Below are 56,311 nucleotides of genomic sequence, written 5' to 3' on the forward strand. Positions count from 1 at the left end.
TCAAGGCGGGCACCGCGAAGGGAATGGAACCTGATCCCAAGCTGGCTGGTACCGATCCAATCATGTTCGGTGGCCCGCTCGCTTTTCTTGAAACGCTGCGCCGATCCGCGTTTGGCGGCTCCTCATCCGGAGGTGGTGGAGGCAGTGGCGGCGGCGGCGGTGGCAGTGGCGGTGGAAGCGGCTCTTCCAAACCCGGTTTTGGCTTTAAACCGATCATAAAACTTGAGAACGGTGGCTTGACGGTTGGCGGAAAATTCGGTGTTCCGAGCGTCGTTCTGGGTGTTTTCACGCTCAAGAACATCATGATTTTTGCGGCGATTCAGTTGCCGTTCGACGGCCGTCCGCTCGTTTTCAAATTCGGTTTTGCCGAAAGGCAGAATCCGTTTCAGTTGACGGTCGCTCTTTTTGGCGGCGGCGGTTTTGTCATGCTCGGGATGACCTCCAAAGGTATTCAGGAAATCGAGGCTGCACTTGAGTTTGGCGCTTTTGCTGAACTTGATTTCGGCATCGCCTCCGGTGGCATCTATGTGAAAGGCGGTTTGTACTTCCACTGGAACGAGCCCGATCGGCTTACGGTGTTCAAGGGCTATGTTGAAATGGGCGGAGAGGTACAGGCGTTGGGCCTTATCTCCGTGTCGATCATCCTCAACTTGTCCCTTGGATATTACAAGCAAGGCACCACGTCCGTGGTCAAGGGCCAGGCCGTTTTGACCGTCGAAGTTGATATTGCTTTCTTTTCCGTCAGTGCGAGCGTCGTTGTTGAACGCAGTTTTGCGGGCTCAGAATCGGATCCGCGTTTCATAGACTTCGTACCTACCCCTGCTGTTTGGCACGCTTATGCCAACGCTTTTGCCTGAGGAGGTCCCAAAATGGTCGATCGCACACAACAGTTGATCTGGACGGCGCTTCCAAACGGCACCACAGCCGATCGCAAGAGCCTGCGCCTGTCCGTGCTCGTATCTCCCCGCCTTGTGACGACGGCAACGCCCGGAGAACCATTGAAGCTGTTTCCTGATTTTCTGGATTGGGCCGCGCGGGTTGCTGCCGCAAAGCTCGCTGTACGATTTAACGGCAACATTACCGAGGCCGTCTTCGAGACGTTGCCGGAGGTCAATGTGCAGCGACGCCTGTTTGATGAGAAGACATTCGTTCGCGCTCATCAGTTTGAGGACCGTCAGAATACGAGCGTTTTAACGTCACCAGCCGTGGCGCTCGCAAAGGATATTGCCGAGATTTATGGCACGATGGCGGCAAAATGCGAAGATGAACTCCCGTCGCGTCTTTCATGGTTCGGGCTGCTTGAAGGTATAGGTGGTAAAGGTGAGCCGCGCGCGGCCGACGTTTTCAGGCTATTGCGGTCTCGCCGCCGCGAGCGAATCCCGGCGAACCGATCTCCACTGAACGGTACGCGGTTGGGGCGCTTTGCCTTGGCCAACGCGTATAACACGCCGCTATCCGGACTTCGGACAGACACGAGATTGAAGGCCGGACCAGACGATCCTCGCGAGGACGTCTCATGGCAGACACATGATTTGGTTCCTCTGCCAGATCCTGGCGCTTTCCGGGAGGATATTGATTTCCACCGTATCGTCTCCCTTCTGTCGCATCATCCCAGACTTCTGCGCGCGAGCGGTTTTCGACTTGACCTCTTGCTGCCGCGCGATGTTTTCCCAAGGGATGTCGACGACCAGCTGGAGCTGATTGTCGATTGGAAAAAAACCAATTCGGTCAGCACATTGCCCGACATCTTTCCCGCCACGCGTACAATCTTGCACGATGACCGTTTCGCGCCAGCGCCGCGCCCTGCGGGCACCCCCATGGTCAGTGACGGATACGTCTTGCTTGGGGACAGCAGCCTTGTTGAAGTGGATGTCAATGGATCGGCGCTCAAGGTTCGGCAGTTCGCCATCAACATCGCCAATACTGACCGGCGCGAGCTGGAGATTGGCAACCAGTCACTCGACGGCCGGGATCCGGTCGCACCCGAGCCCGACAGGGCTGGCGCCCCGGCACTGCGGTCAGGCGGTATTGTTCTTGCCAGTGACGGAACGGGCTATGCCCTTGAGGAGGCCTTCGATCGGTCCACCAAAATACAGAGCCAGCTTGCGACCAACCAACCCATCGTGCTGTTTCAGGAAGACTTGTTGCGTGGCGTGCGGGCCGACGTATCGACGGGAGGAGGGACCTGGCGCTCACTCTGCCGGCGCGTCAGCACCTATCGCTTTCTCGTTGACAATTCCACATTGCAGGTTGCCGATGAGGAAGGAAATGTGCGCTTGGCCGCATCAGGGTCTGCGGACGGTTCGGAACCTGATCTGTTGAAGGTCGATGCGGCGATACTTAGCTGGGATGGATGGAGTCTGACAGCGCCGCGTCCTGGCCGCGCGATTGATCCTGCCGATAAGGTTGGTGATCCGGAAAGCCTTGCGCCGCCCGGCTTGCCATTGGAGGTTGACCATGTTGCCACAGCAAGGTCTTTGCCGTCGTTGCGGTTCGGTCAAAGCTACCAGGTCAGGATGCGCACTGTCGATCTTGCGGGCAATGCGCGCCGGCTGGACGAGAATGCAACGACGTTGAACGGTGTCGAAACTCCGCCAACGGTTTATTATAGATTCGAGCCGGTTGAGGCTCCGAACTTTGCTTTGGTTGGCGCACCGGATCTGCTTCCACCGTTACACGGAGAGAGCCTTCAGGTTGCGGCGATCAGAACGTTCAATGTGACGGAAGGCGATAATGCGGTACCAACCGCCGAAGTGACCTCCCGCCATGTTGTGCCGCCGTCGGGCTCTCAACGCATGGCAGAATTGCATGGCATGCTGGATACGGGTGGCCGGTTGGATCCGGTATCATACAATCTTCTTGTCGCTCGCGATGGTGAGCTTGCTACTCTTGCCGCAGATGCAAGCGAGCAAAGATTCCCCGTCGCTGAAGCGGTGTTTACGCTGCCGTTTCTGCCTGACCCGCTGTCCCGTGTTTGCCGCGTGCGCATTGCGGGCTATGGCGACGGCAGTACGGAAACATTGGAGGTTCCCTTTTATTCGCCTGGATCGGCATGGCCGGATGCCAGCTCTTTTCGGATAGCAATCGGCGAGGGGCCGCGTGGTTCAAATTTTGATCCTGCCCAGCGGATATTGTTCGTCCCGTTGGAGAAAGGCGAACATGTGCGTGTGCGCCTCAGCCATGCACTCGAACGCAAGGATCTTGCGCTGCTGGGTATTTATCAGTGGGGAATCGAGCACGCAAAGCCTGATCAACAACTGGCATTGGAAGAGCGCGCGGTTGAGGGGCGACACTGGATGTTAACGCCGTGGCGCGATCTGGACCTCGTTCATGCGGTCCAGAAGCCGCTTGTGCGCCCCGCGATAGAGTCGCTGGTGATCGGTCGGGCAGTTGGCAAGACAGCGTGTGCAATTGGATTCGCAACGCCCGTTGACAGCCTCAGCACGGAGAAGCTGGATCTTTCCGGTCACTGGCTTGATCCGGTCGATGACGTGACCGAACCATTGCCGCGTTGGCATGTCGGTGGTGGCCATGCCGCTGAACTCAAACTTGCGCGGCTGGAGGCACCCGGCAGGTCTCCTGCAGGGCACCGCGTTTTTCTGAAAGATGAAGTTGCGCACACTTTCCCCGATACGCGTTATCGCCGTGTCGGGTACACCCTTGCTGCAACAACACGCTTTGCACAGTTCATGCCGGAAGCGCTTCGCGAACCAACGCATGCCGCCGATTTGATCGTAACGTCCGACGAAGTGATCGGTTTCGTGCCGAACAGTGCGCCACCGCCAGCTCCCGATATTGTCTATGTTATCCCGACTTTTGGCTGGACCCGGGTAACCGACGGCAATGAGCAACGCAGTTACCGGGATGGTGGCGGATTGCGCGTCTATTTGAGGCGACCCTGGCTGGTAACCGGCGCAATGGAGATGCTTGGTGTGATCTTGCCTCCCACAGGAATGGCTGCAGCGGAGGTTGATACAAAACTTGGAGGTTTTGTGACGCGTTGGGGCGGTGATCCAACTGCTGAAAACAACAGCTTGGCAGATGGATCACCGGCTCGCAGCCGGTTTCCGGCAGCAGTTTATCAAGGCCCGATCGCACCGGATCGTCTTGATCCGATATTTCCGAAATCGGAAGGTGAACTGCCCGCCGCACAACTTCCGGTCACACAGCTGCCTATGCCGGGCACCCCGGCAGATGTACGCGTGGAGGTTGCTCCGCATTTGGTGGGTTTTGACGCGGAACGTCAACTTTGGTTTGCAGACATCGTCCTTGATCCCGGGCTCAGCTACATGCCCTTCATTCGGCTGGCGCTCGCACGGTATCAACCGATCTCTGCTCCCGGGGCGCATCTGTCGCCATCCGCCATTGCAGAGATTGTCCAGCTTACCAATGATCGTTTGGCAACCCTGGTTCGCAAGGATGCGCTTCATTATCGCGTTGGATTGTTCGGAATTCCCTTCGTCGGCGTGTTTCAGAAGTTCGGCGCGCGACGCCGGCAGGCTCGTTCTCAAATCGAGGTTCTTGTCGAACGCCTGGAAAAAGCAGCAGACGAAGATTTCGGTTGGGAGCCGCTGCAAGGCGCTCAGGTGGTCAAGGTGTCTCAGCGCCAGGGCACTAAGGTCGTGAGCCGCAAGCGCGCTGCGTCTGCGGAAACCCTGCGTCAGCAGAGGGATTTCCTGCAGTTGACAGCAAGCGGCAACCTGTTGTCAGGACTCCTCATGCCGGAGATCGCAAGCTATGACGTCATTCTGCCCCGCGCTGCAAAAGATGGCGAACGCTTCCGGCTTGTGATTGCCGAGCGCGAACCACGTCCCACCGATCAACACGAGGCAATTGGTGACAACGGAGCGCGCGAATATCGGATCGTTTATCTCGAGATGTTCGCGCTTCAGACCTAGTTCCCGGATGATAGGCGAAAACGGCAGTTGAACCGACGCAGTACGGATTTGACAGGGCGAGAAGAGGACGGGGTGAGAGACCCAAAGTTCCGTTTTTTTGAAACTGGTGTGCAGAACGGGGTTTTGAGCGACTGATATCAGGTGTGATGTGCCACAAGCATTGTATCTGGATTGGTCACCGTAAGTGGCGACGTTTGCTACAAAAGACGGAAGTCCCGGCGAAGCACCGTAGTACGATAACTGCCTGTTCAGTTTTATTTCGCATGATAGCTCCAATACTATGGGGTGAAGCAATAGGGTTGAGTGTCTCAGTTTATATATCGACGATTCTGGAAGCAGAGCCGTCTATCGAGACCCAAGGGAGGCAAAGGAGAAGTATGACTATTTCGCTCTCGGCGGTCTTATAATCAAGGATTCGGATAAAGAGTCCGCTAAGCGTGCTTACAACGACTTTTGTGAGAGGTGAAATATCGACTATCGGTGCGGCCCTTGTGGTGGTTGGAGGGCATTTGGTATCTCGGCAGTTGGCTCTCGTCGGCTCCCGGCAACAACCGGCAGAGTAACCAAGCGTGATCGCGTCGGGACGCGGATGCTCAATCCTGGGCTGTCGGTCGGATGACTATACTGCCCACGTCCACGTCGTCAGGCTGATCGATGGCGAAGACGATGCCTCGCGCAATCGCTGCGGCATTTCCTTTACGCCCGGGAACGCATCCTTCCTCCTCGATATGCTGCCGGCGTTCATGCACGTCTCTGGCAGGTCAATGGGAGCCGCAGCGATCACGGCGGTTCTGGGCCTGTTGGACGGGGAGGCCGAGCGGCCCGCCATGGGACACGAGGTTGTTACAGCCAGATTGGCGGAGGTTCTGATGATCCATGCTATTCGCACATTCACCGCGGCTTCCGAAACGACCAGCGGCTGGCTTGGCGCGCTGGCGGACCCACGCATCGGGCGTGCGATCCAAAGCTTCCACAGCGATATCGCACACCCATGGACCGTTGCCGCCCTGGCCGCTGAGGCGGGTATGTCGCGGGCGGCCTTCTCGTCGACTTTTACCCGCCGCATAGGACAGGCACCGTTTGCGTATATGCGCAACTGGCGGATGACGCGCGCCCGTGCTGCACTGGCTGAACGTCATTCCAGCGTCAGCAACGTGGCGGCGAGTGTCGGATACACGTCTCAAAGTGCGTTTGGCCATGCATTTCGCCGTACCTTTGGCGAGGCGCCGCGACAGCACTTGGCGTGAGCCGGGAGCCTATCTGACGAAACCTATTTTTCTGTCCGCTACCGCCCTCGTCTGGCCCGAAAGCAGATCGGCACACTTGGCCAGTTTCATGCCCACGCCTTTAGTATCGAAAAGCGTAGGTGAAGCGTTGATAGAAATGTCGCCACCTCATGGAGGTGCTTTCTTGTCATTTTGTTTCCTTGCTTGGAAATACGGCCAATTCGACTGGTTTCGCCAGACTCGTATCGTCACGGAGTGAGGCCGAGACAGACCAACAGTTGGTACTTCCGCGCAGTGGAGTTCGGCGGTTCCTACCGCATCGACATCAACTTCGTCATCAGGCCTGCTTTGACCTCGAGTATGGGCCGATTGTCTTCGGAATAGCCGATGTCCCTAAGCTGATCGGCTAGGCGTATGGTCGATCGCCTTACGGAACCGTATGGTAGCGGTGAAGCGGTCGTAAAGTTGGATGTTTATGGTCTTCGATGGCGCATGGTGGCGCGCACGAAGGAATGACCATGTACAAATATCTCGAAAAACACCCTGCGGTCACGATCGCCTTGACGCTCGCAGCCGCTGTCACATCAGCTTGTTTAACATTGCCGGCAGCGCATTCGGCATCGATACCTCAGGTTGAGGATTCTGCGACGGAAAAGAATCCGCCCGGAGACATCCCCGATACCCAAGTCTTTATCGAGTATCGCTCGGCTCTCGGCTTTTCTTTGAAAGTTCCCGAAGGATGGGCAAGGAAGGACGGACCGGACGGCGTCAGCTTTACTGACAAATTGGACGGCGTGGTGGTTATGGTTTCCGCCGCCGCTTCGCCGCCCTCGGTAGAATCCGTAAAGCGAGACTATGTTCCCAAAATGGAGGCCGCTGGAAAAGCGGTCAAGGTCGCTGGCGTTCGCGCCGTAAAGGTGTCTGGTGGCAATGCCATCCTGATTTCATACACCTCAGATTCGGAGCCAAACGCGGTCACGAACAAACAGGTTCGGCTTGAGAACAGACGCTACCTTTACTTCAGGAATGGAAAACTTGCCGAGCTCGATCTGTACGCACCATTTGGAGCGGACAATGCAGATCAATGGCGCATGATGTCCCAATCGTTTCGCTGGCAATGACATGCCGCTGATCGAAGCCCATGAATTGTACCGATTTTACCACAATGGGGATGATGAAACGGCGGCGCTGCGTGGCGTCAGCCTTCAGGTTGGGCATGGCGAGATTGTTGCGGTTACCGGACCGTCGGGCAGCGGTAAATCGACCTTGCTGTCATGCCTGACAGGCCTTGAAGAACCGGACGGCGGTTACGTCATCATTGCCGGTGAGAGGATCACGCGGCGCTCCGAAGCATTTCGAGCGTCCATAAGGGCGACGCGTTTGGGCATTTTGCAACAGGTGCCGAACCTTCTTGCGCACCTCACCGTGACCGAAAACATCGAACTTCAGATGCACCTGGCAGGCATGGTAAACATGAACAGCATCGAAATGCTGCTTTCGACAGTCGATCTGCGGCATCGTGCCTATGGTTATCCGAATGAGCTGTCCGGGGGGGAGGCGGCTCGCGCAGGGTTGGCTGTAGCGCTTGCGGCAGACCCTGTGCTGCTTGTCGCCGACGAGCCCACAGCTGAAGTTGACAGAAAAACTGAATCGCACCTGATCGAGCATTTCAAAAAGCGGCGACAGGCCGGCAAGTCGACGCTCGTTGCGACCCATAGCGATGCGATGTCCGGTATCGCGGATCGTGTTCTCAGATTGAGGGACGGGAAGGTGGTCCATGACTGAGTGTCTGGTCGATGCAAAAGATGTTGCAAGGGACTTTCCAGACGGAACATCCGGTGTGAGCACGGTCCTGCAGCCGTCATCGTGCCGGATTGTATCCGGGGATCGGATTGCGCTTACAGGCCCCTCCGGAAGTGGCAAGTCTACGCTTCTCTATCTGCTGGGCGGCCTTGACCGGCCCACCCGAGGGATTGTCACCTGGCCGGCGCTCGGTGCCGGAGATACCCTGCGGCCTGAGAAAATTACCTATGTTTTTCAATCACAAAGTTTGTTTCCCGCTCTGACGGTTCTTGAAAATGTGGCCTTGCCGCTGATTGTTTCAGGCGGGCAGGGTTTGCCTGATCAACGTGCGATGGCCTTGCTCACTGAATTCCAGCTCGATGGGCTGGCGGAGAAGCTTCCGGAAGAGTTGTCGGGCGGGCAGGCCCAACGTGTCGCTTTGGCAAGAGCACTCGTAACACAACCGCGATTGATCCTTGCGGACGAGCCGACCGGCCAGCTTGACGTGGCAACGGCAAGGACATTGATCGACGTGCTTCTCAGACAGATCGATGGTACGTCAACTGCGCTTATTATCGCGACGCACGATCTGAGGGTCGCCGAGCGCATGGAGAAACAATGGTCGATGCGACACGGCACGCTGACCACCGACAATCCGTCTCTCGCCGAATTGGTGCCGTGAAATGATGGGTCTTTGGGTATACGGTCTTGTCACGCGCCGCCCCTTGCAGCTTTTGGGAACCGCTGCAGGCATTGCAGGGACAGTCGGCTTGATCGCGTGTCTCGGCCTCTTTCTTTCCTCCAGCGCCCAAACGATGACCAGGAGAGCGATTGCAGGCGTTCCGATTGACTGGCAGGTTGAAGTTCTGGCTACGGCCGATAAAGCAGAGATAAAGAAAGCGATTGCTGAATCCGCAAGGGTTGCCGCTATGGGCGAGGCGCATTTTGCAAGCGTGACCGGCCTGGAAGCCACGACTGACGGAACCACCCAAACCACCGGGCCTGGCAAGGTGCTCGCATTTGACGCCGCCTATCTCCAAAGCTTCCCTGCCGAAATCCGCTCATTGTCAGCGTCAAATGGCGGTACGATGATAACCCAGCAGACAGCATCAAACCTCCACGTTAAGCCAGGTGATATTGTTACGATCCATCGTGTCGGTTTGTCGCCCGCGGCGCTAAAAATCGACCGCATTGTCGATTTGCCCGATGCGGATTCACTTTTCCAATCGATAGGTTTGCCTCCCCAATCGGCCCCACAGGCACCTCCCGACAATGTCTTGATACTTCCCTTGAACATTTGGAAAGATATTTTCAGACAACAGGAAGAAGCTTCTCCCGGTAGCATCAAGTTACAGTTCCATGCGAAGCTTTCGCACGCAGAATTACCTGCAAACCCTGATGCCGCCTATGCTTACGTCACTGGTGCCGGCCGTCATCTTGAAGCCCGGGTCGCAGGCTCGGCATTGCTCGCCAACAATCTTGGAGCACGGCTGGATGCGGTGCGAGGCGATGCCCTCTATGCCCGCGTTTTGTTTCTGTTTCTTGGCGTGCCGGGAATACTGCTTTCGGTGATGCTGACTTTTGCCATTACCGCTTCAGGTGCCGGTCGCAGAAAACGTGAACAAGCTCAAATGCGCGTTCGCGGTGCGTCAATGCGTCAAATCCTTTGGTTGACGGCGATGGAGGCGTTTGTTGTTGGTCCATTGGGCATCATCGGCGGAGTGATCCTGGCATTCATATTGACCAGAACGTTCTTGGGAAATGTGCCGCTGAGCTTATCGCACGTGTTTCTGTTCGTGGCTCTGGCGGCTTTTGGCATGCTGCTATCCCTGGCAGCGGTCATTCTCCCCGCCTGGAATGCGGCCCGGCTTCGAACCGTTCAGCTTGCCCGAAAGGCAGTCGAACCCGCTGTGGTACCGCTTTGGCAGCAATTCTATGCAGATGTCGTGCTGATTTTGTCGGCAGCAGCTATTTTCTGGCATTCGGCGGCACATGGCTACCAGGTCGTTCTAGCAACGGAAGGAGTTGCAGCGACTGCCGTCGACTATACGGCATTCGCCGCTCCGATCCTGTTCTGGCTAGGATCTGCGCTTTTCTGTGTTCGCATCTGCGGCTTCATCATTCGTGGAAATGGTGCAATATTGCGCGCGATGGTCATGCCTGTGAGCGGGTCGATGACGAAGGTTGTATCGTCCTCGCTTTCACGACAAGCCGGGCGATTGACGCTCGCAATTGCCATGGTCGCGATGGCGGTGTCGTTTGCAACCTCCACGGCGGTTTTCAATCGCACGTTCAACGATCAGGCGCATGTGGATGCCGAACTGACGAACGGCTCCGACGTCACGGTTTTTGGCACGACATTGCAACCGGCGGGGAGCCAATTGGCGCAATTGGAATCCATTCCAGGCGTCACGGTGGCGCGTCCCATGCAGCATCGCTTCGCCTATGTCGGCACGGATTTGCAGGATTTATATGGAATCGATCCCGCACGCATTCAGGCTGCGACGAAACTGTCCGACGCCTTTTTCTCTGCGGGAACTGCCGCCGACAATCTGGCGAGCCTCCTGAAAACGCCAGACGGGGTTCTCGTGTCAGAGGAAACGGTAAAGGACTTTCAGCTCAAAACGGGTGACACGATAAACCTGCGCCTGCAAAACGCGGCCGACCATCAATATCATGCCTACCCTTTTAAATTCATCGGTGTCGTAAGGGAGTTTCCCACTGCGCCGAAAGATTCGTTTTTGGTCGCAAACATGGACTATGTCTCAAAAATTACCGGCGACGCGACGGCCGAATATGTGCTGCTGCGTACAAATATCGATCCGGCCGCTGTCGCGCGCGCGGCCAGCGTATCATTAGGCTCGTTCCCATCGTTGAAAATCGTGGATATTGGCTCGGTCAGCCGTTTGATTGGCTCCAGCCTTACCGCTGTCGACCTTCGCGGCTTGACCTCGATTGAGCTGGCGTTCGCGCTCATCATGGCGATTGTCTCGGCTGGGCTCATGCTTGCCCTCGGTTTTATTGACCGAAGTCGCGACTATGCCATTCTCAACGCGATCGGAGTCAAGCCAGCCCAACTCGCGGCATTCTTGTGGAGCGAGGCCGCCATCATTCTGCTTGGAGGTTTGATATTCGGTCTTGTTACGGGCGTGATAACGGCTGGTATTCTCATCAGGATGCTGACAGGTGTTTTTGATCCGCCGCCGGAAACCATGTCGGTGCCGTGGCTTTACCTGCTCGCAGTCGGTGCCACCACAATCGCCTCGGTCATTCTTGCCGTGGCGTTTACCGAACGCCGCCGCAGACAGGCGTCCCAGGCATTCTGGCGACAAATATAAGCTGTTCGTGCACAGTTTCAGATGAGGTTGACCTCGCCGGGCAGGACGAGAACAAGCCCAACTCGGAACCTCAATCGTAATAATGCACACCGGGGAAATAGCTAGTCGCTCGCCCTGCCTGAATCTTCCTGGTGTATAGTGGCGGGTTGACTGGGCTTCTAGCGACCTTGGAAAAGGTCTCAGGTTGTCCGATTCATTGGTCTGATCTTCGTTCTTGGGTTCCCCAACCCTTGGGAAACCCGTTTTCTCAGGAAATTGCTTTTCCGCTAAGCCTTTGACTTCGTTGGTAGGAGAACGGAACATTGGGTCCTAAATACAGAACTTTGGGTCTCCCACCACACCACTTAGCTGGTTTAGCTGCAGCCGGACGTGCTTCCGCATGTATCGCACTTCAGGCAGGTGCCGTTGCGCACCATGGTGAAGTTCGAGCATTCCGAGCAGCTGTCGCCGGTATAGCCCTGCATCATCGACTTGATGCGGCGGTCGGACATCACCTTCTTTGCTTCGGCCTTGGCTTCTTCCGCCGCGGCTTCGGCGCTGGCATCCCCAAACAGGGCGGAGGCAGCGGATGTGTCGTCTTCCAGCTGGTCCTTGGCGCGTTCCTCATAGTCACGCTTGAAGCCCGTGGCCTCGTCCTGCGCCTGGGCAATAACCGGCTTGGTCGCGATGGCAACCGCGGAGCGGGTCGCAAGGGCCGTGACGTTCGACGCCATGACGGCCTTCGGTGCACCCGAGCCGAAACCCTTGGGATCGGGAGCGCCGGGGCTGACCATCTTCAGGACGGCGCCGCGGGTCAGACCCTTGGATACCGGCTCGGTCTTGCCTTCGGAAATGCCGCGGCCCAGCGATGTGTTGGAGAAGTCGGACTGATCGACATGGGCAAGATCATGGCGGTCGAGATAGGAGACAGCCAGCTCACGGAACACATAGTCGAGGATCGACGTGGCGTTCTTGATGGCGTCATTGCCCTGAACCATGCCGGCCGGTTCGAACTTGGTGAAGGTGAATGCCTCCACATATTCTTCCAGCGGCACGCCATATTGCAGGCCGAGCGAGATCGCTATGGCAAAGTTGTTCATCATCGCGCGGAAGGCCGCGCCTTCCTTGTGCATGTCGATGAAGATCTCGCCGAGACGGCCATCGTCGAACTCACCGGTGCGCAGGTAGACCTTGTGGCCGCCGACGACGGCTTTCTGGGTGTAACCCTTGCGGCGGTTCGGCAGTTTCTCGCGGTCGTGGATATATTTCTCGACGATGCGCTCGACGATCTTCTCGGTGACCTGCACAGCACGGGCGGCGGCAGGCGCCTCGATCAGCGCCTCGATGGCATCGTCCTCGTCGTCATCCACGTCGGCGAGCAGCGAGGAGTTCAGCGGCTGCGACAGTTTCGAGCCATCGCGGTAAAGCGCATTGGCCTTCAGCGCCAGTTTCCATGACAGCATGTAGGCCGACTTGCAGTCGTCGACGGTTGCTTCATTGGCCATGTTGATCGTCTTGGAGATCGCGCCGGAGATGAAGGGCTGGGCGGCGGCCATCATGCGGATGTGGCTGTCGACCGAGAGATAGCGCTTGCCGATCTTGCCGCACGGATTGGCGCAATCGAAAACCGGATAATGCTCTTCCTTCAGGAAGGGCGCGCCTTCCAGTGTCATCGCGCCGCAGATGTGGATGTTGGCGGCTTCGATTTCCTTCTTGGAGAAGCCGAGTGCCGGCAGCATTTCGAAGGAGAAGTCGTTGAGCTGTTCATCGGTGAAGCCGAGAACATTCTTGGCGAAGTCTTCGCCGACCGTCCATTTGTTGACTGCAAACTTGATGTCGAAGGCCGACTTCAACGCCGTGTTCAGCGTCGCGATGATCTCGTCGGTAAAGCCCTTGGCCTTCAGCGAGCCCGGGTTGATGGCGGGTGCCTGGTTGAGATTGCCATGACCGACGGCATAGGCTTCGATTTCAGCAATCTGGCTTTCGGAATAACCGAGCGTGCGCAGGGCTTCCGGCACGGCGCGGTTGATGATCTTGAAGTAACCGCCACCGGCGAGCTTCTTGAACTTGACCAGAGCGAAATCCGGCTCGATGCCCGTGGTATCGCAGTCCATGACGAGGCCGATCGTGCCGGTCGGCGCGATGACGGTGGCCTGTGCATTGCGGTAGCCGTGCTTTTCGCCGAGTTCCAGCGCCTTGTCCCAGGCCGAACGGGCATGGGCGATCAGGTCCTGGTCCGGGCAGTCGGAAGCAATCAGCGCAACCGGGTTGACGGCGAGGCCTTCATAACCCTGGGTTTCGCCATGGGCAGCGCGGCGATGGTTGCGGATGACGCGCAGCATGTTGGCGGCATTTGGCGCGTAGCCGTTGAAGGCGCCGAGCTCCTTGGCCATTTCGGCCGATGTTGCATAGGAAATGCCGGTCATGATGGCGGTGAGGGCACCGCCGATGGCGCGGCCTTCGGCGCTGTCATAGGGAATGCCCGAGGTCATCAGCAGGCCGCCGATATTGGCGTAGCCGAGACCGAGCGTGCGGTATTCATAGGAGAGGCGGGCGATTTCCTTGGACGGGAACTGCGCCATCATCACGGAGATTTCGAGGACGATAGTCCACAGGCGGGCCGTGTGCTCATAACCCGTCACGTCGAACTTGCCGTCCTTGCCGCGATAGGTGAGGAGGTTGATCGATGCGAGGTTGCAGGCCGTGTCGTCGAGGAACATGTATTCCGAGCACGGGTTGGAGGCGCGGATCGGGCCGGCCGCCGGGCAGGTATGCCAGTCGTTCATCGTGGTGTTGAAATGCAGGCCCGGATCAGCGGACGCCCAGGCGGCGTAACCGATCTTTTCCCAGAGGTCGCGGGCTTTCAGGGTCTTCATGACCTTGCCGTCCTTGCGGGCGGTCAGGCTCCAGTCGCCATCATTCTCGACGGCGCGCAGGAATTCGTCCTTGAGCGACACGGAATTGTTGGAATTCTGGCCGGCAACGGTGAGATAGGCTTCGGAATCCCAGTCGGTGTCGTAGGTCTTGAAATCGATATCCGTGTAGCCCTGCTTGGCGAACTGGATAACCCGGTAAATGTAGTTTTCCGGAACCTGGTTCTTCTTGGCCGCCTTGATCTCGCGCTTCAGCGCCGGGTTCTTGGCGGGTTCGTAGCAATCGCCATTGTCGGCCTCGCAATTCACGCAGGCCTTCATGATGGCAGCCAGATGCTGCTTGACGATCTTGGAACCGGTGACAAGAGCGGCAACCTTCTGCTCTTCCTTCACCTTCCAGTCGATATATTCCTCGATATCGGGATGATCGACATCAACCACCACCATCTTGGCGGCGCGGCGGGTCGTGCCGCCCGACTTGATGGCGCCGGCAGCGCGGTCACCGATCTTGAGGAAGGACATCAGGCCGGAGGAGCGTCCGCCGCCGGAAAGCTTTTCGCCTTCGCCGCGCAGGAACGAGAAATTGGAGCCGGTGCCGGAGCCGTACTTGAACAGGCGGGCTTCGCGAACCCACAGGTCCATGATGCCGCCTTCATTGACCAGATCGTCGGCGACGGACTGGATGAAGCAGGCATGCGGCTGCGGATGTTCATAGGACGATTTTGACTTCGTCAGCTTGCCGGTGTCCGGGTCGACGTAATAGTGACCCTGGCCGGGGCCATCGATGCCATAGGCCCAATGCAGGCCTGTGTTGAACCATTGCGGGGAATTGGGGGCGACGCGCTGGGTGGCGAGCATGTAGGCGAGCTCATCGCGGAACGCGAGGGCGTCTTTCTCCGAATCGAAATATTTGCCCTTCCAGCCCCAGTAGGTCCAGGTGCCGGCAAGGCGATCGAAAACCTGACGCGCATCCATTTCCGAGCCATAGCGTGCGTCGGCCGGCAGCGCTGCCAAAGCTTCCTCATCGGCAACCGAACGCCACAGCCATGAAGGGACGGAATTTTCCTCAACCTTCTTCAGCTTGGCCGGTACGCCTGCCTTACGGAAATATTTCTGCGCGAGAATGTCGGCCGCGACCTGACTGAACTGGGCCGGCACATCGATATTCTCCAGACGGAATACAACAGAGCCGTCGGGATTCTTGATCTCGCTCGTCGCTACGCGGAATTCGATGTCCGCATAGGCTGATTGATTCTCTTTGGTAAAACGCCGTTCGATCCGCATCTGCTTCGTCCTTGTCTCTATATATAGTGTTCGTTGGGCGCCATGTGAAGAGCTGCGCGCATCAAGAACACAAACCCGCCCTATCCGGATTCAGTCCCTGAATCCGGTGCTGTCGCCGCGACCTGTCCTCGATGCGGTTTTCACCGCTTCAGTCCTGGGCCCGGCGGCCCTTTTTTGACGCCTGTTTTGTGACTCGCCCCAAATGAGAATGTCACATTATCTGGTGTCGAACGTACCTGTAAACACTAAATATTGTGTTAAGACACCATTTACCCAACAAATGTTTCCCTGTGCACAATGGTATTCTTCCGGCTGCAGACACAGGTCATCACCGGCGTGCACCATAGGGTGCAAACTGTGAAAAACACTGCATAAACTGGGAAAAAGACCGGTCACATTACTCCCCGGTCACGCCACAAACGCAACGACTGCCCTATAAAAAGTGACTCGGGGTCGAGCGTCAAGAATTAGTTTTTTACATATTTGTGACCGCAACATCTTGTGTGTCACATATGTGGATAACGGGGAGAACTTTCGCTTGTTTTTCCGGTAGCTGGCTACGGATGGAAAGGTGGCGCCAATGGCGCTCAACATCACCTATTGTGGGTTCTTGTCCTTCAGGCGCTCATATTCGAGGGCGTCGCGCGTGGCATTTTCCGTATCGCCCTTGGCGTTATAGGCGATGGCACGGTTGTAAAAGGCGGTGGGATAGTCCGGCTTGAGGCGGATAACGGCGGTGTAACCGGCAATCGCCGCGTCGAGATCGCCTTTCTTTTGAGAGGCATAGGCTTTGCCATACAGGCTGTCGATGTCTTCGGGTGCCAGTTTGAGCGCCGTGTCGTAGTCCTCGATCGCCTGATCGTAATTGCCCAGGTCGTGCCTGGCATAACCCCGGCTGTACCAGGCATCCTTGAAGTCCGGCTTCAGGGTGATGGCTTGGGAATAATCGGCAACCGCAAGATCAAGCTTCTGCACATCCAGATAGGCGTTGCCCCTGTCATAATAGGCCTTGGCGCGCAGCTTATCCGGCGCGCTGTCAATCCAGTTGTCGCAGTTGCTGATTCGCTCTTCCGGTGATGACGATGCGGTCTCGTCGATGCAGCCGTGCTCGATCTTCTGCAATTGCGTATTGTCGAGAGCGAGGGCGGGGCTGGAAAGGATGGCGATAATGGCGAGCGAAAGATTGAAGCGGATCATATCGCTCGTCCCGAACATCAGCGAGGGGTGACGAGCGCCGGATCAAAACTCGCAATGAGGGCCTTCAGTTCCGGCTCTTCGACCCGGCGGGCGCATTCTTCGACGCTGACCCATTCGAGGCGGCGTTCGCCGCGTTCGGGCCAGTTCTTTTCCTGATGGGAAAAATGCATGGGAAAGACATCGACGACGAAATCGCCGCATTCGCCTTCCGACATATCGTGCTTTTCATAGCGGTAAACGCCGATGGAGAAGGGGGCTATATCACCGCGCGCACCGGCTTCCTCATAGGCCTCGGTCTTGGCCGAATGGGCGAAGGTCTTGCCAACCTGCGGCCAGCCCTTGGGCAGCACCCATCGCCCCGTGCCGCGACTGGTGATCAGAAGAATCTCTGTTTGCTGTTTTTTGACCCGGTAAACGAGCGCGGCAACCTGGCGGATTCTGCCGTCCGGCATTTCAATCCGCTTTTCCGTCACGATCTCGTTGGCGTAATTTAAGTTCAATGCTCCGCTCTTTTTTTGCGATTTGTTTCAATGATTGTGAACCGATTCTTGCAAATCGCAATCACTCTCAGGCTACTGTTCCTAGCTTATATGCGACTTGTGTCGATTTTTTGAACAGCAGTGCAAAAAAACCACAGCGGATCCCGCAGAGGCAATATCACTTCGAAGGCAGGGAATCCATTCTACGGAAGAATGAGAGGCAGCCGGAATGAACGGCGCTGATCACGATATGCCATGACCTCCAGCGAGGTCATGGTTCCATTCGTGTTTGGGCGGAGGCGGTTCGGGCTACCCCGCAGGAAATGGCTGGTTAGCCCCGGTGTCCCTTGGTGATCGGTTCCTGATAGGTCAGGCCCATATCCCAGGGGAAATAGATCCAGGTGTCCTGCGAGACTTCCGTGACGAACGTATCGATCAGCGGGCGGCCCTTCGGCTTGGCGTAGACCGTGGCAAAATGCGCCTTGGGCATCATGGCGCGCACGACCGCAGCGGTTTTGCCGGTATCGGTCAGGTCGTCGATGACGAGAATGCCCTCACCACCATCTTGCAGAAGGCGCGGATCGACGTCCTTCAGCACCTTGAGTTCGCCCTGTTCCTCATAGTCGTGGTAGGAGGCAATGCAGACGGTTTCGATCATGCGGATGCCGAGCTCGCGGCAGATGATTGCCGCCGGTACGAGGCCGCCGCGGGTGATGGCAACCATGGCGCGCCATTCGCGCTGCATGCCCGCGACACGCCAGGCAAGGGCACGGGCGTCCCGATGGAACTGGTCCCAGGACACCGGAAAAGCTTTATCGGGAAGAGACATGGTGCACTCCATCAGGTAAACACGAAACAGGCGGAGGTTAATCCGCTAGGGAATGCGTCTCGCAATAGCTGGAAAAGCCTGTCCGTGGCAAGCCGCTTGCGCGGCCCGCTGTTCCCGAGGGTGCAGAAAGATGTGATTTGCGGCTGTCTTGCGCGGAGTTCGTCAGCGTGACATCAGCGTCAGGCATGGCATGTCGGATATGAATGAACTTGTCACCCCGCCAAAAACCCATTCCTTGAGGCGCGACTGGCTATAGGCACCCATGACGATCAGATCCACCTTGTCGTCGGCAATCTTGCGGCGCAGGATCTTGTCGGCGGCCTCGCCATTGGATTCAATCGTGAAAGGATTGACGTTGACGCCGTGGCGGCGCAGGGCGTCCGAGAGCGGGGTGCCCGGAATATCCATGTTCGGGTCGGTGGTTTTCTTCGGATCGATCCAGACGACATCCGTGCGCTCGGCCTTGATCAGGAAGGGCAGGGAATCGAAAGCCGCCCGCGAAGCCTCGCGCTTGCCATTGAAGGCAACGAGTACGCGGTTGATTTTCGTCGGGAGTTCGATCTTGTAGGGGACAAACAGCACGGGACGCCCGCTTTCCATGACAAGCGGGTCAGTGACATCGTTGACGCTGTCCGGATCATCCGGGTCCGGTTGCCCGGCCACGATGATATCCGCACGCAGGGCGCTTTGGGTGACGCCGGCCGACGGGCTGCTGCTCTCCGAGCGGACGATGCGGAACTCGTGGGAAATCCTGCCCTTGCCCATTTCCTTGTTGAACAGCGCAGAGATCGCCTCCGAATTCTCCTTGTGGCGCTGTTCATGCGCCTCGAACAGGGTCGTATCGGCAAAACCGGTGGGATCTGCGTAAACGATGGGAGAGGGGATCGTGTAAAGGCCGATGATGTGGGTTCGTTCGCTTGAAGAGGCGATCAGCTTTGCCGCGCCCATAACCCTTGGCGCCTCGCGCTCGCTGCGGATAAAAGCGATGATCGTGCGAAATGCCATGCGGGCCTCCATCGGTTGACAGGTCGATCTTGCTATTCAGAGCATTATACGCTCCGAACGCAAGACCGGCGCGTGTGATTTTATCGCAGGTGCGAACGGAACGTTGGCCGCAGGCCTATGGTTCCTCAGATTTGCTTGGCCGATGCGAGGTGTTCCACCATGGCCCGTACGGCCTGTTCTGCGGCGGCGAGCTTGTTCTCGTCACGGGCGCGGACAACCAATTCCGTTGAAAACCTGTTGTTTTCGTACTTCGGATAGGAGCCGATGATCGTATCGGGGTGCGCCGCCTGGATATCGCGCAGCGGTATGGCAATCGTGCCTTCGCCGAAGGGGCAATTGACCGAACGGGAAAGCAGCTGCTTGCCGACCCTCAGCGTGGGAATCACATTGTCGAGCATCGCCTGAAAAATCGAGGGAACACCCGCCATCACGTAGACATTGCCGATGTTGAACCCGGGCGCGGTCGAGACGGGATTGTCGATATGCACGGAACCGCGCGGCATGCGCGCCATGCGCTGGCGGCTTTCGGTGAACTCCATGCCGCGCGCCGCGTAATTGTCGCCCATCAGCTGCATGGCCTTGGCGTCATGCTCGCAAGGCACGCCAAATGCCTTGGAAACGGCGTCCGCCGTAATGTCGTCGTGGGTCGGGCCGATGCCGCCTGAGGTGAAGACATAATCATAGGCGCCGCGCAGGGCATTCAACGCGTCAACGATGCGGTCTTCCTCATCCGGAACAATCCGCACTTCCTTCAGATCGATGCCGACCGCCGTCAGAATATCGGCGAGATGGCCAATGTTCTTGTCCTTGGTCCGGCCGGACAGCAACTCGTCGCCAATGGCAAGCATGGCAGCGCTCACGACTTCATTCGTCATCTGGATTCTCCTATCGCGGAGGCGACCGTAATGGGCGCAAACAGCCGCCGCAAGCCATTTCAAATGGTGAACAGTTTGTCGCGACAATGTCTGTTTTAATGAACAGCGAAAAGCTTAACCTATGGGCATGGCGGCATTTTCCCGTCCAACCGATGTCAACGATGGAGACGATCATGGCCAAGGTGTTGGTGCTTTATTATTCAAGCTGGGGACATATGGAGCAGATGGCCTATGCCGCTGCGGACGGCGCACGGGAAGCCGGCGCTGAGGTCACTGTCCGGCGCGTGCCGGAACTGGTTCCGCTCGATGTGGCGAAGGCCTATCACTACAAGCTCGACCAGAAGGCAGAGATTGCCACGGTGGACGAGCTCGAAACCTATGACGCGATCATTGTCGGCGTATCCTCGCGCTTTGGCTCGATGTCGGCGCAGATGAAGAATTTTTTCGACCAGACCGGCGGTCTCTGGGTCAAGGGCGCGCTGATCAACAAGGTCGGCTCGGTCATGGCGTCTTCAGCCACCCAGCATGGCGGCCAGGAACTGGCGCTTGTTTCCACCCAGTGGCAGATGCAGCACCACGGCATGATCATCGTGCCGCTCTCCTATGCCTATCAGGCGCAGATGGGCAATGACGTCGTGCGCGGCGGTGCGCCCTATGGCATGACCACGACGGCCGATGGCGACGGCTCGCGGCAGCCTTCGGCGCAGGAACTGGAAGGCGCAAAATTCCAGGGCAAGCGCGTTGCCGAGATCACCATCAAGCTGCACGGCTGATTGAATCAGCCAGCCGGCGCAAGCCGCCTGAGCGGTCCTGCCGCCCATTCGTCGGGACGCAGCGTCAGCACGGATACACCGGAGGCTGTAACGGCAACGGTGTGTTCAAACTGCGCGGAAAGTAACCCGTCTCTCGTCACGACAGTCCAGCCGTCGGCTTGCGTTTTTACGGTCCGGCGGCCCTGATTGAGCATCGGCTCGATGGTGAAAACCATGCCCTCACGCAGGGTGAGGCCGGTTCCCGGCTTTCCGAAGTGCAGGATCTGTGGTTCCTCATGCATTTCCCGGCCGATGCCGTGACCGCAATATTCATGCACCACGGAATAGCCATGGCGCTTGGCATGGCGTTCGATTGCCCAGCCGATGTCACCAAGCCGCGCACCCGGTCGAACGGCGCGGATACCCATCCACATGGCTTCGTAAGCGGTGTGGACCAGCCGCCTGGCGGCCAGATTGACGTTGCCAACGAGATAGGTCTTGCTGGAATCTGCGATATAGCCATTCTTCTCCAGCGTGATGTCGAAATTGACGATGTCGCCGTCCCGAAGCACATCCGATTGGGAGGGGACGCCATGGCAGACCACATCGTTCACCGAAGAATTCAGCACAAAACCATAGCCGTACTGGCCTTTGCTCGCAGGGCGGGCCTGAAGATCATGGACGATGAAACGCTCGACCATTTCATTGATCTGAAGTGTCGACATGCCGATCAGCGAGGTTCGATCCAGCAGCCCGAACACGGACGCCAGCAGCCGGCCGGATTCGGCCAGCAATGCCAGTTCCTGGGGCTGCTTCGTCATGCTTCACTCGCGGCCAGTGGTTGCGCCGATACGCCGGCGGAACTGAGCTCGCGCTCGATGATCGCGGTGAAACTGAGCGTCGGATTGGTCTCGCAGAGCATGCCGATTTTGATCCAATAGGTGGCCTGCGCATTGATTGAGCGGCACGATACTTTGCTCGCCCTGCGCAGTTGATCGTGCAGATCGTCATCTATGCTCACAATACCCATGGGTATCTCCATATATGGTTCGTATATGAATCGTATATAATACGGATATGAAAAGGCCAAGGGTAACGTTGCACAGCAGCATGATGAAACGTGCGGGGATGGGAAATGGTGCGGACGGCGGGGGTCGAACCCGCATGACCTATGGCCGAGGGATTTTAAGTCCCTTGCGTCTACCAGTTTCGCCACGTCCGCGCGCCTATGCTTTTCAACGGTTCGGACGATTCCGTCAACAGCCGTTTGCCGGAAAATCGGGGCTCGATCACGTTCCCACGCCCATGGTCCAATGACCGGGCCCCGAAGCCGGAAGCAACCGGCATGACAGAGACGGATGAAGGGCACGGAAATTTAGTTGAAAGTTCAGATTAATTTTTGGCGCTATTGTCTTCACAAGAAAGCGCAAAAGGAAAGGGCGGGATACTGACCGATCCCGCCCCTTCACCCCACCCCAGGAATTGTTCTTGTTTTGGTGAGGCTTGAATATTCGTGTGAGATTTGCTGTTCAGATGCCGCCGTCAATCTTGCATTCCAAGCGCACCAAGTACTCAGCGCTCTGTCGTTTCACCACTCACAGGCTGCCGACCGCATTAATCGTAGACGTTATGCTCGATCTCTCCCTGAACATTGCAACTACAGTTAGCGACATTAGCCACTTGCATTGACTTGAAAAGGGACGCTGCTGTCCCTTTTTGCATTATGCCCATTGCGCCGACCCAAATGTGCGCAAAGCATTTCATGCGACGGGATGTGCGGCCCCATCATCGACTGCACGTACTGGTGGATTTCCACATCCAGTTGGACTAGAAGCGGCTTATCCAAAAGTATGAGAGAACAATGTCCGCTATTCCGCTTCAATCTCCATTGCGCAGTGTCAGACAGCTGGCGTCGGAGAATCCGGGGCTGCTGTTTGTTCTGCTGTATTTCGCCTTTCAGGTGGTGTTCCTGACGATTATTTCCAACGGCGCCGGTGTCGACGATGCCGAGCAGCTGGCCTATGTCGGCGCGCTGCAATGGGGCTATGGCGGTTCGCAGCCGCCGCTTTATACCTGGATAAACAGTGTGGCGGGGGATATCCTCGGCATCCGCATGTCGACCGTCTTCCTGGTGAAGTTCGGCATGCTGGCGAGCCTTTTTGTCAGCGTTTATGCCGGCGCCCGGCTGCTGGGAATGCGCAAAGCCGTTGCGGCGGCCGGCATGGTCGGCGTGTTTCTCCTGCCGCAGATCGCGTGGGAATCGCAGCGAACCCTGACGCACTCCGTCGGCGCGACCACCGGTTGCGCCTGGGCATTCCTTGCCTTCGCCTGGCACATGAAATCGCGCTCCTGGCTGTCTGCCGCCTTGCTGGGGCTGGGCATCGCGGCCGGTCTTCTCGGAAAATTCAATGCGGGCTTTTTTCTCGTCGGCTTGATCCTGGCCGGCCTTTCTGTTCCAGCCTACCGGGCCGTTCTTCTGTCGTCCAAATCCATTCTGACACTTGCCGCTTTTTTTGCCGCCGTGACGCCGACTGCCCTTTGGGCGCTCTCCCACATGGACAACCTCCTGGCGCGCTCGCACAAGTTCCAGATCAACGAGGGCGGGCAGTTCATCGCCAGCCGGTTGCACGGCGAATGGAAACTGTTCCTCAATGGCATCCTCTTCTCGGGTGTCGCGCTGGTATTCTTTGCCGTCGCCTGGTGGCGGAGCCGGGCGCAGCAGATCACGCCGAAGGCAGGTTTGAGCGACGGCGAAACCTTTCTCGGCCGTGTTCTGTTTTTCGCCCTGGCCGCCGTCTTTGTCGGCGTGCTCGTGAGCGGTGCCGCCGAGGTGAAGGATCGCTGGCTGCAACCGGTGCTTTTTCTGTCGCCGCTTTATCTGGCAATGCTGCTCGGCCGTTACATCGCGTCGGATCTGCCGCTGAAACGTTTTGCCATTGTCGGTGCGCTGTGCGGACTTGCGGTCATTCCGATACTGGCCGTCAATATCCTCTATGCCTATGAGGGCGGCGCTCCGTCCATCGGCCAGCTGGACTATGGCAAGCTCTACGCGGCGACACGGGCCGACGGACATTATGTGACCGTGGTTTCGGACGGTCCGCAATTGCCGGGGAATCTGCGTCTTTACGATCAGTCCTTGAGCCCGATCCACTGGGAAATGCCCAATGCGGCGGCCCGTATCCGTTTTCCCGCGCTGTTTGTCTGGTTTGGCGAAGCTCCGAACCCGGTGGTGCAGGGGCTGATGCAAGGCGCCGGCATGACCAACCCGCCCACGGACATCAAGCACATAACGCTGGGTTACAAATACTATCCCGATCAGACCAAGGTTGTGAGCTACGTGGTTGTTCCGGCGCCTTGACAAGCAGACGGATAGGCATGCCGCCCTTATCGTCTGACGCCGTGCGGCGATTGCCCCAAGATTTCAGGTTTTTTTCAACGATTGCGCTGGAATCACGGTTGCAGGCGTCTTTTTCGTATATGGATTATATTCGTAATGAGTGAGGTGATGAGATGAGCAGACAGGCGAGAACCAGCAACAAGCCGCAGGCATGGATAGAAGCAGCGCCCTTGCTGGTGGATGTCGCCATGGGCCGCAGTCATGCCGATCTTGTCGTGCGCAACGGCCGCCTTGTCAGCGTGTATTCCGGCGAGATTATTGCGGGCATCGATATCGCCGTTGCTGCCGGACGGTTTGCCTTTGTCGGTCATGGTGCCGAACACTGCATCGGGCCCAAAACCAAGGTGATCGATGCGGGCGGCCGCTACCTCGTGCCGGGCCTGTGCGATGCGCATATGCATGTGGAAAGCGGGATGGTCACCGTCACCGAATTCACACGTGCCGTCATCCCGCATGGCACGACCTCCATGTTCATCGATCCGCATGAAATCGCCAATGTGCTTGGTCTGGAGGGCGTCCGGCTCATGCATGACGAGGCGCTGGCCATGCCGATCAACGTGCATGTGCAGATGCCGAGCTGTGTCCCGTCGGCGCCGGGGTTGGAAAATGCCGGTGCCGCCATCAGCCCGGCCGATGTGGCGGAAGCCATGACATGGCCGAACATTGTCGGGCTCGGCGAGGTGATGAATTTCCCCGGTGTCGCCAACAATGATGCGACCATGCGCGGCGGTATCGATGCGACGGTCAAGGCAGGCAAGACCGTGGGCGGGCATTTTGCCTCGCCGGAACTCGGCCGTGCCTTCCATGGCTATGTGGCAGGCGGGCCGGAGGACGATCACGAGGGCACGCGCATGGAAGATGCCATTGCCCGCGTGCGTCAGGGCATGCGCGCCATGCTGCGGCTTGGTTCAGCCTGGTATGATGTCGCAAGCCAGATCAAGGCGGTGACGGAGCAGGGGCTCGATCCGCGCAATTTCATCCTGTGCACCGACGACAGCCATTCCGGCACGCTGGTCAATGACGGTCACATGGACCGGGTGGTTCGCCACGCGATTGCGCAGGGGCTGAAGCCGGTGACGGCGATCCAGATGGCGACGCTCAACACCGCCCAGCATTTCCGGATGGAGCGCGAGATCGGGTCGATCACACCCGGCCGCCTTGCCGATTTCCTCATTGTTTCGGATCTCGCCAATCTGACCATCGACCGGGTCTATGGCCGCGGCGTGCTCCTGGCGGAAAAGGGCAAGCTTGCCGCCGACATTCCGGCCTATGACTATCCGGCTTTTGCCAAGAATACGATCAAGCTCGGCAAGAAACTCAATGCCAGGGATTTCGACATCAGGGCACCGAAACCCGGCAAGCAGGTGACGGCGCGGGTGATCGGCGTCATCGAGAACCAGGCACCGACAAAGGCGCTGGAGGCGGAACTGCCGGTATCCGACGGCATCGTGCAGATGGACCGGCGCAATGATGTGTGCCAGATCGCTCTGGTGGAGCGGCATCGCGGCACCGGAGCCGTGGTCAACGGCTTTGTCTCCGGCTTCGGTTATACGCTGGATTGCGCCATGGCGTCGACAGTTGCCCATGACAGCCACCACATGATCGTTGTCGGCACCAACAAGGATGACATGGCAAAAGCCGCCAACCGCCTCGGCGAAGTCGGCGGTGGCGTGGTGCTGTTCTCCAAGGGACGCGAGTTGGCGCTGGTCGAAATGCCGATTGCCGGACTGATGTCGGACCAGCGGGCGGAAGTTGTTGCAGCCAAGGCGGACAAGCTGGTGAATGCCATGCGCGCCATGGGATGCAGCCTGAACAACGCCTATATGCAGCACTCGCTGTTGGCGCTGGTGGTCATTCCCGAATTGCGTATTTCCGATGTCGGCATTATCGATGTCAGAACATTCGAGAAGGTTGACCTGTTCCTATGACTGCATTCATCAAGGCTGTGGACCGCGCGACGGAAAAAATGCGCGCGCTGTTCCCGGAAACACCGCTGCAACTCAATCATTATCTTTCGCAAAAATATGGCGCGCAGATCTGGCTGAAACGCGAGGATCTGTCGCCGGTGCGATCCTACAAGATTCGCGGTGCCTTCAATTTCATTGCGCACTACTTGAACGAGCATAAAACGGAAGATGCGACCTTTGTGTGCGCATCGGCAGGCAATCATGCGCAGGGTTTTGCCTTCATCTGCCGCCATTTCGGCAAGCATGGCGTGGTTTTCATGCCGGTGACAACCCCGCAGCAGAAGATCGACAAGACCCGGACGTTCGGCGGCGAGTTTATCGAAATCCGCCTCGTCGGCGACATTTTCGACCAGTGCTACGCGGCGGCGCAGGATTTTGCCGCCGACAACAGTGCGGTCATGGTGCCGCCTTTCGACCATACGGATATCATCACCGGGCAGGCGACGGTCGCGCACGAGATCGCGGCGCAGCTTCCCGACAAGCGCAAGCCGGACCTGATCATCCTGCCGGTGGGCGGCGGCGGACTTTCTGCCGGTGTGACGCGCTATCTCACCGATCTTGGCTGGGAAACCCGGTTCCGTTTTGTCGAGCCTGCCGGTGCGCCAAGTCTCAAGCGCAGTCTGGAAGCGGGAAAACGCGTCAAGCTCGATACGGTCGACAACTTTGTCGACGGCGCTGCCGTTGCGGAGATCGGCCGGGAAAACTTCAAGCTTCTCAAGGAGTTCACCGCGGATTCTGTGATGTTGATTCCGGAAAACCGCTTGAGTTCGACCATTATCGAAATGCTGAACATCGAAGGCATCGTTGTCGAACCCGCCGGGGCTCTCGCCATCGATGCCCTCAAGGATTTCAGGAAGAGCGACCTGAAGGGCAAGCGCATCATCCTGGTGATCTCAGGCAGCAATTTCGATTTCGAACGCCTGCCGGAACTGAAGGAACGTTCGCTGCGCTATGAGGGATTGAAGAAGTATTTCATCTTCCGTTTCCCGCAGCGTCCGGGTGCACTGCGGTCATTCCTCGATCTGCTCGGTCCGGAGGATGATGTGGCGCGCTTTGAGTATCTCAAGAAATCGGCCCGCAATTTCGGTTCGGTGCTGATCGGTATCGAAACCAAGAACAAGGCGAACTTCGACGCCTTGTTCAAGCGCTTTGACGAAGCGGGCTGGGCCTATCAGGACATCACCGAGAACGAAACGATCGCCGGTTTGATTATTTAAGCTACTTATAGTTGCAGTTCGTTTTATCGAATGTCAGACTATTCACTGGGGCGATAATCCAACGGGGTATGTTTTCAAATGACTGATATTCAACAGAAGCCAACATCGCATTGGCGCATCATTCTTGCTTTTATTCTTGATTTCATCACCGCCTTTGCCGTCCTCGGCTATGTCGTGGCGAGTTTTCTGGGTGGAAAGACCGAAAACGGCTTTTCTCTCAATGGATGGCCGGCGCTGGTCTTTTTCGCATTGATGATTGCCTATTTCGTTGTGGGAAAACGGGTCGGCGGGACGCTGTGGAAGCGCATTCTCGGCGTCAGGTAATAAGGCTGTATGGGGCGCAGAACGACCTACATCATTCTGTTTCGCGGCGTCGGCGGGGCAACATCGCTGCCGGTGCAGCCGTTGAAGGCCGCACTTCTCGCCGACGGTTTCGAGAAGGTGGCCACCTACATCAATACCGGTAACGTCGTTCTGGTTTCAGATCGGACGCCGAAGCAGATTATTGCAAGAGTCGCGGCTATCGCGTTGGAAAAATTTGCTTTTTCCAAATCCATCATGATCGTCAGCAAGACTGCATGGAAGAAGCTGATTGCGGGCAATCCGTTTCCTGACGACGAAGGCAACAAACTGCACGCCTATGTTCTGGAGAAGCATCCCGACCGGGAGGCCGTGGAAGCCCTGGAGCGGAAAAATGCCGGGCCGGAGCAGTTCGCCATCGATGGCATTGTGCTTTATTATTACCCGCCGCAGGGTGCCCCGGAATCGAAACTTTTCAGCAAGATCGAGACGACGCTCAAAGTCGCCGCGACAGCACGCAACTGGAACACGGTGCTGAAACTCGGGCAACTGGCGGAACAAATCGACAGGGGGGCAGAATGACGAAATATGTGGTGCTGTTCAGGGGGATCAATGTCGGTGGCAACAAGATCGTCAAAATGGAGACCTTGCGGACCGTCCTGGCCGTGGCGGGATTTGGCGATGTCAAAACCTACGTGCAGAGCGGCAATGTGATTTTATCGTCGGATCAGACCGCGCGTCGCGTCGCTGAGATCATCGGAGAAATCTTTCCGCGCACCTTCGGCTTTCCGTCGCGGGCAACGATCCGCACTGTGGACGAGTGGAACGCCATGGTGAGCAAGAACGCCTATCCGGCAGCGCTCGACAACCCGAAGAACCTGCATGTGGTGATCATGGACGACGATCCGACGGATGCGGCGCTGGTGGAGCTCGCCAGCCGGGCCGCTGCAACCGAGGAATTCACCGTGCGCAACAGGGTCCTCTATCTCTACACGCCCGATGGCTTCGGCAGGTCGAAAATGGCAGAGGCGCTCGACAAGGTACTGAAAGTACCGCTCACGGCGCGCAACTGGCGGACGGTTCTAACGCTGCAGAGCATGCTCGCGGCCATTTAGCGCTGTTTCCAGCACGCGCAGGATGCGCGGATCTGCGCATTGGGCGACGTTGAAGCGCATGTAATTGTTGGCCGACTGTGTCTGGCTGAACACGTTGCCGGGCGCAAAAACGATCTTTTCCCTCAGGCCTGCCTGAGCAATTTTTCCGGCGTCGATGCCTTCCGGCAGTTTGCACCAGAGAAACATGCCGCCGCGCGGTTCGATCCATGGCATCACGCCAAGCGCTTTGAGTTTGACGCTGGTTTCACCCATGCTGTGGGCGAGGCGAGCCCGCAGATGGTCCATATGCTTGCGATAGGTGCCATCCTTCAGCATCAGCAGAACGAGTTCCGACGACAGGCGTCCGCCGCCGAAGGAGGTGGCAATGCGCAGGTCGACCAGGCCGTCGATCCAGTCGCGGCGGGCGGCAATGAAGCCGCAGCGCACGGAGGCCGACAGGGATTTGGAAAAACTGCCCATGTGAATAACGCGCTCCAGCCCGTCAAAGGCGGCAAGACGCGGCGCTGGTTCATGTTCGAAATCGGCAAAAATATCGTCCTCGACGATGGTGAGGTCGTGCTGTTCCGCCAGCTTGAGCAGGCGGTGGGCGATGACGGGTGACAGCACCGCGCCGGTCGGATTGTGCAGGGCCGAGTTGGTGATGTAGAGGCGCGGGCGATGTTCTGCCAGGGCTTCGGCAAACCGCTCGAGGTCAGGTCCATGCGGCGTATAGGGAACGCTGACGATCTTGACCCGATGTGCCCGCAACAGGGCGTGGAAATTGAAATAGCAGGGGTCGTCAACAATGACCGCGTCACCCGGTCCGATGAGGGAGCGGCACAGGAGATCGATGGCCTGCGTGCCGGATTCGGTGATCATGATCTGGTCCGGGGCTGCCTCGATCCCATGTTCGGCCATGCGCCGCGACAGAAGCTGGCGCAGCGGCTTCAATCCCAGGGGTGTTGCATAGTCGGTCAACAGGGCGTCATCGGCGCGCGCCAGTGTCCGCAGCGCGCGGCGTACGCCAGCCTCCGGCATCCACGACGCCGGCAGCCAGCCGCATCCGGGTTTGGGCATGCCGTCATCGGCATCCAGCGACAGGCGTGAAACCCACAGGGGGTCGATGGCGTGATCAAGCCGCGGGCCGATCTCCGCCAGGGACAGCGGCGGCATATGCCCGGCAACATAAAAGCCGGAGCCGCGGCGCGACTGGATCGTGCCTTCAGCCGCAAGCCGGTCATAGGCTTCGACAATGGTGGATTTCGATACCTGCATCGTTGCGGCAAAGCCGCGGATCGAGGGCAGGCGCGCGCCGGGGCCAAGCGTACGCGCGGCAATCCGCTGACGAATGGCCTGCATCACTTGCTCGACAAGCGTCGCGTCACGTCCGGCAATTTCGGCTTTTTCATCCATCTGTACCGCTCAACATACCATGACAGTTTTTCTATATTGTACTGTACCGTCTCTGGAAAATCCATGGCCGTGAGCCGATACCCCAGAGCAATTTTGTCGGACCGGCATCGCGCTGTCCGGACAAGATGCTCCGGGCAAAACGAGGTGTACTGATGGACAAGATGACGAGCGGCTGGATCAACGGATTCGTCGGAATGGTGATTTTCAGCGGTTCGCTGCCCGCGACGCGCGTGGCGGTCGCCGATTTCGATCCGGTGTTCCTGACGGTCGCCCGTGCCACGATTGCCGCTTTGCTCGGACTGGCCATGCTGCTGGCATTTCGCGAGAAGCGGCCGGCCAAAGCGGATCTCATGTCATTGCTGGTGGTGGCGCTCGGTGTCGTCGTCGGCTTTCCCCTGCTGACGGCATTGGCCCTGCGCCATGTCACGTCAGCCCATTCCATCGTGTTCATCGGTCTTCTGCCATTGTCGACGGCGATCTTCGGCGTGCTGCGCGGCGGCGAACGTCCGCGCCCGGTTTTCTGGGTTTTTTCCTGTCTCGGCAGTCTGTGTGTTGTCGGTTTTGCGGTTTATCAGGGGGGCTCTGCCTCGCTGACCGGTGATCTCCTGATGTTCGCCGCCATCATTGTCTGCGGCCTTGGCTATGCGGAAGGCGCGCGGCTGTCGCGCAGGCTCGGCGGCTGGCAGGTTATCTCCTGGGCCCTTGTCGTGTCATTGCCCCTGATGCTGCCGCTGACACTCTACATCATGCCGCATGACTGGAACGCGATCGGGCAGGGTGCCTGGCTTGGCCTTGCTTATGTCTCGCTGTTTTCCATGCTGATCGGCTTCATCTTCTGGTATCGCGGCCTGGCGCAGGGCGGCATCGCCGCGGTGGGACAGCTGCAGCTGCTGCAGCCCTTCTTCGGGCTGGTTCTGGCAGCCACGCTGCTGCACGAGACCGTGGGCTGGTCGATGATCCTGGTGACGATGGCCGTTATCCTGTGCGTCGCCGGCGCAAAGCATTTCGCCCGGTAAACGCTGGGGCGAAGCGCAGGATTTCAACCGATCCTCTTGCAAAGTGTATCGTTACAGTTTACAAAAACCTATGATCTTGCGCTTTCGACACAAGGGACTGGAAACTTTCTACCGCACAGGATCGACGCGAGGTATACAACCGGCCCATGCGCCAAAGTTGTTGCGTGTTCTATACGCTCTCGAGAACGCTGTTCGCCCGGAAGAATTGAACTTGCCTGCTTACCGGCTGCACCCGCTAAAGGGCGCATTGAAAGGCCACTGGTCGATTTGGATCAATGGCAATTGGCGCGTGACATTCCGTTTTGATGGAAACGACGTGGAACTCGTGGATTATCTGGACTACCACTGAGAGGATGCTGCAAATGATCAAGACACCACCTCATCCCGGCGAATTGCTCCGCGAAGATGTCTTGGCACCGCTCGGCATGAACGTTACCGAGGCGGCGAGCCGGCTTGCCATTTCGCGCGTTACGCTTTCGCGCATTCTGAACGGAAAGGCTGGAATAAGCCCGGATCTTGCCGTTCGGCTGGAGCGGGCAGGTGTCAGTACAGCGCGCTTTTGGCTGACACTGCAGACCAGCTACGAACTCGCCAAGGCTCTGCAGCACGAGCAGCCTCCCGTCAAAGCCATTCAGGTGCCGGACGCTGCTTGACGGAATTCAGGCCCTGTCCAAGGTCTCACACCAGCCATCCCTGTTCATTTTTTCTGTTTTCCCGCCGTTTTCAAGAAAATCATTCTTTGCCAGCGCGCGTGACAGGCGGTATGCGCTGGGGCGCAACGTCGAGAACGCATGATGAAAGCAATCCTGTCCAATCTGAAGCGATTCCTGCCCGCACTGGCGCCGGTCAGCACCATGGAACGCCTGCGCGCCTGTTTCGGCGCTCTGCTGGGCGTCTTTGTCACCGGTGTCGTCAGCGAGCAGGCGCTGGGCGCGACAACGGCTGTGCCGCTGCTGATCGCGCCGATGGGCGCTTCGGCGGTTCTGCTGTTTGCCGTTCCCTCCAGCCCGCTGGCCCAACCCTGGTCAATCATCGTTGGCAATACCATCGCAGCGCTGATCGGCGTGACCTGCGCAATGTGGATTCCTGATCTCGTCATCGCCTCGGCGGTTGGCGTGTCCTTGGCAATCCTCGCCATGATCGCCACCCGTTCGCTGCATCCGCCAAGCGGAGCTGTCGCCCTGACGGCCGTTCTCGGCGGTCCTGTCGTGCACAATCTCGGTTATGGCTTTGTGCTGTGGCCGGTCGGGCTCAACTCGCTGCTTCTGCTGATTGCAGCCCTGGCCTATAACAATCTCACCGGCCGCCGCTATCCGCACGTCGTGCCCGTTCCGGCCGCCAATGTGCACAAGACGGCCGATCCGCTGCCGACGCGCCGCATCGGTTTTACCCCCGCAGACCTCGATACCGTGCTGCGGCAGTATGACGAAGTGCTCAACATCAGCCCGGATGATCTCGATGCCATCCTGCACAAGACCGAGATGCAGGCCTACCACAGGCGTTTTGGCGAGGTACATTGCGCGCAGATCATGTCCACCGACCTTGCCACGGTGAAAGCCGACACACCATTGCATCTCGCCTGGGCCCTGCTGGTCAAGCATCGCATCAAGGCATTGCCTGTCGTGAATGCCCACCGCAACATCATCGGCATCGTCACGCAGACCGACTTCATGGCAAATGCCAACTGGGATCGGGATGGCGATCTGCATATCGGTCTGGCACGCCGCCTGCGCCGCGCCGTCAAGCTGGATCGCCGGGCGCACCGCACGGTTGCCGATATCATGACGAGCGAGGTGCAGTTCGTCCGTCCGCAAACACTGGTGACGGACCTCGTGCCGGCCATGGCGGACCGGGGGCTGCATCATTTGCCTGTTGCCGACGACAATGACAAACTTGTCGGCATGGTCACCCAGTCCGATCTCATTGCCGCGCTCTACAGCGGCAACCTGACTGCCAGGCGCCCGGACGAGCCGCTGACTTTGGCTGGATGAATCGTTTCACCGAAAGCGCCATTTTGCGGCGCACAATAAAATCGTTTGCTTTTTTGCCCAAGAGGGCCCATATGCCAGTCAGGCGCTTGGACCGGACACTCCGGTCTTCCGATTGCGGACTTCGTGGCGTCTAAGACCTGCTGGCACACTGTCACAGGCACGGCTGCGCAAGTCGCATGGAACCGAAGGGTTCCCCGCGTCTCGTCGTTCATCCCGAATATGTTACATGCAGGTTGCGCCCTGTGATGTGTTTATGGCCCGTGATTCCCATCGCGTCTGGCCAATGAAAGAAGATTGAATTGGAAAATATTGAAAACACCGGCTTTGCCGCCATGGGTCTGAATGCCATCCTGCTGAAAGCAGTCGAGGCAGCTGGAATGGCTACTCCCAAGCCCATCCAGCAACAGGCTATCCCGGCACAGCTCGCCGGTCAGGACATTCTCGGCATCGCCCAGACGGGCTCCGGCAAGACGGCGGCGTTCAGCCTGCCGATCCTGCAGAAGATCCTGACCATCGGCGACAAGCGCAAGGGCAAGACCGCCCGTGCGCTTATCCTCGCTCCCACCCGTGAACTTGCCGTGCAGATCGAAGAAACGGTCCGCAAGCTCTCCAAGGGCGCGCATATTTCGACCGCGCTTGTGCTCGGCGGCGTGTCGCGCGTGGCGCAGATCAACAAGATGCAGGGCGGCGTTGACGTTCTCATCGCCACACCCGGCCGCCTGACCGATCTGGTGCGCGACAACCGCATTGACCTGTCGGAAACACGCTGGCTTGTGCTTGATGAGGCCGACCGCATGCTCGACATGGGTTTCATCAATGATGTGAAGCGCATTGCCAAGGGCACGCACAAGGACCGCCAGACCGCGCTGTTCTCCGCAACCATGCCGAAGGAAGTGGCGACGCTGGCTGAAAGCCTGCTGCGCAACCCGATCCGCGTGGAAGTGGCCCCGCAGGGCACCACCGCTGCCGAGATCAAGCAGGTCGTGCACATGATCCCGACCAAGCAGAAGAAGCAGGTCCTGTCGGCCATGCTGAAGGACGAAACGCTGTCTTCGGTCATCGTCTTCACCCGTACCAAGCATGGTGCCGATGCCGTCACCCGTGTTCTGGAGAAGGACGGCTATGATGTGGCTGCCATTCACGGCAACAAGTCGCAGAATGCCCGCCAGCGCGCCCTCAACGGTTTCAAGGACGGTTCGGTTCGCGTTCTGGTTGCCACCGACATTGCCGCGCGCGGCATCGATGTCGTCGGCATCAGCCACGTGATCAATTTCGACCTGCCGGATGAGCCGGAAAGCTATGTGCACCGTATCGGCCGCACCGGCCGCAACGGCGCATCGGGCAATGCGATCACCCTTTATGATCCGGCTGAAGAAGCATCCAAGTTCAAGGCCGTCGAGCGCGTCACACGCATGCGTCTGCCGCTTGCCGATTCGCCGATTGATCTGTCGAGCCTGCCGGCACGTGTTGCCAGCAATGATCAGCGTCCGGCACGCCGCGAAGGCGGCAATGGCGCACCGGCCAAGAAGCCGCATCGCGGTCAGGCACCCGGCAAGCCACGCGAACCGCGCGGCGAAAAGGTCTGGAGCAATGATGGCGGCGCTCCAGCGCAGAAACGCCCGATGCGCCGCAACAAGCGCAAGAGCTTCGGCGCCAAGGCAGCCTAAACCTCGCGACAAAGAATCAATCAGGCCGCCGGTACGATGTACCGGCGGCCTCTTTGTTGGCATCGGCTTGCCGTGATGCGGCAATGCCGGGAAATAAAGACCTGCATTTGCATGACTTTCTGCCATTCGGTGCTTGAATGGTGTGCTGCGGGCAAATAGGTTCAGGCCAAGCAGAATGAGGACTTGGCCCATGTTGAATTCAGTGATCGACGCCATCGGCAACACGCCGCTTATCCGCCTGAGCAAGGCATCGGCTTTGACCGAGTGCGATATTTACGGCAAGGCCGAATTTCTGAACCCGGGACAGTCGGTCAAGGACAGGGCGGCGCTCTATATCATCCGCGATGCGGAAAATCGCGGCCTGCTGCGTCCAGGCGGCGTCATCGTCGAGGGCACGGCGGGCAATACGGGCATCGGCCTGACCATGGTCGCCAAGACCCTGGGCTACCGCACAGTCATCGTTATCCCGGAGACACAAAGCCAGGAAAAGAAGGACGCCCTGCGGTTGCTCGGGGCTGAACTGGTCGAGGTTCCCGCTGTTCCTTACAGGAACCCCGACAATTATGTGAAAGTCTCCGGCCGCCTTGCCGAACAGATGGCAAAGACCGAGCCGAATGGTGCGGTCTGGGCCAACCAGTTCGACAATGTTGCCAATCGTTTGGCGCATGTGGAAACGACTGCGCCGGAAATCTGGCGCGATACCAATGGCAAGGTCGACGGCTTCATCTGCGCCGTTGGTTCCGGCGGAACCCTCGCGGGAACGGCAGCCGGGCTCAAGGCGCGCAACAAGGACATCAAGATCGGTCTTGCCGATCCGCTGGGGGCAGCGCTTTATTCCTACTACACATCGGGCGAGTTCAAGGCCGAAGGCAGTTCGATCACCGAAGGTATCGGGCAGGGCCGCGTGACCGCCAATCTGGAAGGTTTTACCCCCGACTTTTCCTATCAGATACCCGATGCGGACGCGCTGGATGTGGTGTTTGATCTGGTGACGGAAGAGGGGCTTTGCCTGGGCGGTTCGTCCGGAATCAATATTGCCGGTGCTATCCGTCTGGCGCGCGATCTTGGTCCGGGCCACACCATCGTCACGATCCTTTGCGACTACGGCAATCGCTACCAGTCAAAAATGTTCAATCCTGAATTCCTGCGTTCCAAAGATCTGCCGGTACCGCGCTGGATGGAAGCGAAGACGGCCATATCCGTTCCGTTTGAAGGCAATCACTGATGGCATACGATACGACGATACTCTTCCGCGACGATTCCTATCTGAAGGAAATCGAGGCGACTGTCCTCGCCATCAATGAGCGCGGCGGCATTCTCACGGATCAGACGATTTTCTATGCAACCTCCGGCGGGCAGCCCGGCGATACCGGCGTGTTCGTGCGGGCCGATGGCAGTACGATTGCCATTGCCGCGACGGTGACGGGCGAAAGCAAGGAAGAAATCATCCACGTGCCGGCGCCGGAGCAGCCGGTGCCTGCCATCGGCGAAAAGCTCGTCCTGCGTATCGACTGGGACCGGCGTTACAAGCTCATGCGCATGCACGCCGCCTGCCATCTGCTCAGCGTTGTCTGCCCGTTTCCGATCACCGGCGCTTCCGTTGCCGAGGATGACAGCCGGGTTGACTTCGACCTGCCGGATGCCGGGGTGACCAAGGAGGACGTGACGAAAAAGCTGATTGAACTGGTCAATGCCAACCATCCGATTTTTACACGCTGGATTACCGATGAAGAGTTGGCGGCCAATCCGGGCCTGATCAAGTCGAAGAACGTGCGCCCGCCGACGGGCACCGGGCGCATCCGCCTTGTCTGCATCGGCAAGGATGCATCCATCGACTCACAGCCCTGCGGCGGAACGCATGTGGCAACAACAGGCGAAGTCGGCGTGATCCATATCGGAAAAATAGAAAAGAAGGGCAAGGAAAACCGGCGGTTCCGTATCCGCTTCGGTGCCTCGCCGGAAGGAGAATGACCGTGGCTGACAAAAGCGTTTTTGTAGTTTCACCCGACTGGTTGCAGGAGCGGTTGGGACAGCCGGGCCTGAGCATTCTCGATGCGTCGTGGTATTTCCCGTTTCTCAACCGCGACGCGGAGGGCGAATACAAGACCGCGCATATTCCTGGCGCGGTGTTCTTCGATCATGAAAAACTGTCCGATCCGGAATCATCCCTGCCACACACGTTGCCGAAGCCGGAAGCTTTCGCGGCGGCGGTCAGCAGCATGGGCATCACCAACAGCGATACGATCGTCGTCTATGACGGGCCCGGCATGAACACGTCACCGCGCGTCTGGTGGATGCTGCGCGTCATGGGCGCAAAGAATGTCTTTGTCCTGGATGGCGGCTTCGATAACTGGAAGAAGGATGGCCGGCCGGTCACCAGCGGCGTCACAAAGATCGCGCCATCGGCTTTCATCGCGGATTTTCAGGCGGACAAGGTGGCGAGTTTTGCCGACATGCGCACAATCGTCGATGCGGGATCGCGCCAGATTGCCGATGCGCGGGCGGCAGGCCGTTTTGTCGGCACGGACCCGGAGCCGCGCGCAGGGCTTCGCTCCGGCCATATGCCGGGTGCGCGCAATGTGCCGTCCTCGACATTGGCGGACAAGGGTTATCTGAAGGATATCGCCGGTCTGCAGCAGGTTCTGGATGATGCGGGCGTCGATCTTTCCCGTCCCATTGTCACCAGCTGCGGCTCAGGCATCACGGCCGCCGTGATCACGCTGGCGCTTGAATCCCTCGGGCACAAGGACAATATCCTCTACGACGGATCGTGGAGCGAGTGGGGTGCACACAAGGATACGCCGGTTGCAACCGGCGAAGCAGAGCAATGACCGAGGCCGCAAAACCCAAAATACTGAAGACGCGCGTGACCCTGCTGGAAATGACCAACCGGCCGGTCTATTCCATTCCGACGCCTGCCAGCTTCAAACTGGCGATCATGTCGGCCAAGCGGATATCCCTGCCGTTTTATCGCTTTCTCTACGAGCAGGTCGGCAAACCGCATCACTGGTTTGTGCACCGGAACCTCAGCGATGAAGCGTTGGCTGCTGCCATTCACCGGGATTCGGTTGAAATCCACGTGCTTTATGTGGATGGCTCGCCTGCCGGCTTTTTTGAGCTGGTGCTCAATCAGGAGCCGGGTGTGGCGGAAATCCTTTATTTCGGCCTTGTGCCGGAGTTTCAGGGGCGAGGTCTTGCAAAATTCTTCCTGAGCGAAGCCATCGTCACGGCGTGGATGAGCAGCCCGGAAAAGGTCATCATCGAGACCAACACGCTCGACAGTCCGCGTGCCCTGCAAATGTATCAGCGTATGGGGTTCAATCCCGTCGGCTTCGCCGATGCGGAAATCGAGGCCTGGCTTTAGGATTTTTATATAGAAACAGAATCGGCGCCGTATAAGTAAAATTCACTTCGGAAACCATTTCCAAGCTCATTCTCTGCTTACGAATATTCTTAACTACAATCCCGATTGCTCGATTGGTCGCTCGCCCACGGTCAAAGTTATTTCTGGTCCCTCTCACGGCGGCGTGCAGCTCAAGAATGTTGCGGGCATGTTGCCAAAAGGGCCGGAGAACGCACCGAACCAATGTCATTCGCGCCGCATAGCGGCCGTTGCCTCCTATTACACGCCGGCACCAGGATTTGTTGGCAGCGATAAGGTGACCATTTCCGCCCAGTTGGCAGGTCAACCGCAGAACTTTGACTTCTTCACTTTCAACATCACTGTCACACAATAGTCCGCAGGGCGGCGATGCTTCCCGGCTCGCCAGCCGATGCCAAGCGTGTGCCTGCCGCAGGCGGGATGGCAACTGGTGAGGGCTGAGAGCGGCAGGAATCGGGTGGTTCGCATGCGGGTTTGGGTGTTTGCTTCGGGTCAACGAAGGAGGTTCCCATGAGCACGATCCGCTTTATTGCAATGCCGACGACACTGGCCCGCCACTATCAGGCGGGTGGTGCGGATGCGAACGGCCAGACGCCGGAGACGCATGTTTCCGATGGCGACGGCACGCCGTGCCGCCACTGCCTGCAGAATGTGAAAGCTGGCGACAAATATCTCATCCTGTCGCACCGGCCGTTCCCTGCACCGCAGCCCTACGCGGAGACGGGGCCGATCTTCCTGCATGCGGAAGCATGCGAACGCTATGCGGAGACAGCGGATATGCCTGACATGTTCCGCAAGACGCGCGACTACATCCTGCGCGGTTATTCCCGTCAGGACCGGATTGTCTACGGCACCGGCGGCGTGATCCCCACCGATACTATTCCCGCGCGGGCGGCTGAACTGCTTCAGCGCGATGACGTGGCCTATGTGCACATGCGGTCGGCAAGGAACAATTGCTTCCAGTGCCGCATCGAGATGCACGAAGCCGACTGGGTTGTCTGATAATTGCTCAAGACAAAGCCCGGGCAAAACCCGGGCTTTTCTTTGTGCGATGCCAGCTTCAGGCCGCGAGAACGGCCTTGGCTTCCACCATTTCGAGGCCAAGCGCTTCGGCGACGGCCTGGTTGGTGATGCGGCCCTTGTGAACGTTCAGACCGTTGCGCAGATGCGGATTGTCCACCAGTGCCTTGACGCCGCGGTCTGCGAGCTGCAGGCCATATTGCAGTGTGGCGTTGTTCAGCGCATGCGCCGAGGTGACCGGGACTGCGCCCGGCATGTTAGCCACGCAATAATGGATGATGCCGTCGACTTCGTAGGTCGGCTCGGAATGCGTCGTGGCGTGCGATGTTTCGAAGCAGCCGCCCTGATCGATGGCGACATCGACGATCACCGCGCCCTTTTTCATGCCGGACAGCATTTCGCGGGTGACCAGCTTCGGGGCCGCAGCGCCGGGGATGAGGACCGCGCCCACCACGATATCGGCGGAGAACACTTCCTCGTCGAGCGCCTCGATGGTGGAATAGCGGGTGTGGATGCGGCCATGGAACAGATCGTCGAGCTGGCGCAGGCGCGGGATCGAGCGATCGAGAATGGTTACGTCGGCGCCGAGACCGGCAGCCATCTGTGCCGCATTGATGCCGACAACACCGCCGCCGATGATGGTGACCTTGCCGGGCAGAACGCCGGGCACGCCGCCGAGCAGCACGCCGCGTCCGCCATTGGCCTTCTGCAGCGCGGTGGCGCCCGCCTGAATGGCAAGACGTCCGGCCACTTCCGACATGGGCGCGAGCAGCGGCAGGCCGCCGCGATCATCCGTGACGGTTTCATAGGCAATGGCCGTGACGCCGGAAGCCAGCAGGCCTTTGGTCTGTTCGGGATCGGGAGCGAGGTGGAGATAGGTGTAGAGGAGCTGGCCTTCGCGCAGCTGCGCCCATTCGGACGGCTGGGGCTCCTTCACTTTCACAATCATGTCCGATTGCTGAAAGACTTCTTCGGCTGTTTTGACGATCTTGGCGCCAGCCGCCTGATAGGCTCCGTCGTCGGCGCCTATTCCTGCTCCAGCTCCGGACTGGATAATGACCGTATGGCCGTGGGCGATGTATTCGCGTACGGCCCCCGGAGTGAGACCGACGCGATATTCATGGTTTTTGATTTCTTTCGGGCAGCCTACACGCATTTGCGCCTCCTCTAGAGTCTGTTCAAAGTTCCCGTTTGTGCGGTGCGTATGACATCATGAATCGCTTCGCATGTCCTTGCTAAGCAATATCGACGGCATGCAATTTTTCGAATATTCTTGCGCCAAATTGGTTCTTTGTCGAAGAAAGATCGAACAATGTCGCTGGACAGGATTGATATCGCTATCCTTGATTGCCTGCAAAAGGATGGCCGCATGTCGAATGCAACGCTGGCGGAAAAGGTCGGGCTGTCACAGTCCGCCTGTTCACGCCGCTTGGATATTCTGGAGAAGACGGGTGTCATCCGTGGCTACCATGCGCGTCTCTCCAACAAGATGCTCGGTCACCCGGTTACGGTGATCGTCAATATATCCCTCTCGGGCCAGGCCGACAAACAATTGCGCGAATTCGAAACGGCTGTTCGCCGCTGCCCCAATGTGCTGGTCTGCTACCTCATGTCGGGCGAGTACGATTATCTCCTGCGCATTGCGGCCAAGGATCTCGAGGATTACGAACGGATCCACAAGTTCTGGCTTTCGGCGATGCCGCACGTCACCAAGATCAATTCATCCTTTGCCTTGCGGGAGGTGGCGGACCGCACGGGTCTCGGTGTCGAGACCGCGCTCATTGAAATCGCCGGAAGCTGATTGCTGACCGCGAAAGGCCGTGACAAACTCATCATAATTCGGTGATCCTCGCCGGCTAAAAAGCCGCTCATCATCCCTTGCCCTGGAGCCTCGTCATGCAAGAATCGTCATCCGCTCTCACCCGCCGTTCCTTCCTGGCAAGCACGGCCGCAGCCGGGGCGGTGGCTATCCTGCACCCGTTTTCGGCCATGGCAGCGGCTTCGCAGGCGCATCTGCGCATCGTGGCGACCACCGATCTGCATGTGAATGTCTACCCCTATGACTACTACGCCGACAAGGCGAACGACACGATGGGGCTCGCCCGCACGGCATCGATCATCGCAAAAATCCGCGCCGAATCGACCAATTCGATTGTCGTGGACAATGGCGATTTCCTGCAGGGCAATCCGATGGGGGATTACATCGCCTACGAGAAGGGCATGAAGGCAGGCGACGTCCATCCGATCATCAAGGCGATGAATACCATCGGCTATGAAGTGGGAACGCTGGGCAATCACGAGTTCAATTATGGTCTCGATTACATGGACAAGGTTCTGGCGGGGGCCGGATATCCCTATGTCTGCGCCAATCTGGTCAAGGGCGAACTGGCGGCAACGCCAACTGACGATCCGCTCTACATCAAGCCTTACCTGATCAAGCAGTACGAGATTGCCGACGGCACCGGGCAGAAACTGCCTGTGAAGGTCGGGTTTATCGGCTTTGTTCCTCCGCAGATCACGCTGTGGGATGCGCAGAACCTCAAGGGCAAGGTTGTGACGCGCGATATCGTTGAGGCCGCCAAAGCCTGGGTGCCGAAGATGAAGGCCGAGGGCGCCGATATCATCGTTGCGCTGTCGCATTCCGGCATTGCGGCGGGGCAGAGCAGCGGCATGGAAAATGCCTCGCTCTATGTGGCGGGCGTTGACGGCATCGATGCCGTCGTCACCGGGCACCAGCATCTGGTTTTCCCTGATCCGAAGGACTTTGCCGGTATTGAGGGCGTCGACGTCAAGAAGGGGACGCTGCAGGGCAAGCCTGCCGTCATGGCCGGTTTCTGGGGCTCGCATATGGGGCTGATCGATCTTCTGCTCGAGCGTGATGGCGACAAATGGAAAGTTGCCGATTTCACCACCGAGGCGCGCCCGATCTACGAGCGTGTTGAAAAGGCGGTCAAGCCGCTGGTCGAAAGCCGTCCGGACGTTCTGGAAGCCGCGAAGGTAGACCATGAGGCAACGCTCGCCTATGTCCGCCGTCCGGTGGGCAAGACGTCCGCACCGCTTTATTCCTATTTCGCCCTGGTCGCCGATGATCCGTCCGTGCAGATCGTCTCCAATGCGCAGACCTGGTACATCAAGGACATGCTGAAGGACACGCAGTGGAAGGATTGGCCGGTGCTGTCCGCCGCCGCACCCTTCAAGGCGGGCGGCCGCGGCGGTGCCGACTATTATACGGATGTGCCGGCCGGCGATATCGCCATCAAGAATGTCTCGGATCTCTATCTCTATCCCAACACGGTGCGTGCGGTTGCCATCACCGGGGCGGATGTGAAGGAATGGCTGGAAATGTCATCGGGCATTTTCAAGACCATCGAGCCGGGCAAGCCGGACCAGCCGCTGATCGACACCAGTTTCCCTTCTTACAATTTCGACGTCATCGACGGCGTGTCCTATCAGATCGACCTGTCGCAACCGGCGAAATATGGCGCGAAGGGTGAACTCGCCCATGCGCAGAGCAACCGCATCGTCAACCTGACCTTTGATGGAAAACCGATTGATCCGGCGCAGAAATTTGTCGTGGTGACGAATAACTACCGGGCAGGGGGCGGCGGCAATTTCCCCGGCATCAACGAGAGCAAGGTCATCTTCGTTGCGCCTGACACCAATCGCGACGTGATCGTGCGCTACATCATCGACCAGAAAACCATCAACCCGTCGGCGGACGACAACTGGAAATTTGCTCCGGTAAAGGGTGCCTCAGTGGTGTTCGAATCCGGTCCGAAGGGCAAGAATTTCCTCGCCGATGTGAAAGCCGTGAAAATCGAGGACGCGGGCGACGGGGAAAATGGTTTCACCCGCTACCGCATCACGCTGTAGATTCGACGAGCCTTTTGAGCTTGGCTGGCGCTTTTGCCAGCCAGGCGAGCCGGATGCGGTGCGCAAGTTCCGCATCGGAAATGGTATCGAGATGGATCAGAATATAGGGCCAGCCCTTGTAGTGATCGGTCTCGAAATAGATGTTCGGCGCGCTTTCCATCAGGAGCGGCTTTTCCTCCAGCGGACAATGGATGGCGAATGTGTCCACATCCCGGAGCCGCCCCAGGAACGCATTCCTGGCTTTCAGCGACGGTGTGCCGTGGTGGGTGCCCTGGGTCAGTTCCGGCAGGTGCAACGCATCCGCCAGCGCCCAGATGCGCTCGAAAATTTCATTGAGCGAGATCTCTGTCATGATCTGTAAAACACCTGTCGTACGTCGATATATTCCGATCTGAAACCCGCTTCGCAATAGAAGAGGTAAAACTCCCATAGCTTTTTGAAGCGGACGTCGAAGCCAAGATGCTTGAGTTTGTCCCATGAGTCCCAGAAGCGCGCGCGCCATTCGGCCAGCGTGCGGGCATAATCCTGCGGAAAGATGGTCTCGCGATAGAGGTTGAGGCCGAAATCCTTGCCAAGCGTCTTCAAACGGGCCGGTGTCGGCAGCATGCCGCCGGGAAATACATAGCGCTGAATGAAATCGGGACGCTTGCGATAACGTTCGAACGAGTTCTCGTTGATCGTGATGATCTGCATGCCGGCACTGCCGCCGGGGGCGAGGCATTCCTTGATCTTGCCGAAAAATACCGGCCAGTATTTCTCGCCGACGGCCTCGAACATTTCGATCGAGGCGATATGATCGTATTGGCCGGTCTCGTCGCGGTAGTCCTGGAACTTGATTTCAACCCGGTCGGAAAGTCCGGCCTTGCGCATCCGTTCCGTCGCAAAATCGAACTGTTCGCGGCTGATGGTCAGACCAGTGACGCGGGCGCCGATCTCGCGCGCCGCAAACTCGGCAAAACCGCCCCAGCCGCAGCCGATCTCGAGCACTCTGCTGTCCCTGGTAATGCCGATATTGCGGGCAAGCGCGCGATATTTCGCGGTCTGCCCGCTTTCAAGGTCATTGGCGCCTTCGGCAAACAATGCGGAGGAATAGGTCATCGTCGGGTCCAGCCATTCGCGATAGAAGGCGTTGCCGAGATCATAGTGGGCCGAGATGTTCTTGCGGGAGCGCGAGCGCGTGTTCTCGTTCAGCCAGTGACGCAATCTCTGCACGGTGTTGGCGAACCAGTTCGCTCCGCCGGCAATGTGTTCGCCGATCTGCTGGTTGATGACAAACAGCTCGAGGAACGTGGTCACATCGGGGCTTTCCCAGTCGCCGTCCATATAGGACTCCGCCACGCCGATCGTCCCGGCCGAAAAGGCCCGGCGCGGCAAATTCCAGTTGTGCAGCACCAATGCCGCATCGGGACCGGAGCCTTTGCCGCCCACCTTGAACACCCGTTGGTCGGGGGTGGTGATGGTCAGCGTGCCGCGGGGGAGATGCGCTGCGGCTCTCAGAGCGGCCTGAACCTTCAAAGGCAGGCCCTTCAGCGCTGCGCCGACATTTTCGGGTGTCAGCCATTTCAGCTGTGCCAGAGAATCGGATGACGTGGGTATTCCTTGCTGTGCCATGTCGCGGTCTTTCATGCTTCCGGCGCAATCTTTGCCGCCAAAAAACAAATGTTCAAGAGCAATTCATCACGATGCAGTATAGCGCTGCAATTGGGCGGCGAAACGGAGGTTTACGCCGACGCACCGCATTGCCGGGGATGGATCATTTCAGCCGGTGAACTGCGACAGCAGTAGAACATTCGTGTTCATCTGGACCACCAAAAGTAAATTTCCGAGTAATTTTGATTCTCTTGATTTCACCGTCAAGACAATCATTTCGCGATGCGCGAACGCATTGATGACGCGGGAAATGAAAATATCATGACGTTTATGTTGCAGAATATATCATGTACATTTGTTGCTTGCTGTATTCATAAGAAATTACTTCGATAGTAAAATAAAATGCAATAGACGGAAATATGTAATTTTATCAATGAATAAACCTAATCTTTTGATGTAACGTAAATTCACACTTTCTTGGAAGCAATGTGTCGCTTTTTGCGTGATAGTACAAATTGCGACAGATTCTGCGAAAGATGAGCAATATTACCGACTGTTCGATAAGTTCTTTTAAAGATGTAATACTTAAGTATTATGGGGTGGAGAGCTACTGAGTCATTTATAGAGAATCGGAGGTGCTTGTCAGCGGCAAGCAAACCTTGAGGAGGATGAATGAGTTTCGGATATTCTGTACGCAGTTTCACGACAGTCGGGCTGGCCGCTTTGCTTGGCCTTTCCAGTCCGGCATTGGCCGCCACGGCCACCGGCAGTTTCACGGTTCAAATCACCATTCAAGCGTCCTGTGTTTTTGTCAGCGCCACGTCATTGACCTTCACCGCCGTGGGTGTGATTGCGGCGAATGACGATGCAACGAGCACACTTTCGGTGCAATGCACCAACACGACCCCCTATAATATCGGGTTGAGTGCCGGAACGGGCACCGGTGCGACGGTCGCTTCGCGCAAGATGACGGGACCGGCTGGCGCGCTGGTGAACTATACCCTCTATTCCGATACCAACAGAACCACCGTGTGGGGGCAGACCATCGGTACCGATACGGTTTCAGCCTCGGGTACCGGCGCGGCGCAATCCTACACGGTATACGGGCGGGTTCCCGTCCAGACAACGCCAGCGCCCGGCGCCTACACCGACACGATCACGGTGACCGTCACTTACTGAGAATAACATACGGAGGTGAACAGGATGCGATCCATGCTTAAAGGCATTGGAGCGATGGGGCTCTTTATGCTGCTTTACGGTAACGCCACAGCAGCTTCGCTGCGTGTGGCCCCGACTAATCTGGAAATGATAGCGCCGGGAAGCGCAGCCGTGCTGACGCTGACGAACGAGGCAAAGCGGCCGATCAACGTGCAGATCCGAGTCTTTCGCTGGACGCAGACAAATGGCGTCGAGCAGCTCGAACCCACTAACGATGTGGTTGTCAGTCCGCCATCGACGGCTTTGTCCGCCAACAAGGATTATCTCGTTCGGGTTATCCGGGTCAGTAAAAAGCCGGTCACGCGGGAAGAAAGTTACCGGGTCATCGTGGATGAATTGCCCGATCCTGCCCGCCGCAAGTCCGGCACGGTCACTCTGGTCGTACGCTATTCCATTCCCGTGTTCTTCAAGGGACCCGATGCTTCCGCGCCCAAAGTGGCCTGGACAATCAAGCGCTCCGGCAACGGGCTTGTCCTTGCCGCCCGCAACAATGGCGATACGCGATTGCGCCTCTCTGAGCTGCAATTGATCCAAAACGGCCGTGAAATTGCGACGAGGAAGGGGTTGGTTGGTTATGTCCTGGGCGGCGCTTCCATGGAATGGCCGGTTGGCGGCGGTAAGTCCGTGTCATCCGGTGCTGTTTCCATGAAGGCGCAAAGCGATTCTGGACCGCTTGATGTCAACGTTGCGGTCAGCGGCCGCTAGTCTTGTTGTGGCACTCTGCATAGACCCGTGTATTCTTACCTCTGGACGGGCACAGGAAACCAATGCTCAAGACGTGGAGCAGACCGCGCCACAGCCCGGTATCTCCCAAGATCTCTATCTCGAGGTCTTCATCAATGATGAGCCGACCGGTTTGGTCGGCGCCTTCCACCAGCTGGAGGATGGAGGCCTCGCGGTAAGCTCGCAGGAACTGACGGATGTGGGGCTGAAGCCGGTGGCCAAAGCGAAGGCCGCGGATGGCTCGATCCGGGTTGATCGCCTGCCGAATGTCCAGTATCGCGTCGATGCGGAAAATCAGCGGCTTTACATCACCACCGACGACAAGGCGCGCGCGGCCAAAGTGGTTGATCTCAATCCAAAATCCGACGAGGACCGTCCCAAGCCGCAATCCAGTTACGGCGCAGTCCTGAATTACTCGCTCTTTGCCAGCAGCGACAATCTGTTCAAGGGCAATGCAAAGCCGTTTCAGGGCATTTCCGGCGGTTTCGATGCCCGCTTTTTCAGCCCGTTCGGCACGCTGACGCAATCCTTCACATCAAGTGCGAGCGACACGGATTTTCAGGGGTTCAAGCGTCTCAACACGACCTACACCTACTCCGACGCGGAGCGGCTGATCACCTACCGGGCGGGTGATTTTATTTCCGGCGGTCTGCAGTGGACGCGGCCGGTCTATCTGGGCGGCCTGCAGGTGCAGCGCAATTTCCATCTGCGTTCGGATCTGGTCACCATCCCCATACCGGTCATATCCGGGTCTGCCGCGGTTCCCTCGACGCTCGAGGTCTACACCCAGAACGTCAAGACCTATAGCGGTACGGTACCGTCGGGTCCGTTTCAGGTGACGAATTTTCCGGTGTTTACCGGCGCGGGACAGGCGCAGGTGGTGGTGCGCGATACGCTTGGTCGCGAGACAAAGACCACCTTGCCGTTCTATTCATCCAATTTGCTGCTGCAGAAGGGGCTGCTGGATTTTTCTGCCGAAGTGGGGTTTCCGCGGCGGGATTTCGGTACGGCATCCAACGATTATGCCGACGATGCGATGGGATTTGCCACGGCGCGATACGGTGTCGCCGATTGGCTGACGCTGGAAGGGCATTTTGAAGGCGGTGTCGATCTGCTCAACGGCGGCGTCGGCGTGGCGTTTCCCATCGGCGGCTATGGTGTCAGTTCGCTGGCTGTTGCCGGCAGCAGCCATGACGGCGACACGGGCTTCCTTGTCAACGGCTCGGTGGAACTCAGCTATCGCCGTTACACCGTTTTCGCCCGGATGCAGCAGGCTTTCGGCAATTATGACGATGTCGCCTCGGTTTCCGCCGATCCGCGGCAACTGGCGGTTTTCGATCCGACGGGCGTTACGATTTTCAGCCCGCGTGTTCCGCGCTCGCTGGCCCAGGTAACCGTGTCGGCACCGGGCCCGTTCGAGCGTTCCAATCTCAATCTGTCCTTCACGCAGATTGAATCGGCTAATGGCGATCGGAACCGTATCGTCGGAGCCTCGTATACCCAGTCGATTTTCAAGAACAGTTCATTCTATGCGACGGCCTTTACCGATCTGGAAAACAGCGACAGTTTTGGCGTGTTTGCCGGACTGACGATCCCCTTCGACAACAACATCACGGTTTCAACCGGCGTCGAGCAGACCGCGGATGGTGTCTCCGGCGTTGTCGATGTCGCAAAGTCGGAGCAGCTTGAAGAGGGCAGCTACGGTTGGCGGCTGAGGACACGGGAAGGCAACAATCCTGACCGGTTGGCCTCCGCGAGCTACCGCGGACGCTATGCACGGGTGCAGGGGGATGTCGAACAGTTCGACGGCAATACCCGCGCGAGCGTCCAGATTGACGGTGCTCTTGCCGCGGCAGCCGGCGGCGTATTCGCCACGAACCGCATCAACGATGCCTTTGCCGTGGTCGATGTCGGCGCACCGGATGTCGAGGTCCTGTCGGAAAACCGGCCGGTGGGCAAGACCAATCGCAGCGGCAAAATCCTGGTACCGGACCTGAACTCCTATGAGCCCAACACGGTTGCCATCGACCCCAAAAACCTGCCGGTCGATGCCAGCATAGGATCGACACGCAACATCATCGTGCCCGCCGACCGCAGCGGCGTTGTGGTGGATTTCCATGTCAGCAAGACATCGGCTTCGGCCGTCGTTGATCTGGTCGATAGCGGGGGCAAGCCGCTGGAGGCGGGGCTGCGCGGGCATCTGGACGGTTCACCGGATGAATTTGTCATCGGTTATGACGGTGAAGCCTTTATCGACAAGCTGCGGGCCCAGAACAGCATCAGCGTCGATCTTCTGGATGGACGCAGTTGCAAGGCGCAGTTCTCCTACCGGCCGCAACCGGGAACGCAGGTCAAGATAGGCAAGGTGGTGTGCTCATGAGAAACTGGCTGGTCTGCTTCATCTGGCTTGTCGGATCTGCGCTCTTGCCAGGTACCGCTTGGGGGCAATCCTGCTCCTTCTCTGTTCCCAGCATGGTTTTTGCCGGAAGCACCATTCCGGGAAGTGCAATCAACAGCATGACATCCGTGACGGCGAATTGCTCTGGCCTGCTTTCCCTTGGCCAGAAAGTGCTGATTTGCCCGAACCTCAATGAAGGCAGCGGCGGCGCAACGGCAAGCGCACGCATCATGGTGAATGGTGCGAATTCGCTCAATTACCAGCTGTATCAGGATGCTGCCCGCTCCATCGTCTGGGGCTCGGCAACCTGGCCCTATGCGGCGCGGCCGCCCGGATTTCTTGTCGCCTTCACGACGATTCTCGGTCCTTTGCTCGGCAGCGGCTCGACAACGATCACGTTGTACGGGCAGGTGCTGGCCAATCAGGCAACGGCGCCGGCAGGAACCTACAGCTCAACCTTCACCGGAGCGAGTGCGACGTTCAATTACCGCTATGATGATGGCAACGGCTGCACCACGGCTTTGGGCGCAACAGCGTCTCCTCCAGCCTTCACGGTGCAGATTACGCTTGCCAATGACTGCGCAGTGACAGCGCAGAATATCGACTTTGGTCCCAATGGATTGTTGAATGCGAATATCGATCAGACAGGCCAGGTGCGCGTAACCTGCACGCCAACAGTGCCATACTCGGTTTCGCTCAGCCTCGGCAACACGGGAACAAGCCCAACGGCCCGCAAGATGGTCAATGGCGCGCAATCGATTACCTATGGTCTCTACCAGGATTCAAATCGAACTGTGCCGTGGGGAAATACAATACTGACCAATACGGTTGCGCGCACCGGCGATGGAACAGTGCAGGGTATCAATGTCTATGGCCGGGTCCCGCCACAAGCCACACCGTCGCCGGGTACTTACAGCGATACAATCATTGTGACGGTCACGTATTAGATCGCAGCCATCGCAGTATTTGATCGGATCGCGGAAAAGAAAAAGAGTTCTGAAAAAGCAAAAGGCCGGGAGCTACCCGACCTTCCTAAACTTGCCTCAACACCAGTGCCAGTACATCCGTGGTCAAAAATGGAAACAAGCTATTCGCTACACGAGAAGCACTACCCTGACATTGCGACAGAATAATGACGCCCGTAAATTAAGGAAGCGCGTACGCAGTACAAATCGCGCTTGAACTCAAGGTGCCCCATCAAGGTAAAGACAGGGTTAATTCAAATCGGAAATTTAAAAAACCGGGCGAGCGGTCTGCGTGCCGGTAACGCAAGCGCTCAAGAGTGTCTCATGCGCAGGCGGTTGGGACGTCAGATGCGAAGCAATCGTCCGATCACTTTTGCGGCAGCTGCGGGAAGATCCTCGGCAATCAGGCCGAAACCAAGGTCGTTGGCAGCCGCCGCGTGGACATGGACCGCCGCGCAGGCTGCCTCGAAGGGCGGCATGCCTTGCGCCATCAGACCCGCCGTTACGCCCGAAAGAACGTCACCCGATCCGGCGGTTGCCAAAAGCGGAGTGCCATTGCTGTTGATCGCGGCCCGGCCGTCCGGCGCGGCAATCACCGTATCGGCCCCCTTGTAGATGATGACCGCATGGGCCTGCCTGGCGGCAGCGCGGGCGCGTTCGAGCTTTGACGGTGTATTCCCGTCGCCGATGCCGGGGAACAGCCTCCGGAACTCTCCTTCATGCGGCGTCAGCACAAGCCGGGTTTCCGGGGTGCCATGCGCCGAGGCGAAAAGTGCAGCGCTGTTGTCTTCGAATGAGGTGATCGCGTCGGCATCCAGTACCAGATGGAGCTCCTCCTTGAGCAGCAGGAGGGCAATGTCCCGTGCGCGCGCGCCTATGCCAAAGCCGGGGCCGAGCACCATGGCCGACGGTTTGCGTTTGCCCAGGAATGCCCGCAGCTCGCGGTCGGTTTCGCAGCGGCTCAGCATGATCGACGTCAGATGTGTCGCATTCACGGCAAGGGATTCGGCCGGAGAGAGCAGGGTAACGGCACCCGCGCCACTGCGCGCGGCGGCCAGCGCGGAAAGCCGGGACGCGCCTGTCGCCGTCGCACCCCCGGAAAACACGGCGACGTGGCCGCGCGTGTATTTGTGCGTTTCCACGCCGGGCGAGGGCAGCAGCGCGCGCCAATAGTCCGGCGTGTTCTCGAAACAGGCGGGTTTGATCATCGAAAGAACGTCGTCACGGATGCCGATATCGGCAACGACAATCCTGCCGCACAGGCCGCGTCCCGGATAAAGCAGATGGGCCGGTTTCTTGCGAAAGAATGTGACGGTGCAATCGGCCTCGAATACCACGCCAAGGGCCATGCCCGTCGCCCCGTCAAGGCCGGAAGGCACATCGATGGCGATACGCGTGACCGCAGCCGCATTGCTCCGTTCGACAGCGGCGGCGGCGTTGCCGGCCAAGGGCTTGTTCAATCCTGCCCCGAACAATGCGTCGATGACGACGCTGCGGGCCCCCGGTTTGAAGTCGGAAAGTGCGGCCGGTTCGACGCGGCAATCGCGCCGGGCGATTGCCGCATCGGAATGGGCACGCGGCTTGTCGTCACTCCACACGTGAACATTGCCGCCGCTTTCAGCCAGAAGGCTGGCAACGACATAGCCGTCGCCGCCATTGTTGCCCGGACCGCACAGAACGTGAAAGGCCGGTGCATCGCCGTGGTGGTCCAGTACGTGGCGCGCGACGGCATAACCGGCCCGCAGCATCAGCCGGTATCCGTCGATCGATCCCCCGGCAACGGTCAACCGATCGGCCTCGCCCATTTCCGCCGGGGTGAGAATTTCATCAGTCATGTCGAACAATGCTTTCCCGATACGCGCTTTTCCGCGAAATGGTAGGGGCCCGCCGGGCGGGACACAAGCGGCAATTCCCGTGCTTGCCGGGATGCGGTGACGGGCGCGGCGCTGATCGACAATTCTTGTCCGCCGATGCATCCAAAGACTGTTTCATGCGTTTCTGCTTGGCAAACATTGGAGAAGATCATGCCTGTAACACGCATCAAGGAACATATGGAAGTCATCGGCGCCGATGGTGTTCATGTCGGAACAGTCGATCACGTGGACGGTGCCCGTATCAAGCTGACGAAAAAGGACAGCGGTGAGGGCTCTCATAGGGGCCATCATCATTATATCTCGACAGCGCTCGTTGCCGAGGTCGAGGGCAACAAGGTGCGGCTGTCGGCAAATGCCGATGTGGCCGTCATGTTTGAGGAAGAATCCTCAGGCAAGTAGGAAACCCGCCGTTTCCGGCGATGGTTTCAGGGATCAGCTCGCGCCGAGCCGTATCAGCACGGCGCGCGGAATATTGTAATCCAAGATAGCCGCATCGTGATTCCTCAAGCCGCACAGTTCGCGCTGGATGAAGTAGGCGTGAACGGCCCGTGCCGCTGCCCTTAACCGCATATCCCGTTCGGGCATGGCGGCAGCGGCCAGTTGTGCCAATGTCTGTTCGACTTTCTCGCCGGCCCGGCCGAGCGATGCCGCCATTTCCCCCATGATTTCATAATCAAGGGCGCTGGGCGCACTGTCCCTAAAGTTGGATGTCAGGTTTTGCGGCGGGCGAAGCGACATGGCGGAACATCGGGTTTGCTTGCATATCCCGGAATTTCAGCACAGGAAGCCGGTGCAAACAAGTCATTTGGCGGTCTGTGCTGACCGCAGCAGATACTTGCCTTGGCTATAGGCGGCGATCCCGGCGGAAGCAGTCACGCCGACAAGGACGTCATAAAAGGTCTGGGGTATGCTTGCTGGCTGCAACCACGTGAAAATGAGCCAGCTGATCCAGAACGGGTCGATGCGCAGATAATCGTGGCCCACCCATATCCACATGGCTGCCGCGACAAGACAAGCACCCAATGCCACCAGACCATATCCCAACACTGCCCGCATGCTGTTCCCCGACGCCGCCGCCATTGATGTTAAGCGCGCCACTGCTGGTCGTGCAAGGATGATCCTTGTCTTATCGGTAAGGTGACAGCAACGCTGGTGTAATCTTCATTCGGTATGAAGGAAGCATGCATGGCCTTTCCAAAGGAGCGTTTTGGGCACTATCCTTTTGTGAAGAGCGCCCAACAGGGATATCTGATCATGAAATCAGCTGGTTTTCTCGTCGCTTTTGTCTGCCTGTTCGGCATGCCGGCCGTGTCGCATGCGGGTGCGATTGCCGATCCGGTGGCACTCAAGCAACGCCTGGAAGCGCTGGTCAAGGGCAAGGATGGGCGTGTCGGCATTTGCGCGCAGGACCAAAGCGGCGTGATGGTCTGTGTCCGGGGCGAGGAACGATTCTCATTGCAAAGCGTCGTCAAGCTGATCGTGGGAGCTGCGGTTTTCGACGCTGCGGATCGGGGGCTTGCAGACCTCAAGGAACCGATTGTTGTCAAACCGGAAAACCTCAGCTTATCCGTACAGCCCCTCGCCAAGATCGTGGAAAGGGAGGGCGTCTTTCAAACCAATGCCGACGACCTTGTGCGCCGCGCCATTGTCGACAGCGACAGTGCGGCGGTGGATATCCTGATCGAACGGCTTGGCGGTCCGGCCAAGGTCGATCAGTTTACCGAGGGAAAGGGCATATTGGGTATCCGGATTGATCGCGACGAACGGCATCTGCAGACCGAAACCGTCGGCCTGCGCTGGAAACCGGATTATGTGGATGCGAAAGTGCTGCAAAAGGCCGTGAAGGCGGTTCCCGAGGCCGAGCGGGATGCGGCATTCGAGGCTTATCAGAAAGATCCGCGCGACACGGCAACGCCGCGGGCGATGACCGCGTTTCTTGCCGCCCTGATGAATGACAAACTCCTTGCCACGGGGTCGACGCAGCGGCTTCTGGCCATCATGGGCGAGACGGTGACATTTCCCGACCGGTTGCGCGCCGGGACAGGCGAGGGATGGTCCGTTGCCCACAAGACCGGTACGAGCCGGACATGGAAAGGCGTCAATGCCGCAACGAACGATGTGGGGATTTTGACCGCGCCCGACGGCGGAAAAATCGCCGTCGCCGTGTTTGTCGCCGATTCCCGCGAAACGCCGACCCAGCGCTCCGCCATCATCGCAGGGGCGGCGCAGGCCGTGACGGAAGCCTACCGCTGACGCATGGTAAAAACCGAGATCACGCGCTCGCCTGTTCCAGTATCCAGTCGCGGAACAGGCGCAGTTTCGGCGAAAGCTGCCGGCCTTCGGGATAAACGAGATGATAGTCCCATCCGGTCGAAGCGCAGGTGTCGAACAGTTGAACAAGCCGGCCCGAATCGATTTCCGTCTTGAATATCCCCACTGAAACCAGCGCAACGCCGCCGCCCGAAAGCGCGAGATTGGCGATGATCTGCTGCGTATCGATCCCGAAGCCGGGTTTGGTCATGACCAACGGCCCTTCCACGCCCGCCTGACGGAACCAGACCTGCCACCAGTCGTCGTCCGGCGTGATCAGGTGGTAGTTGAGCAGATCGGCAGGCTTTTGCGGGCGGCCGTATTTTTCAAGATATGCGGGGCTGGCAAGCGGCGTGAAGCCGCCGGGAAGCAGCAGATGCGACTTCAGGCCGGGCCAATGCCCGATACCCATCCGCACACCGCAGTCGATCCCTTCGGCGGCAAAATCCACCAGGCGCGACGTGATGTCGAACCGCACGGAAATGTCGGGAAACCGGGTCTGGAAGTCGACAATGCGCGGGGTCAGCCAATTGCTGGCAAAGGTGTGTATCACAGAGACGACCAGGACGGAGTTTTGTTCCTCGCGGATCGCGCGGAACGTTTCGCCCAGTTCAGCCAGAGACCGGCGGATGACCGGCGCGACCAGTTCGCCCTTGCCGGTCAATGAGACCCCGCGGGCATGCCGGTGAAACAACGGCGCGCCGGCAAATTCCTCCAGCAGTTTGATCTGATAGCTCACCGCCGACTGGGTCATGTTCAGTTCCTCCGCGGCCTTGGTGAAGTTTTGCAAACGGGCAACGGCGTCGAAAACGCGGATAGCTGGCAGCGGCAGGGAGGACATGATTTATCCATTAAATGGTTTGATGGCTCATGCCGTATTTTACGTTGGTTCTCCTATAAATAAACAATTATTTATCCAGACATAGAAATGAGATTGATGACTTTAGGAGTCTGAAATGACCGAAGTGCGATATTTGGGCCTGAAACTGTCACGCGTGCCGCCCGAGCGGAAAAAGCAGGAAGCCGGACCCATCGGCCGGCTGGCCGACCTTAACGAACATCTGCTTTGCGATATCGATCTGAGCCCCGCCATGCGCGCACGGCTGAAGCAGCCGGACAGAGACCACCGCTGGCTGGACTTCCGCCAGCCCGTCTAGCCCGCCGGGATTACCCGCACATGATCGTGATCGGGCGCAGCGAATGCTGCTCCATCGCAATTTTGCCACAGGCGCTTTTCAGATTGGAACCAGTCTGAATGATCGGCGTTTCTAGGCCATGAAAGATGCTCAGTTCAAACCGGTGACTGTCGAGTCACTTCATTCCTTCAAGCTGCGGAACATCGGTTCGGTCGCGGAAGCGGCTGAGTTTTTGTCCCGCGACTGGCCGGGGGAGCGGGGAAGAATTTACCTGCTCGCCCGGATGGCCTGCAATGAGGCGATGGAAGGCCATGCTTCGCCTGCCATGGCCCGTTCGGTTTTCGTCCAGGCAACCATGGACGCCGATATCTATGTGGAGAACACCACCTGGGTGCGCTAGCCCGGGGTTTTCCGGATTGCCGCCCTCAGCGCACGGAGCAGAGTGCATGCAGTGTTGTTTCAGTCAAAACGCGGAAACAGGAAGCATGCCAGCCACGTGGCAATGACGCATAAAGTGGTGATTGCAAAAACAGACATGATGTCATCTCCAAGCCGTGTGACTAACATGGAGATTTCGAACTTTCAATTCAACTAAAGTACAGAAGTTCAGCTCAATGCCTTTGCTTCACCGCCTGCCGTGCTCTGCTCAGCGGTCGGACAGGGCCAGCTTCAGGCCGAAGCCAATGAAGATAGCCCCGGCAAAGGCATCGATCGCACGCCGTGCCCGTTGATAAGCACCCGCGACCGTGCGGTGGCTGAGCGCTGCAACCAGCCCCGCATACCAGATGGTCGATATGGTCACCATCACCACGACGGCCGCAGCACCATGGGTCCATGGCGTGCCCGGCGCCATGGTGGCGGCAAACAGGCTGGCGACAAACAACGCTGATTTCGGATTGGCAAGGTTCGTGGCAAGGCCGAGGCGCCACGCGCCCAGCGGTGTCAGCCTGACCTTGCTGGCGGGGATGGTCATGTCGCCCGCCGGCTGGCGCAGCTGCCACAGCAGCCGCAGACCCAGCCAGAGGAGATAGATGCCGCCCGCTATCTTCAGGCCCATATAGACAATCGGGGCGGCCATGAACAATGACCCGACGCCAAGCCAGCCGGCAAGGCCCCAGCACAGGGTGCCCGTGAGGGTGCCTGCCGCCGCGGAGATGGCGATCTTGCGCGAACCGGTGAGGGTGCAACGCACGATCAGGAAGAAATTCGGGCCCGGAGTCAGCGCAGCAATGGTCCAGATGGC

At 58.4% G+C, this 56,311-nt stretch carries 52 protein-coding genes, 1 tRNA gene and 3 pseudogenes (2 of these 56 running past the window's edge); 36 read left to right on the forward strand and 20 right to left on the reverse strand.

The window, feature by feature from the left end; genetic code table 11:
* From J1W56_RS09795 to J1W56_RS26140, 3 genes are all read left to right on the forward strand, one after another.
* Positions 1–857, forward strand: partial view of a hypothetical protein gene (locus J1W56_RS09795; protein ID WP_223613092.1) — the 3' portion only. Its footprint begins 2,650 nt before the window's first position; 857 of the gene's 3,507 nt are visible here — the last part of the coding sequence; its start codon lies off the left edge, out of view; the stop codon is at positions 855–857.
* 12 nt (positions 858–869) lie between these two features.
* Positions 870–4,898: a hypothetical protein gene (locus J1W56_RS09800; protein ID WP_223613093.1), complete on the forward strand. Its 4,029-nt coding sequence runs from the start codon at positions 870–872 to the stop codon at positions 4,896–4,898.
* A 319-nt stretch (positions 4,899–5,217) separates the two neighbouring features.
* Positions 5,218–5,364, forward strand: a complete 147-nt coding sequence (locus J1W56_RS26140) for a hypothetical protein (RefSeq protein WP_404928125.1) — start codon at positions 5,218–5,220, stop codon at positions 5,362–5,364.
* 127 nt (positions 5,365–5,491) lie between these two features.
* Here J1W56_RS26140 and J1W56_RS09805 read toward each other — a convergent pair.
* Positions 5,492–5,587, reverse strand: a pseudogene (locus J1W56_RS09805) (oxidoreductase); the annotation flags it as partial.
* A 54-nt stretch (positions 5,588–5,641) separates the two neighbouring features.
* Between J1W56_RS09805 and J1W56_RS26145 the strand changes: the two are divergent.
* Both J1W56_RS26145 and J1W56_RS25970 read left to right on the forward strand, forming a co-directional pair.
* Positions 5,642–5,731, forward strand: a pseudogene (locus tag J1W56_RS26145) (hypothetical protein); the annotation flags it as partial.
* 36 nt (positions 5,732–5,767) lie between these two features.
* On the forward strand, positions 5,768–6,145 hold the full coding sequence (locus J1W56_RS25970) for a helix-turn-helix transcriptional regulator (RefSeq protein WP_264319112.1): 378 nt from the start codon (positions 5,768–5,770) through the stop codon (positions 6,143–6,145).
* Positions 6,146–6,231: 86 nt separating this feature from the next.
* Here the strand turns inward: J1W56_RS25970 and J1W56_RS26150 are convergent.
* Positions 6,232–6,357: pseudogene (locus tag J1W56_RS26150) on the reverse strand (IS110 family transposase); the annotation flags it as partial.
* 285 nt (positions 6,358–6,642) lie between these two features.
* Here J1W56_RS26150 and J1W56_RS09820 point away from each other — a divergent pair.
* From J1W56_RS09820 to J1W56_RS09835, 4 genes are read left to right on the forward strand one after another with little or no spacing between them, the layout of a single operon-like run.
* Entirely contained in the window at positions 6,643–7,245 is a 603-nt protein-coding gene (locus J1W56_RS09820; protein ID WP_223613094.1) for a hypothetical protein, read from the forward strand.
* Position 7,246: 1 nt separating this feature from the next.
* Positions 7,247–7,909, forward strand: a complete 663-nt coding sequence (locus J1W56_RS09825) for an ABC transporter ATP-binding protein (RefSeq protein ID WP_223613095.1) — start codon at positions 7,247–7,249, stop codon at positions 7,907–7,909.
* Positions 7,910–7,964: 55 nt separating this feature from the next.
* Positions 7,965–8,588, forward strand: coding sequence for an ABC transporter ATP-binding protein (locus J1W56_RS09830; RefSeq protein ID WP_223613096.1), 624 nt, complete (start codon positions 7,965–7,967; stop codon positions 8,586–8,588).
* Position 8,589: 1 nt separating this feature from the next.
* The gene (locus J1W56_RS09835) at positions 8,590–11,244 is read left to right on the forward strand and encodes an ABC transporter permease (protein ID WP_223613097.1); all 2,655 of its coding nucleotides are present in this window, start codon (positions 8,590–8,592) and stop codon (positions 11,242–11,244) included.
* Positions 11,245–11,597: 353 nt separating this feature from the next.
* Here J1W56_RS09835 and J1W56_RS09840 read toward each other — a convergent pair whose 3' ends face one another.
* The 6 genes from J1W56_RS09840 to J1W56_RS09865 form a co-directional block, all read right to left on the reverse strand.
* Positions 11,598–15,380, reverse strand: coding sequence for a vitamin B12-dependent ribonucleotide reductase (locus J1W56_RS09840; protein WP_223613098.1), 3,783 nt, complete (start codon positions 15,378–15,380; stop codon positions 11,598–11,600).
* 597 nt (positions 15,381–15,977) lie between these two features.
* On the reverse strand, positions 15,978–16,577 hold the full coding sequence (locus tag J1W56_RS09845; protein WP_223613099.1) for a tetratricopeptide repeat protein: 600 nt from the start codon (positions 16,575–16,577) through the stop codon (positions 15,978–15,980).
* A 17-nt stretch (positions 16,578–16,594) separates the two neighbouring features.
* Positions 16,595–17,029 (reverse strand): NUDIX hydrolase, encoded by a 435-nt coding sequence (locus J1W56_RS09850; RefSeq protein WP_308526403.1) that lies wholly within the window; start codon positions 17,027–17,029, stop codon positions 16,595–16,597.
* A gap of 358 nt (positions 17,030–17,387) precedes the next feature.
* Positions 17,388–17,885 (reverse strand): xanthine phosphoribosyltransferase, encoded by a 498-nt coding sequence (gene gpt, locus J1W56_RS09855; protein WP_223613101.1) that lies wholly within the window; start codon positions 17,883–17,885, stop codon positions 17,388–17,390.
* Between the two features lie 162 nt (positions 17,886–18,047).
* On the reverse strand, positions 18,048–18,890 hold the full coding sequence (locus J1W56_RS09860) for a universal stress protein (protein WP_223613102.1): 843 nt from the start codon (positions 18,888–18,890) through the stop codon (positions 18,048–18,050).
* Positions 18,891–19,015: 125 nt separating this feature from the next.
* A complete protein-coding gene (locus J1W56_RS09865; protein ID WP_223613103.1) occupies positions 19,016–19,765 on the reverse strand; it encodes a competence/damage-inducible protein A in 750 nt (249 codons plus the stop codon).
* Positions 19,766–19,938: 173 nt separating this feature from the next.
* On the opposite strand from J1W56_RS09865, the gene wrbA reads away from it, so the two are divergent.
* Entirely contained in the window at positions 19,939–20,538 is a 600-nt protein-coding gene (gene wrbA, locus J1W56_RS09870) for an NAD(P)H:quinone oxidoreductase type IV (protein WP_223613104.1), read from the forward strand.
* A 5-nt stretch (positions 20,539–20,543) separates the two neighbouring features.
* Here wrbA and map read toward each other — a convergent pair whose 3' ends face one another.
* The 3 genes from map to J1W56_RS09885 form a co-directional block, all read right to left on the reverse strand.
* A complete protein-coding gene (gene map / locus J1W56_RS09875) occupies positions 20,544–21,338 on the reverse strand; it encodes a type I methionyl aminopeptidase (protein ID WP_223613105.1) in 795 nt (264 codons plus the stop codon).
* Positions 21,335–21,547, reverse strand: coding sequence for a ParD-like family protein (locus J1W56_RS09880; RefSeq protein WP_223613106.1), 213 nt, complete (start codon positions 21,545–21,547; stop codon positions 21,335–21,337). The genes map and J1W56_RS09880 overlap by 4 nt, the downstream gene beginning before the upstream one ends.
* A 106-nt stretch (positions 21,548–21,653) precedes the next feature.
* Positions 21,654–21,739: transfer RNA gene (locus J1W56_RS09885), tRNA-Leu, on the reverse strand.
* A gap of 639 nt (positions 21,740–22,378) precedes the next feature.
* Here J1W56_RS09885 and J1W56_RS09890 point away from each other — a divergent pair.
* The 6 genes from J1W56_RS09890 to J1W56_RS09915 all read left to right on the forward strand — a co-directional run bounded on the left by J1W56_RS09890 (position 22,379) and on the right by J1W56_RS09915 (position 28,513).
* Positions 22,379–23,875, forward strand: coding sequence for an ArnT family glycosyltransferase (locus tag J1W56_RS09890; RefSeq protein ID WP_223613107.1), 1,497 nt, complete (start codon positions 22,379–22,381; stop codon positions 23,873–23,875).
* 152 nt (positions 23,876–24,027) lie between these two features.
* A complete protein-coding gene (gene ade / locus J1W56_RS09895; protein ID WP_223613108.1) occupies positions 24,028–25,842 on the forward strand; it encodes an adenine deaminase in 1,815 nt (604 codons plus the stop codon).
* Positions 25,839–27,098, forward strand: coding sequence for a threonine ammonia-lyase IlvA (gene ilvA / locus J1W56_RS09900; protein ID WP_223613109.1), 1,260 nt, complete (start codon positions 25,839–25,841; stop codon positions 27,096–27,098). Before ade ends, ilvA begins: the two co-directional genes overlap by 4 nt.
* Positions 27,099–27,176: 78 nt before the next feature.
* Entirely contained in the window at positions 27,177–27,422 is a 246-nt protein-coding gene (locus J1W56_RS09905; protein ID WP_223613110.1) for an RDD family protein, read from the forward strand.
* Positions 27,423–27,431: 9 nt separating this feature from the next.
* A complete protein-coding gene (locus J1W56_RS09910; RefSeq protein WP_223613111.1) occupies positions 27,432–27,980 on the forward strand; it encodes a DUF1697 domain-containing protein in 549 nt (182 codons plus the stop codon).
* Positions 27,977–28,513, forward strand: coding sequence for a DUF1697 domain-containing protein (locus J1W56_RS09915; RefSeq protein ID WP_223613112.1), 537 nt, complete (start codon positions 27,977–27,979; stop codon positions 28,511–28,513). The genes J1W56_RS09910 and J1W56_RS09915 overlap by 4 nt, the downstream gene beginning before the upstream one ends.
* On the opposite strand, the gene J1W56_RS09920 is transcribed toward J1W56_RS09915, so the two are convergent.
* Positions 28,481–29,905, reverse strand: a complete 1,425-nt coding sequence (locus tag J1W56_RS09920; protein WP_223613113.1) for an aminotransferase-like domain-containing protein — start codon at positions 29,903–29,905, stop codon at positions 28,481–28,483. The two genes, J1W56_RS09915 and J1W56_RS09920, sit on opposite strands and share 33 nt — an antisense overlap.
* A gap of 152 nt (positions 29,906–30,057) precedes the next feature.
* Between J1W56_RS09920 and J1W56_RS09925 the strand changes: the two genes are divergently transcribed.
* From J1W56_RS09925 to J1W56_RS09970, 10 genes are all read left to right on the forward strand, one after another.
* Positions 30,058–30,921, forward strand: coding sequence for a DMT family transporter (locus J1W56_RS09925; RefSeq protein ID WP_223613114.1), 864 nt, complete (start codon positions 30,058–30,060; stop codon positions 30,919–30,921).
* A 70-nt stretch (positions 30,922–30,991) separates the two neighbouring features.
* Complete coding sequence (locus tag J1W56_RS09930) at positions 30,992–31,270, forward strand: type II toxin-antitoxin system RelE/ParE family toxin (protein ID WP_223613115.1); 279 nt, start codon at positions 30,992–30,994, stop codon at positions 31,268–31,270.
* A gap of 13 nt (positions 31,271–31,283) precedes the next feature.
* Positions 31,284–31,574 (forward strand): HigA family addiction module antitoxin, encoded by a 291-nt coding sequence (locus J1W56_RS09935; RefSeq protein ID WP_223613116.1) that lies wholly within the window; start codon positions 31,284–31,286, stop codon positions 31,572–31,574.
* Between the two features lie 141 nt (positions 31,575–31,715).
* Complete coding sequence (locus tag J1W56_RS09940) at positions 31,716–32,912, forward strand: HPP family protein (protein WP_404928126.1); 1,197 nt, start codon at positions 31,716–31,718, stop codon at positions 32,910–32,912.
* A gap of 332 nt (positions 32,913–33,244) precedes the next feature.
* Positions 33,245–34,579 (forward strand): DEAD/DEAH box helicase, encoded by a 1,335-nt coding sequence (locus J1W56_RS09945; RefSeq protein WP_223613487.1) that lies wholly within the window; start codon positions 33,245–33,247, stop codon positions 34,577–34,579.
* A gap of 190 nt (positions 34,580–34,769) precedes the next feature.
* Entirely contained in the window at positions 34,770–35,804 is a 1,035-nt protein-coding gene (locus J1W56_RS09950) for a cysteine synthase A (protein WP_223613118.1), read from the forward strand.
* On the forward strand, positions 35,804–36,550 hold the full coding sequence (locus tag J1W56_RS09955; RefSeq protein ID WP_223613119.1) for an alanyl-tRNA editing protein: 747 nt from the start codon (positions 35,804–35,806) through the stop codon (positions 36,548–36,550). The genes J1W56_RS09950 and J1W56_RS09955 overlap by 1 nt, the downstream gene beginning before the upstream one ends.
* 2 nt (positions 36,551–36,552) lie before the next feature.
* Entirely contained in the window at positions 36,553–37,410 is an 858-nt protein-coding gene (gene sseA, locus J1W56_RS09960) for a 3-mercaptopyruvate sulfurtransferase (protein ID WP_223613120.1), read from the forward strand.
* The gene (locus J1W56_RS09965) at positions 37,407–37,943 is read left to right on the forward strand and encodes a GNAT family N-acetyltransferase (RefSeq protein ID WP_223613121.1); all 537 of its coding nucleotides are present in this window, start codon (positions 37,407–37,409) and stop codon (positions 37,941–37,943) included. The genes sseA and J1W56_RS09965 overlap by 4 nt, the downstream gene beginning before the upstream one ends.
* A gap of 528 nt (positions 37,944–38,471) precedes the next feature.
* Positions 38,472–38,963 (forward strand): DUF1203 domain-containing protein, encoded by a 492-nt coding sequence (locus tag J1W56_RS09970; protein WP_223613122.1) that lies wholly within the window; start codon positions 38,472–38,474, stop codon positions 38,961–38,963.
* Positions 38,964–39,021: 58 nt separating this feature from the next.
* Here J1W56_RS09970 and ald read toward each other — a convergent pair whose 3' ends face one another.
* Entirely contained in the window at positions 39,022–40,137 is a 1,116-nt protein-coding gene (gene ald / locus J1W56_RS09975; protein ID WP_223613123.1) for an alanine dehydrogenase, read from the reverse strand.
* A 156-nt stretch (positions 40,138–40,293) separates the two neighbouring features.
* On the opposite strand from ald, the gene J1W56_RS09980 reads away from it, so the two are divergent.
* Positions 40,294–40,782, forward strand: a complete 489-nt coding sequence (locus J1W56_RS09980) for an Lrp/AsnC family transcriptional regulator (protein WP_223613124.1) — start codon at positions 40,294–40,296, stop codon at positions 40,780–40,782.
* Positions 40,783–40,877: 95 nt separating this feature from the next.
* A complete protein-coding gene (locus J1W56_RS09985) occupies positions 40,878–42,854 on the forward strand; it encodes a bifunctional 2',3'-cyclic-nucleotide 2'-phosphodiesterase/3'-nucleotidase (RefSeq protein ID WP_223613125.1) in 1,977 nt (658 codons plus the stop codon).
* On the opposite strand, the gene J1W56_RS09990 is transcribed toward J1W56_RS09985, so the two are convergent.
* Both J1W56_RS09990 and J1W56_RS09995 read right to left on the reverse strand, forming a co-directional pair.
* The gene (locus tag J1W56_RS09990) at positions 42,844–43,206 is read right to left on the reverse strand and encodes an MmcQ/YjbR family DNA-binding protein (RefSeq protein WP_223613126.1); all 363 of its coding nucleotides are present in this window, start codon (positions 43,204–43,206) and stop codon (positions 42,844–42,846) included. The two genes, J1W56_RS09985 and J1W56_RS09990, sit on opposite strands and share 11 nt — an antisense overlap.
* Positions 43,203–44,465, reverse strand: coding sequence for an SAM-dependent methyltransferase (locus J1W56_RS09995; protein WP_223613127.1), 1,263 nt, complete (start codon positions 44,463–44,465; stop codon positions 43,203–43,205). The genes J1W56_RS09990 and J1W56_RS09995 overlap by 4 nt, the downstream gene beginning before the upstream one ends.
* A 651-nt stretch (positions 44,466–45,116) precedes the next feature.
* Between J1W56_RS09995 and J1W56_RS10000 the strand changes: the two genes are divergently transcribed.
* From J1W56_RS10000 to J1W56_RS10015, 4 genes are all read left to right on the forward strand, one after another.
* Entirely contained in the window at positions 45,117–45,623 is a 507-nt protein-coding gene (locus tag J1W56_RS10000; protein WP_223613128.1) for a Csu type fimbrial protein, read from the forward strand.
* Between the two features lie 24 nt (positions 45,624–45,647).
* A complete protein-coding gene (locus tag J1W56_RS10005; protein ID WP_223613129.1) occupies positions 45,648–46,367 on the forward strand; it encodes a fimbrial biogenesis chaperone in 720 nt (239 codons plus the stop codon).
* 73 nt (positions 46,368–46,440) lie between these two features.
* Positions 46,441–48,765, forward strand: coding sequence for a fimbria/pilus outer membrane usher protein (locus tag J1W56_RS10010; protein WP_223613130.1), 2,325 nt, complete (start codon positions 46,441–46,443; stop codon positions 48,763–48,765).
* Positions 48,762–49,730 (forward strand): Csu type fimbrial protein, encoded by a 969-nt coding sequence (locus J1W56_RS10015; protein WP_223613131.1) that lies wholly within the window; start codon positions 48,762–48,764, stop codon positions 49,728–49,730. Before J1W56_RS10010 ends, J1W56_RS10015 begins: the two co-directional genes overlap by 4 nt.
* Positions 49,731–50,092: 362 nt before the next feature.
* On the opposite strand, the gene J1W56_RS10020 is transcribed toward J1W56_RS10015, so the two are convergent.
* On the reverse strand, positions 50,093–51,583 hold the full coding sequence (locus J1W56_RS10020) for an NAD(P)H-hydrate dehydratase (protein WP_223613132.1): 1,491 nt from the start codon (positions 51,581–51,583) through the stop codon (positions 50,093–50,095).
* Between the two features lie 189 nt (positions 51,584–51,772).
* Here J1W56_RS10020 and J1W56_RS10025 point away from each other — a divergent pair, with 189 nt between their 5' ends.
* Complete coding sequence (locus tag J1W56_RS10025) at positions 51,773–52,021, forward strand: DUF2171 domain-containing protein (RefSeq protein WP_226904620.1); 249 nt, start codon at positions 51,773–51,775, stop codon at positions 52,019–52,021.
* Between the two features lie 33 nt (positions 52,022–52,054).
* On the opposite strand, the gene J1W56_RS10030 is transcribed toward J1W56_RS10025, so the two are convergent.
* Both J1W56_RS10030 and J1W56_RS10035 read right to left on the reverse strand, forming a co-directional pair.
* Positions 52,055–52,360 (reverse strand): DUF6665 family protein, encoded by a 306-nt coding sequence (locus J1W56_RS10030; RefSeq protein WP_223613133.1) that lies wholly within the window; start codon positions 52,358–52,360, stop codon positions 52,055–52,057.
* A 63-nt stretch (positions 52,361–52,423) separates the two neighbouring features.
* Positions 52,424–52,678 (reverse strand): hypothetical protein, encoded by a 255-nt coding sequence (locus J1W56_RS10035; protein WP_223613134.1) that lies wholly within the window; start codon positions 52,676–52,678, stop codon positions 52,424–52,426.
* A 198-nt stretch (positions 52,679–52,876) separates the two neighbouring features.
* On the opposite strand from J1W56_RS10035, the gene bla reads away from it, so the two are divergent.
* Positions 52,877–53,875 carry a class A beta-lactamase gene (gene bla, locus J1W56_RS10040; protein WP_223613135.1) on the forward strand — a complete coding sequence of 333 codons (999 nt, stop codon included), beginning with the start codon at positions 52,877–52,879 and terminating at the stop codon, positions 53,873–53,875.
* 19 nt (positions 53,876–53,894) lie between these two features.
* Here the strand turns inward: bla and J1W56_RS10045 are convergent, their stop codons facing one another.
* A complete protein-coding gene (locus J1W56_RS10045) occupies positions 53,895–54,773 on the reverse strand; it encodes a LysR substrate-binding domain-containing protein (RefSeq protein WP_223613136.1) in 879 nt (292 codons plus the stop codon).
* A 115-nt stretch (positions 54,774–54,888) separates the two neighbouring features.
* Between J1W56_RS10045 and J1W56_RS10050 the strand changes: the two genes are divergently transcribed.
* Positions 54,889–55,089, forward strand: a complete 201-nt coding sequence (locus J1W56_RS10050; RefSeq protein ID WP_223613137.1) for a hypothetical protein — start codon at positions 54,889–54,891, stop codon at positions 55,087–55,089.
* A gap of 118 nt (positions 55,090–55,207) precedes the next feature.
* Positions 55,208–55,468, forward strand: a complete 261-nt coding sequence (locus J1W56_RS10055) for a DUF982 domain-containing protein (RefSeq protein WP_223613138.1) — start codon at positions 55,208–55,210, stop codon at positions 55,466–55,468.
* A gap of 246 nt (positions 55,469–55,714) precedes the next feature.
* On the opposite strand, the gene J1W56_RS10060 is transcribed toward J1W56_RS10055, so the two are convergent.
* On the reverse strand, positions 55,715–56,311 hold the 3' portion of the coding sequence (locus tag J1W56_RS10060) for a LysE family transporter (protein WP_223613139.1). The gene runs 21 nt beyond the window's last position; the window shows 597 of its 618 coding nt (coding positions 22–618); its start codon lies off the right edge, out of view — the gene reads right to left on this strand; the stop codon is at positions 55,715–55,717.

It is taken from the genome of Phyllobacterium calauticae, from assembly GCF_019991125.1.
GTDB classification, from domain to species: Bacteria; Pseudomonadota; Alphaproteobacteria; order Rhizobiales; family Rhizobiaceae; genus Phyllobacterium; species Phyllobacterium calauticae.

Bases quoted from the DNA above. Each gene is read 5' to 3' on its own strand.
- J1W56_RS09985 (WP_223613125.1), top strand. From the start codon at position 40,878: ATGCAAGAATCGTCATCCGCTCTCACCCGCCGTTCCTTCCTGGCAAGC.
- J1W56_RS09820 (WP_223613094.1), top strand. From the start codon at position 6,643: ATGTACAAATATCTCGAAAAACACCCTGCGGTCACGATCGCCTTGACG.
- map (WP_223613105.1), bottom strand. From the start codon at position 21,338: ATGACGAAGCAGCCCCAGGAACTGGCATTGCTGGCCGAATCCGGCCGG.
- ilvA (WP_223613109.1), top strand. From the start codon at position 25,839: ATGACTGCATTCATCAAGGCTGTGGACCGCGCGACGGAAAAAATGCGC.
- J1W56_RS09945 (WP_223613487.1), top strand. From the start codon at position 33,245: ATGGGTCTGAATGCCATCCTGCTGAAAGCAGTCGAGGCAGCTGGAATG.
- J1W56_RS10005 (WP_223613129.1), top strand. From the start codon at position 45,648: ATGCGATCCATGCTTAAAGGCATTGGAGCGATGGGGCTCTTTATGCTG.
- J1W56_RS09860 (WP_223613102.1), bottom strand. From the start codon at position 18,890: ATGGCATTTCGCACGATCATCGCTTTTATCCGCAGCGAGCGCGAGGCG.
- J1W56_RS09800 (WP_223613093.1), top strand. From the start codon at position 870: ATGGTCGATCGCACACAACAGTTGATCTGGACGGCGCTTCCAAACGGC.
- J1W56_RS09935 (WP_223613116.1), top strand. From the start codon at position 31,284: ATGATCAAGACACCACCTCATCCCGGCGAATTGCTCCGCGAAGATGTC.
- J1W56_RS10055 (WP_223613138.1), top strand. From the start codon at position 55,208: ATGAAAGATGCTCAGTTCAAACCGGTGACTGTCGAGTCACTTCATTCC.
- gpt (WP_223613101.1), bottom strand. From the start codon at position 17,885: ATGTCTCTTCCCGATAAAGCTTTTCCGGTGTCCTGGGACCAGTTCCAT.
- J1W56_RS09910 (WP_223613111.1), top strand. From the start codon at position 27,432: ATGGGGCGCAGAACGACCTACATCATTCTGTTTCGCGGCGTCGGCGGG.
- J1W56_RS25970 (WP_264319112.1), top strand. From the start codon at position 5,768: ATGATCCATGCTATTCGCACATTCACCGCGGCTTCCGAAACGACCAGC.
- J1W56_RS10050 (WP_223613137.1), top strand. From the start codon at position 54,889: ATGACCGAAGTGCGATATTTGGGCCTGAAACTGTCACGCGTGCCGCCC.
- ald (WP_223613123.1), bottom strand. From the start codon at position 40,137: ATGCGTGTAGGCTGCCCGAAAGAAATCAAAAACCATGAATATCGCGTC.
- ade (WP_223613108.1), top strand. From the start codon at position 24,028: ATGAGCAGACAGGCGAGAACCAGCAACAAGCCGCAGGCATGGATAGAA.
- J1W56_RS09835 (WP_223613097.1), top strand. From the start codon at position 8,590: ATGATGGGTCTTTGGGTATACGGTCTTGTCACGCGCCGCCCCTTGCAG.
- J1W56_RS09890 (WP_223613107.1), top strand. From the start codon at position 22,379: ATGTCCGCTATTCCGCTTCAATCTCCATTGCGCAGTGTCAGACAGCTG.
- J1W56_RS09850 (WP_308526403.1), bottom strand. From the start codon at position 17,029: ATGCCGGACGGCAGAATCCGCCAGGTTGCCGCGCTCGTTTACCGGGTC.
- J1W56_RS10045 (WP_223613136.1), bottom strand. From the start codon at position 54,773: ATGTCCTCCCTGCCGCTGCCAGCTATCCGCGTTTTCGACGCCGTTGCC.
- J1W56_RS09995 (WP_223613127.1), bottom strand. From the start codon at position 44,465: ATGGCACAGCAAGGAATACCCACGTCATCCGATTCTCTGGCACAGCTG.
- J1W56_RS09915 (WP_223613112.1), top strand. From the start codon at position 27,977: ATGACGAAATATGTGGTGCTGTTCAGGGGGATCAATGTCGGTGGCAAC.
- J1W56_RS09965 (WP_223613121.1), top strand. From the start codon at position 37,407: ATGACCGAGGCCGCAAAACCCAAAATACTGAAGACGCGCGTGACCCTG.
- J1W56_RS09980 (WP_223613124.1), top strand. From the start codon at position 40,294: ATGTCGCTGGACAGGATTGATATCGCTATCCTTGATTGCCTGCAAAAG.
- J1W56_RS09905 (WP_223613110.1), top strand. From the start codon at position 27,177: ATGACTGATATTCAACAGAAGCCAACATCGCATTGGCGCATCATTCTT.
- J1W56_RS09955 (WP_223613119.1), top strand. From the start codon at position 35,804: ATGGCATACGATACGACGATACTCTTCCGCGACGATTCCTATCTGAAG.
- J1W56_RS10035 (WP_223613134.1), bottom strand. From the start codon at position 52,678: ATGCGGGCAGTGTTGGGATATGGTCTGGTGGCATTGGGTGCTTGTCTT.
- J1W56_RS10030 (WP_223613133.1), bottom strand. From the start codon at position 52,360: ATGTCGCTTCGCCCGCCGCAAAACCTGACATCCAACTTTAGGGACAGT.
- J1W56_RS09930 (WP_223613115.1), top strand. From the start codon at position 30,992: ATGATCTTGCGCTTTCGACACAAGGGACTGGAAACTTTCTACCGCACA.
- J1W56_RS10000 (WP_223613128.1), top strand. From the start codon at position 45,117: ATGAGTTTCGGATATTCTGTACGCAGTTTCACGACAGTCGGGCTGGCC.
- J1W56_RS09925 (WP_223613114.1), top strand. From the start codon at position 30,058: ATGGACAAGATGACGAGCGGCTGGATCAACGGATTCGTCGGAATGGTG.
- J1W56_RS10015 (WP_223613131.1), top strand. From the start codon at position 48,762: ATGAGAAACTGGCTGGTCTGCTTCATCTGGCTTGTCGGATCTGCGCTC.
- J1W56_RS09865 (WP_223613103.1), bottom strand. From the start codon at position 19,765: ATGACGAATGAAGTCGTGAGCGCTGCCATGCTTGCCATTGGCGACGAG.
- J1W56_RS09840 (WP_223613098.1), bottom strand. From the start codon at position 15,380: ATGCGGATCGAACGGCGTTTTACCAAAGAGAATCAATCAGCCTATGCG.
- J1W56_RS09990 (WP_223613126.1), bottom strand. From the start codon at position 43,206: ATGACAGAGATCTCGCTCAATGAAATTTTCGAGCGCATCTGGGCGCTG.
- J1W56_RS09950 (WP_223613118.1), top strand. From the start codon at position 34,770: ATGTTGAATTCAGTGATCGACGCCATCGGCAACACGCCGCTTATCCGC.
- J1W56_RS09940 (WP_404928126.1), top strand. From the start codon at position 31,716: ATGAAAGCAATCCTGTCCAATCTGAAGCGATTCCTGCCCGCACTGGCG.
- wrbA (WP_223613104.1), top strand. From the start codon at position 19,939: ATGGCCAAGGTGTTGGTGCTTTATTATTCAAGCTGGGGACATATGGAG.
- J1W56_RS09845 (WP_223613099.1), bottom strand. From the start codon at position 16,577: ATGATCCGCTTCAATCTTTCGCTCGCCATTATCGCCATCCTTTCCAGC.
- J1W56_RS10025 (WP_226904620.1), top strand. From the start codon at position 51,773: ATGCCTGTAACACGCATCAAGGAACATATGGAAGTCATCGGCGCCGAT.
- J1W56_RS09880 (WP_223613106.1), bottom strand. From the start codon at position 21,547: ATGGGTATTGTGAGCATAGATGACGATCTGCACGATCAACTGCGCAGG.
- J1W56_RS09825 (WP_223613095.1), top strand. From the start codon at position 7,247: ATGCCGCTGATCGAAGCCCATGAATTGTACCGATTTTACCACAATGGG.
- bla (WP_223613135.1), top strand. From the start codon at position 52,877: ATGAAATCAGCTGGTTTTCTCGTCGCTTTTGTCTGCCTGTTCGGCATG.
- J1W56_RS09970 (WP_223613122.1), top strand. From the start codon at position 38,472: ATGAGCACGATCCGCTTTATTGCAATGCCGACGACACTGGCCCGCCAC.
- J1W56_RS10020 (WP_223613132.1), bottom strand. From the start codon at position 51,583: ATGACTGATGAAATTCTCACCCCGGCGGAAATGGGCGAGGCCGATCGG.
- J1W56_RS09920 (WP_223613113.1), bottom strand. From the start codon at position 29,905: ATGGATGAAAAAGCCGAAATTGCCGGACGTGACGCGACGCTTGTCGAG.